The organism is Mucilaginibacter sp. P5_A4 (assembly GCF_056400605.1).
Map to the genome: position 1 here is coordinate 1 of NZ_JBFUKX010000012.1, position 57,671 is coordinate 57,671.

The window sequence follows — 57,671 nt, forward strand, 5'->3', positions numbered from 1 at the left end:
ATATTTACACGGTTTCTATAAATTATTTCATGAAATTAGGTAGATATTTTAACAATAACAAATCTTTAACAAAAAAAACATAATAAAAATCATAAAAATTATTGAAATCGTAATTTAAACTTAAAAACACAGTAAGTTTTATTGAATTTTAAATTTAAAAATGTCATAAATACATACAAAGCCAATTTAAAAATAGAAATTAAGCATTTTAAAGCACAAAATGGATTTTTTTTTCATTTTTGAGCAAAAAATGTGAAAAAATCAGCGCAAAAAGTAAATTTTACACATAATCAGCATTTAAAATTCACTTTCTATATTTAAACAAATTATTGAACCGGCTGGCCTTTATCACTTCCTTCTATATATTTCATTAAATTTTGATGCATATTTAAAGGATAGTTCTATTTTTGGTTTTGCCTTTATATTAAACCGCATATAATTATGTCCAACATTCGATTTCAAGCACTGCAGGATGTTCTGAACAGAACCATCCCTGAAGTTAAACCACCTGCTGCAAAAATCTCCGATTATTTTGGCGCCAATGTTTTCGATAAAAAGAAAATGAAAGAATACCTTTCAACAGAGGCATACCAGGGTATAGTAAACTCTATTGAAAAAGGTGAACCCATCCCCCGCGACCTGGCAGAACAGATAGCATCGGCCATGAAATCATGGGCATTAGGGAAAGGGGCAACACATTATACCCACTGGTTTCAACCCCTTACCGGAACAACCGCCGAAAAACACGACGCTTTTTTTGAGCCCACCGCTGATGGAGGCGCAATTGAACGCTTTAGCGGCGATGCTTTATCTCAACAGGAGCCGGATGCATCCAGCTTCCCGAGCGGCGGTATCCGCAATACTTTTGAGGCCCGTGGTTATACAGCCTGGGACCCTTCGTCGCCCGCGTTTTTAATGGCGCGTACCTTATGTATCCCAACTGTATTTGTATCATACACCGGCGAGGCTCTTGATTACAAAGTGCCCTTATTAAAGGCACTAAGCGTGCTGGATAAAGCGGCTGTTGATGTGTGCCATTACTTTGATAAAGGAATTGAAAAGGTAAACGCCTCATTGGGCCTGGAGCAGGAATATTTTTTGGTTGATATTGCCTTGTTTAACGCACGCCCCGATATGTATTTAACCGGCCGTACGCTTTTTGGTCATATATCTGCCAAAAACCAGCAACTGGAAGATCATTATTTTGGTTCGATACCTGAGCGGGTATACGCCTACATGCAGGATATGGAGGCCGAAGCTTTATTATTAGGTATCCCGTTAAAAACACGGCATAACGAGGTTGCGCCATCGCAATTTGAGTGCGCACCTATTTATGAGGAAATAAACCTGGCCATTGATCACAATCAGCTCCTGATGGATTTGATGGACCGTGTAGCCAGGCGGCATAATTTTAAGGTATTGCTGCATGAAAAACCGTATGCAGGTATTAATGGGTCAGGGAAACACAACAACTGGTCGTTAATAACCAATACGGGGAAAAACTTGTTATCGCCGGGCAAAACACCTAAGAACAACCTGATGTTCCTTACCTTTTTTGTGAACACCATAAAAGCGGTTTATGAGCATGCCGACCTGTTAAGGGCTTCTATAGCATCGGTTAATAACGACCACCGTTTGGGAGCCAACGAGGCGCCCCCCGCCATTATATCCATTTTCCTGGGCAGCCAGTTAAACGATGTTTTGGATGAGATAGAAACCTCCAGGATCAGCAAAAAAATAAAAGAGGACAACTTATTATGGCAGGGCATCCCCAAGATTCCGCAGATATTGCCCGATAATACCGACCGTAACCGCACTTCGCCTTTTGCATTTACAGGCAATAAGTTTGAGCTGAGGGCAGTTGGCTCATCGGCCAATTCGGCCAGCCCAATGACCATATTAAACCTTATTGTTGCAGATCAGCTTAAAAAATTCAAGTACGATGTTGATAAGCTGATAAAAAAAGGTGAAAAGAAAGACCTTGCCCTTTTGATCGTAATTAAAAAATACATCAAAGAATCAAAAAACATACGTTTTGAAGGCAACGGCTATAGCGACGAATGGGAAAAAGAAGCGGCAGCACGCGGCTTAGCCAATATAAAAACAACCCCTAAAGCGCTTGATGCACTCCTGTCAGAAAAATCGGAGATCCTGTTTGCCGAAACAGGCGTGTTTACGCCCCGCGAGGCCCATGCACGTCATGAGATCTTACTAGATAGCTTTTACAAAAAACTACAGATAGAGGCGCGCGTAATTGGCGAGCTGGTTTTAAACGTTATTATACCGGCAGCTGTTGGCTATCAAACCAAACTTATTGAGAATGTAAAGGGATTAAAAGATCTTGGCCTTGCTGCATCAACCTACGAAGCTCAGCTTGATATTATCAACAAAATAGCCGAACATGTAAACTTTATTAAAACCAATGTAGAACAAATGGTTGATGAGCGTAAAAAAGCCAATGCTATTGAAGATATCCGTCAGCGCGCCATTGAATATGATGAAAAAGTAAAATCATTCTTTGCGCCTATCCGTTACCGTGTAGATAAATTGGAGCAACTTGTTGACGATAGATTGTGGCCGTTACCAAAATTCAGGGAGTTGTTGTTTATTAAATAGGCACGAATTTCACGAATAAAGGCGAATTTTCACCAATGAGTTAAAATATAAAAATGCCGCTAATTTTATGAGTTAGCGGCATTTTTTGTTTTGATAAACCATTTTTAATAATTATCCATAAAGCACTCCCGCTTACTCCACAATCAGGTCTTTTGACCGGGATACAAGTTTAGTATTTGGATGTTCCAAAAACAATTGCAGATAATCGACCCCATCAACATAGTAGCCCGGCGCATGCCCTTTATTATGTATTATCAGTAACCGCGCATTTGGCATATAACGTTTAATCAGCCTGTTATAAAATGGCCGGCACCAAGGGTCAATATCCCCGGCCGATATAAGCGCCGGGATGGCAGAATATACCTGCGCTTTAACTATTCTGGGTTCGGGCTTTACCTTCCAGCAATCGCATATGGCATGGGTTACGTCATTAAAAGGGTAACCGGCCAGCCAGGGCAATATATCGTGCTGCTGTTTTTCTAAAGCCGGATCTGAATACATGATCTGCTCGGTACAATACACTGAATAGCGCATGCCTAATGATACCGACTGATCACCGCCAAACGCGCCATCCACTTGCTCGCGAATATAGGCCTGGTGTTTGCCGCTAATGATATCATTAATAACAGCCGGTACGGATTTCACCTGGCCGCTGTTTAAGCGATTGACCACGGCATCCAGCAGGTCATTTTTATTATAGCTGATTTTTAAACTATCGTGCCCACCTTTCTCCAGGTAATTAAGCGTGAACTTTTTTCCGCTAACCGTGGTAAAATACTGGTGAAAGCGCGCCTTTAGGTTTGCATAAGCAGGCTTTGCTGCCGAATCAGCTTCGCAGTTGGCAAATACCTGCTCCAATGCTTCATTGATATTTAGTAAGCCATCTTCTTCATAACGCGCAAACCCTGGTAACGGCGAGTTAAGTATTAAGGCGCGCACACCTTCGGGATGTTTGCGCGCCGCGTTTAGCATCAATCCTCCGCTGTAGGATATCCCTATCAAATTAAGCGAATCCAGGTGCAGGGCCAGGCGCAAGTCGTTAATATCTTCTGCGCTTTCTTCGGTATTATAGGCAGAAAGATCAATGCCCTTAGCGGCAAACCTGTCATGGCAGTGCTTTATTGCTGCAAGCACCAGGCTGTCTTTATTTAACCCCTCTCTGTAGCTTGTTTTAACAGCTTCATTAACATCCATGCAATCCAGGCAAGGCTGCGCCAGTTTAGTTCCCCGCTGGTCGAAAAAAATAAACCCACCAAACTTTAAAAACCCGGAGTTATAACCAATACTATCGCGGCCGGTAATAGTGCTATAACCAGGGCCGCCGGTTGCATAAAGGGAAATGTTTCGTTTAGCGTCCTGATCGGGTTTGCGGATAAACAAAAAAGGTATCTTTATTTTGCGCCCCTGTGGTCTTTGCCGGTTTTCGGGTACAACCAGGTAGCCATATTTAGCAATTAAACGCGTATCATATTTTATGGCAGAAACGGCTTGCTCTATAACAGGCTGGTAGGTTTGACCGTTTGCACCCCGAACAAAAACGAGGAATAGCAGAAAAGTAATTGCAAGTGATTTCATTGATAATAACAATTTACACAAAGAAATACATTACAACTACCTAAAGAAAGTAAAAAACGGACAATTTACAGTTGGTTGTCTGTTAATTTTTGCCCGGTGAATTTTACCACGTCCTTATAAAAATGGCTCATATCATAATAACCATAATCAAAAGGGACAAAGCCGTTTTTGGCTTTTATAAATTGGGTTAAAGCTGCCCGCGCCCTCAATATCGAAAAATAATTTTTCGGAGAAATACCCACGGTTCGATGAAAATACCGGTTGATAGTTTTAGAACTGATAAATAGCCGTCCGGCTACGGCCGATGTATTTAATTGCATGCCCGTAGCCTGGTACTCGCCTATTGCATCGCTCACCATCCCCAGGTAATGATCTTTATGGCTGTTTTTCCTGCAGGCATTTAAAAGATATTGCTGCATCAGGTTTATCCGTTCTTCAAAAACAATAGGCTGCCTTAATTGGGCTAATAAACTGCCGGGTAAAATCTGCGCTAAATTAATAAGCTTATCTGCCAGGGTAATTTGGTTTAAACCTAAAATCGCCTCTAAACCACCCGGATAAAATTTAACGGTAAAAATATTATCTGCAGGCTGATTGTGACGTTCAACCGTATTGTTTCTTAGTATCAGAATATCCTCACATGCCTTCACCAGGTAACGTGAATGTGCCAAATCAATATAGTAAGGTGCACCAAGATTGATATAAAAAGTAGGTGTCCAGCTGGCAAACATTTTAACAGAGAAATGTTCGTTTTGGAAATATTGCCGGGTTTTAGCTAAAGATGACTCAGAGAAAAACTCAATGTAATTGGCCAATTCTTCACAAGGCGCTACAAAATCATATATTTTACGAATATTCTGAAATATCTCGACCATAGCTTAAGTCCCCACTTTGTAAGCAAAGTAAATATAAGTAATCATTCGCTAAGCCGCTAAGCAACAATTTGTTTCTTAAAAACTGTCGAATATTCCGAATCTATTTAAATCAGGAGATGCCGCTGATCTCATCGAATCGTAAGAACCGGCTGAATTATTGTCATCCGTTTTAATCCGCGAAATTAGTGTGTAATCAAATCCGTATTTATGCTTACGCAAACAGGTCACTCGCTTTATGTTGTTCAATAATTACCTGGCGATACTTATTCAGCAGCGTCGATTTAGATATAAAACCTATAAACAGGCCATCCTTTATTACAGGCAGCTGCCATACATCAATAGCATCGAAAGTTTCCATTACGGTACTGGCTGGTTGATCATAATCAATTACGGTTGGCGCGGCAGTCATAATATCGGCAATAGTATCATCGGCAATCTCCTGGTTAAACAGGCGCCGGCGAATATCATCTATCAGCACCACTCCTTCCAGGCGCCCATCCTCCTTTAATACCGGGAATATGTTGGCATCAGTTTTAGCCAGGATCTTATAAAAATCATTAACCGTTGTTTGCTTATCAATCGCGGTGTATTTTTTGTTGATGATGCTGTCCAGAGCTATAGCATTTAACATGCTGTAATCCTGGCCCGGATGGATATCTTTTTCGTGAATAAGGTGCTGCCAGTAAATATTATGGGGCGATGAAAGACGCGATATGATGTATGATATGGATGATACAATCATGAGCGGGATAAATAACACGTAGCCGCCCGTAATTTCGGCTATCAAAAATATGGCGGTAAGCGGGGCATGCATTACGCCGCTTAAAGCACCGGCCATACCAACTGCTATAAAATTACTTGTATTTAAATGTACCAACCCGGTAAGGTTTACCCCATAGGCCACTGCTAAACCTAAAAATGCACCGGTAAACATGGTAGGCGCAAACGAGCCGCCGTTACCACCAGAACCAAGCGTAATACCGCTGGCTATAATTTTCATAAAAACCAGCGCTACAATAAATACCAGCATTAACCACTGGTTGGATAGCCAGCCGGAAAATAACGATTCATCCTTTAGCGCATCAATGTTGCCATTTAAAATGGCCCGTAGGTATTGGTAACCTTCGCCAAATAACTGCGGAAATACCATAATAATAAGCCCAAGAAACAAGCCGCCTAAAAGTGCCCGCACATAACGGTTTTGCTTTTTCAGGATACCGCCCTCCAGTTTACCCCCTACTTTATTAATGTATATAGCCATCCAGCCACTAAGCAGGCCCAGCAAAATGTAAAAAGGAATTGCAGGCACCACCCAGCCTTCGGTAACCAAATGAAACAATTGCCCCGAGTATAATAATTTGGATACTACCACGCCGGTTGCCGATGCTATTAATAAAGGAATAAACGTGGGGATGGTGATTTCGCCTATTAATATCTCTAACGAAAACAGCACCCCGGCAATAGGGCTGTTAAATACCGCGGCTATCCCTGCCGATGCTCCTGCAGCCAGCAATACCGTTTTTTCATAAGGCGTAAGCTTAAAAAACCTGCCAATGTTTGAGCCTATAGCAGCACCGGTAGCTACAATAGGCGCCTCTAAACCGGCCGAGCCGCCAAAGCCTACCGTTAATGAGCTTGTTACTATATGCGAATAAATATTATTTACCCTGATGTTCGATCTGTTCTTTTTGATATTGGCCAGGATACTGCCTATCCCCTTTTGTATTTTATCGCGGTTAACAAGATGCTGCCAGGTTACAGCCAGGAAGATACCCAGTGCAGGCAAAAAAACGTAAGCTATATGGTAATACAAGTGCGATGAAATGCGGTGGCTCACATCCTCCATAAAATGCACTAAAAACTTTAGCGCAATGGCTGCCAGGCCACCAAAAAAACCAACAAAAACACTGCAGTAAATTAAAAAGTTCCGTTGACTGTTACGTTTCAGGCGCCAGCGGTTTATTTTATCGGAGAGGGATTTAAGCATAGACACGAATTTCAATACACACGAATTTCACGAATGGAAACGAATTAGCACCAATTCCATTCAAGTATTGGCAAGTTATACAATTTGATAATCATTCGCTACAATCCCCCTTTGCGATCTTCAATTTCAATAATTCGTGATAATTCGTTTCCATTCGTGAAATTCGCGCTTATTTGAGATTCGTGTTTGATTAATTTATATTTGCCCATGATTTCTTCGCAAAGATATGATCAAAGAGGTGTATCTGCCTCCAAAGATGATGTACATAATGCTATTAAAAACATTGACAAGGGCATTTTCCCTAAAGCCTTTTGTAAAATAGTACCCGATATATTGACCAACGACGCTGAGTACTGCAATATTATGCATGCCGATGGCGCGGGCACAAAATCATCACTGGCTTATACTTACTGGAAAGAAACCGGCGATATCTCGGTATGGCGCGGTATTGCCCAGGATGCCATCATCATGAACCTCGACGATTTGCTTTGTGTAGGCGCTACTGATAATATCCTGCTATCATCAACCATTGGCCGTAATAAAAATCTGATACCGGGCGAAGTTATTGCCGCCATTATTAACGGCACCGAAGAAATTTTAAGCGAACTGCGCGGTGCCGGTATTGGCATTTACTCAACCGGCGGGGAGACTGCCGATGTTGGCGACCTTGTACGCACCATTATAGTCGACTCTACGGTAACTTGCCGCATGAAGCGTGAAGATGTGATATCCAACCACCGCATTCAGCCTGGCGACGTTATTGTGGGTTTGGCGAGCTACGGGCAGGCAACCTACGAAAAGGAATATAACGGTGGTATGGGCTCAAACGGCCTTACATCTGCACGCCATGATGTGTTCAATAAAACCATTGCCGATAAATATCCCGAAAGTTATGATGCGGCCATCCCTTATGATCTCATCTTCAGCGGCAGTAAAAACCTTACCGACCTGGTTGACATCGGCAACGGGAAAAGCGTAACAGCAGGCAAACTGGTATTAAGTGCCACACGCACTTATGCCCCAATTATTAAGGCTATATTAGATAAATACCGCAGCAAAATAAACGGCATGGTGCATTGCAGCGGCGGCGCGCAAACCAAAGTACTGCATTTTATTGATGAGCTGCATATGATAAAAGATAACCTTTTCCCTGTGCCTCCCCTGTTTAAACTTATTCAGCAGGAATCAAAAACCAGCTGGCAGGAAATGTATAAGGTATTTAACATGGGCCACCGTATGGAACTGTATGTACCGGCAGAAATTGCTGAAGACCTGATCAACATTTCTAAAAGTTTTGGTGTTGATGCGCAGATCATTGGCCGGGTTGAAAAGGCCGATACTAAAAAAGTAACCGTAACATCGGAGTTTGGGGTGTTTGAGTACGAATAATATTGAGTAGATTTATTTTTATAAATCTACAATTCATATGCTCAGGTTCCTTTCGGCACAGCCACCATTTAATTTATGGGTTATATTTTTGGCCGAAAACCTACTGGTTACCGCAATGGCCCTGGCCTTTGGTTACCTTGTACTCAAACTTAACCGAAAACCGGTAAAAGCAACCTCGCGCAATGAGGTATTAACTTGCCTGCTCACCAATGCCATCAACACAGCTATAACCTATGCCGGTTTCCGGCTTTGGCAGCACGGGTATATCGTGATGAGCTTTGAAGTTAATTGGTTTATCCTGTTTGATTTTATGGTTTTATTTATGCTGATGGATTTGGCCATGTTTATTTTTCATTACTTCATCCACCATTCTGCTATTTATAAAGCTATCCATCGTTTCCACCATCATTACGCCGATCCTATCCCAATTGATCTTTTTGTGTTGCATCCTATAGAAACCATTGGCTTTGGTTCACTATGGCTTATTATCATCGCCCTGCTCAGCTTTAATTTTTATGCGGTTTTGATTTACCTTACCGCAAATGTTTTTTTTGGCATTATGGGCCATTTAGGAATCGAGCCCATTCCGGCCGCTATCAGGAAAGCTATTCCTTTCAGATACCTGGGTACATCGTCATTTCATCATAATCATCACTTAAACATCCATTATAATTATGGGTTTTACACTACCATATGGGATAGGTTGTTTAAAACTTATAAAGGGTAAAATTTATTTCACAAAAAAACCCCGGTCAATTGATTAACCGGGGTTGTGTTATATGATAAAACGTTATTAATTAAATATGTAACGTACACCAATCTGAGCCTGGAAACGAGAAAACTGGCTGATATCAGTTTTGTATGACGATGTAACCGGAATGGCGTTATTTGCATCAAGATAAGGGAATGAATAAGTTGCCTTACCAGTAGTTGCATCTTTACCCATGTACCTTAACACAGTTGTTGCACCGTTGTTAAACCCGCTATATGAAACTTGTTGTAAACCCCAGTTTCTGTTTAACAGGTTGGTAAAGTTGATTACATCAAAAGTAACTTCTAACGTATTCTTTACTTTACCTGTTTTGATAAAGAAGTCCTGGGCAAAATGCAGGTCAAGTCTTTTATAGGTAGGCAATATTGCACCATTCCTTTGAGCAAACTGACCTCTGTGCTGGCTAAGATAATTGTCCTGGTTAATAAAGTTATTTAACTGTGTCCATATCTGACCCGGTGTACGTGTATCTACGGTTCCGTTAGCAGCTGTAGGCGCCTGGGTTAGTATAATGTCTCCCTGGTTTTTAGGAATAAACATCAAATCATTGGTAGCACCATCACCGTTAGGGTCATTAGCTGTAATATAAGATATTGCTCCGTTATTAGAAGCTTCGAATATTAGACCTACAGTAGTTGCCAGGTTTTGCGCATATTGCTTACGGTAAGATACTGTAGCAATAATACGGTTTGGCTGAACATATGAGCTGTTTGACAAGTTATCGGTGTTAGGATTACCTGCAACATATCTTGTGCTCCAGATAGTACCTGCGGTTGAACCACCGTCATTTACGTCTTTAGATTTGGTGTAGGTATAAGCTACGCTTGCACCAAAACCATTTGTAAAGTTTTTTTGCAATTGACCGGTCACAAAATATGAAAATCCTTTACTGGTATTTCTCATGTAATAAAGACCTGTGATTGATGGGTTGGCAGCGGTAGCCGCAGCTGCAGCAGGCGTTGTATTTTTAGCATCGTAACGTATCTGACCTTCCGGACCAGCGAATGTGCTGAAGCCATCAGAAAGCACTAAGTTTTGGTGATATATAGCGCGGATATCTTTAGTATAAGCACCTTCGATAGTTCCAATGATACCACCAGGCAATTTTTGATCAACGGCAAGATTTGTTCTCCAGATTTTTGGATATTTCAAATTTGGATCGGCAACATCAAGCTCATATGATGTATTGGCAGTTGCATTTGCCGGACGGTTTGCATTAACATCCGGGTTGAATTTTAATTGCTGATTGGTAGGGTCGTTTGCTTTTGTAATTGTACGTGAACCAAATAACAAGCCATTGTTTGAAGCCTGGTTAGATATCCACACAAATGGTACAGGGCCGGTAAATAAGCCCGAACCACCACGTACCTGGGTAGAACCATCTCCATTAACATCCCAGTTAAAGCCTAAACGAGGTGAAAGCTGCACCCTGTTTTTTGGTAATTTAGAAACATCAACATGAGTACCGCCCTGGAAAGTTAAGGCTGCTGCATTACTGTTTGCCGCCAAAGTGGTAGGGAATACGTCATAATCAGCTCTTAAACCATAAGTCAACCTGAAATTATCAGTAACATGGAATTTATCCTGGATGTAAACGCTGTAAATAGAAGCTTTGATTTTTGCTAATGGTAGTGAACTACCCGAAGCAGGGTACCGCAAAGTATAAGCCTGTGCAGGTAAACCGTTAATGAAATCAGAAGCAGAGTTATAAGTATATAAACCATTATAATCCGGAGCAAAACCATTGGTATAGCTTTGGATTTGATTGCTGGTACCTATTGTAAACTCGTGTTTACCGGAGTATATGGTAAAGTCATCAGCAAACTGCCAGATATTGGTAGATAGCAAGTTACCTGCAGTATATAATTCAGAACCAAAGCTGGTAGCTGTTGCTGTTGCAGCGGTTACCACATTGCCACTTGCATCTGATGTACCGTTACCAATATCAACCATAGGTAATAAACCAGTACCTAAAAACGCGCGGTAATCTCTTAATGCCGAATAACCTACTGTAAGCTTATTTGACATTGAATTGCTAACGCGGGTATTCAACTCAATAATACCGATGTTAAAGTTGTTATTGATTGTATAACCAGAGCCCTTAAAAGGTAAGGTATTAGGACCCGGAGCACGGGTGGTACCATAACCTACTGCGGTTTTACCATCACTATTGCTGATGCCTGAGTTACTGGCCGGTTGATCTTTAAACGATTTTAGGTAAAAATACTTAGCGCTCAAAGTATTGTTTTTGTCAATGTTCCAGTCTAATTTAGCTGTTAACTTATCGCTTGAAGTTCTGTAAACATAATCTTGATAAGGACCAGGATTATAGCCAAACTCACCAAGCTTTGTTTTAATAGCCTCAAGTGTGCCTGCCTGAACTGAGGATACGTTAGAACCGCTTAATCCCGCACCGCCTGCTACATACGTAGTTGCAGGTGGCTGGCTAACTCTTTCCTGTTCGCCTGATACAAATAAGAACAATTTGTTTTTGATGATTGGTCCGCCAACGGCAGCACCAACTGTATGGTAATCAAATGGAGTAATAGGCACATTGGTATTACCTGCGTGGTAACCTGTTAACCTAACACCACGACCATAATAATAAACAGTACCTTTTACTTCGTTGGTACCTGATTTTACCACAGTATTAACACCAGCACCTGTAAAGTTACCCTGGCGAACGTCATAAGGTGCGATATCTACCTGGATCTGGTCGATCGCATCCAATGAAATAGGCTGAGAACTGGCCTGGCCACCCAAAGTACCTGATAAACCAAATGAGTTATTAAATAAAGCTCCATCAACAGTAATGTTGTTAAAGTTACTACTGCGGCCGCCAAATGCCAATCCGTTGGCAGATGGGGTTAATTTTGTAAAGTCACTTAACGAGCGGTTTACAGTTGGCAAATTTTCAATCTGTGAACGGCTGATAGTTTCGCGGGCGCCGGTACGTGAAGAGTTGATTACTTTACCTGCAGAAGCTGTAACTTTTACTTCGCCCAGGTTGGTAGTATTATCTTCAAGTTTAGCAGCGATCCTTTGATCCTGGCCGATAGATAATGTAATATTGTCCTGAACAAACTGCTTATAACCCACAAAGGTTACTTTAAAGGTGTAAGGACCACCTACCCTTAAGTTGGGGATATTGAATCGACCGTCGGAACGGCTAACGGTTGGGTATACAGTACCGGTAGGTACATGAGTGATGGTTACAGTTGCACCTGGTATAGCACCTTTAGCATCGGTAACGATCCCGTTAACGCTGGCGGTGGTAACACCCTGGGCAGCTGCATTCCTGTTAATAAGGAATGTTAAACCCGTTAATAATAATAAAAGAAGTAGAGGCTTCCTCATAAATTGCTTTTTTTTAATTATACTTTTAGTTAATTAGCCGCAAAGATAAGTAATACACTGATTGTCAATGTTAAATTTATGTTAACAATTGTTGCATATTTTTCAACATATTGTCATTATTTCACAAATAAATACAAGTAAATAGGTAGATATTATGTGATATTCGTAATTTATCTGTTATTTTATTGAGTTAGAAACATGGTGCGGTAAAAATAATATTTTATGGCCCCTGCCAATTTGTTCTGTTTTCTCATTTCGCCTGTTTTTACTTAGCTTTGGGCCTTTAAAAATTATAGCGCCTGCGGTAAATAATACATCCCGCTATAATCTGTGCAAAACAAAATTTAGTTATCAAAGTATATCATTAAAAATATGGACTACGATTTAATTGTTATAGGGTCAGGCCCGGGTGGTTATGTAGCAGCTATCCGCGCTTCACAACTCGGTTTAAAAACTGCCATCATTGAAAAAGAATCATTAGGTGGTATTTGTCTTAACTGGGGTTGTATCCCAACCAAAGCTTTATTAAAAAGCGCCCAGGTATTTGAATACCTTAATCACTCGCAGGATTATGGTATTAAAATTAACGGTACAGGCGAAGTTGACTTTGCTGCAGTTGTTAAACGCAGCCGCGGCGTAGCCGATGGCATGAGCAAAGGCGTGCAGTTTTTAATGAAGAAAAACAAGATCGATGTAGTTAACGGTTTTGGAAAATTAAAATCGAAAGGTGTTGTTGAAGTAAAGCTGAATGACGGCTCAACCAAACAGATCACCGCTAAACATATCATAATTGCAACAGGCGGCCGCTCGCGCGAGTTACCAAACCTTAAACAGGATGGTGTTAAAGTAGTTGGTTACCGCCAGGCCATGGTATTGCCCAAACAGCCAAAATCAATGGTAGTAGTTGGTTCGGGCGCAATAGGCATTGAGTTTGCTTATTTTTATAACTCAATTGGCACCAAGGTAACTGTAGTTGAGTTTTTAGATAACATCGTTCCGCTGGAGGATGAAGAAGTTTCAAAAGGCTTGTTCCGCATCCTTAAAAAACAGGGCATCAACATCATGACCAGTTCAAATGTTGAATCTGTAGACACCAGCGGCGAGCTTTGCAAAGTAAACATTAAAACTGCTGCAGGCACGGAGGTTATTGAAGCCGAGGTTGTTTTATCAGCAGTAGGGATTTCTACCAACATTGAAGGCATCGGGCTGGAAGAGTTAGGTGTAAAAACCGAAAGAGGCAAAGTACTGGTTGATGACTACTACAAAACCAACGTTGAAGGCGTTTATGCTATAGGCGACATTGTAAAAGGCCAGGCCCTTGCGCACGTAGCATCTGCCGAAGGTATTATCTGCGTTGAAAAAATTGCAGGTCAAAATCCGCATCCCTTAGATTATAACAACATTCCGGGCTGTACTTATTGCTCGCCCGAAGTTGCATCAGTAGGTTATACCGAAAAAGCGGCTAAAGAAGCCGGATACGAGATAAAAGTTGGTAAATTCCCATTCTCGGCATCGGGCAAGGCAAGTGCTGCCGGCGCCAAAGATGGTTTTGTAAAACTGATCTTCGATGCCAAATACGGCGAATTCCTTGGCGCGCACATGCTGGGTTTAAACGTTACCGAAATGATTGCCGAAGTTGTTACCGCCCGCAAGCTGGAAGCTACCGGTCACGAGATCATCAAATCGGTTCACCCGCACCCAACCATGAGCGAAGCTGTTATGGAAGCTGCAGCAGCAGCTTATGACGAAGTAATACACTTATAAGTCAAAAATAAAAATTCAAAAGTCAAAAGCCGGTCGTTTAGTTGCAGCCGGCTTTTCTTTTGAAGTTACCTTTTAAATTAAAATAGTTTCTATTATTACCTTTAATAAACTTGCTCATCCATTTTTGAATTTTGACTTTTGAATTTGACTTAAAATATGAAGCTCCACACAATAGATACCGGTTTTTTCAAATTAGATGGCGGCGCTATGTTTGGGGTGGTGCCAAAAACCATCTGGAACAAAACCAACCCGGCCGATAGCAACAACCTTTGTACCTGGGCAATGCGCTGCTTGCTGGTGGAAGATGGAAAAAGACTGATATTAATTGATACAGGCATTGGTAACAAACAAAGTGAAAAGTTTTTTAGTCATTATTACCTGCATGGTGATGCTACCTTAGATAGCTCATTAGCCGCCCTTGGCTTTCACCGGGATGACATTACTGATGTGTTTTTAACTCACCTGCACTTTGATCATGTTGGCGGTGCCGTAGCTAGGGTTGAAGAAAACCTTTTGCCCGCTTTTAAAAATGCCGTTTACTGGAGCAACCCTAAACACTGGGACTGGGCGGTGAATCCAAACGACCGTGAAAGGGCTTCCTTTTTAAAGGAGAACATATTACCGATACAGGAAAGCGGTCGGCTGCAATTTATCGCTACCCAAGACGGCATAGCTTTTACCGAAGATTTCAAGATCCGTTTTGTATCCGGCCATACCGAAGCCATGATGCTGCCGCTGATTAACTATAAAGGCAAAAAGATCCTTTACATGGCCGATCTGCTTCCCTCCGTAGGTCATTTGCCGCTTCCTTATGTAATGGCTTATGACATGTTTCCGCTTACAACTCTTAAAGAGAAAAAGGTGTTCCTGACCGAAGCATCGGAGAACGATTACATCCTGTTTTTTGAACACGATCCCCTGAACGAATGCTGCACCCTGCAACAAACCGACAAGGGCATCAGGGTAAAGGACACGTTTAAACTGAATGAGCTGTAAGCTTACCATACAAACGCGTCGTTAACGGTAAGATAAGCATTTTTCCTTATACTTGATACATGATACTAACTACTTGATACTAAGTACCTAAATATCTATATTCCAAAATATCTCCCGGCTGGCAGTCAAGTGCTTTACATATAGCCTCAAGGGTTTCCAAACGGATAGCCTTTGCCTTACCTGTTTTAAGGATAGATAGGTTTGATATGGTAATGCCCACCTTATCGCTTAGTTGGTTTAATGACATTTTGCGTTTTGCCATCATTACATCCAGGTTAATGATTATCGGCATGATTAAATAGTCAGGGATCGTTCATCATTCAACTTTGCTCTCGGGGAAAAAGCGCTGTCATTCTGGTTAAATTCATCACTATAACACTGTTTAAAACACCCCCGTGTACCGGCAGCAACATTCTCCGGAACAAACAAGCCAAATACTATATAAACCGCCACCAGTAAACTACGTATTTTTTTCATTACCATATCGTTAAATTATATCCAAAGAAAATTATAATTCATTGCAACTCAAAATTTATTTATTGAAAAACAACAAATATTAGTCGGATATCATTTTAAGAAATTTATTTTTTTATTTAGATCACTCACTTGCCATTGTCAAATTATATGTTTTATTTTAGAACAAATTTTTAACTTTATACGTTCTATTCAGAATACAACGGATAGAAAGGTTTATTAAATAGATGAGACAACTCAAAATAACGCAATCCATTACCAATCGCGAGTCACAATCGCTGGATAAATATCTTCACGAAATTGGTAAAGTTGATTTGATAACTGCCGAAGAAGAAGTAATATTAGCCCAAAAAATACGTGAGGGCGATCAGGCCGCATTAGAGCGTTTAACCAAGACCAATTTACGCTTCGTTGTATCTGTTGCTAAACAATATCAAAACCAGGGTTTAACACTTGGCGACTTAATTAACGAGGGTAACCTGGGTTTAATTAAAGCGGCCAAACGTTTTGATGAGACCAAAGGTTTTAAATTTATATCCTACGCCGTTTGGTGGATCCGTCAGTCGATATTGCAGGCTATTGCCGAGCAATCGCGTATTGTACGATTACCGCTAAACCAGGTAGGCTCATTAAGTAAAATAAGTAAAGCGTTTTCAAAACTGGAGCAGGAATATGAGCGTGAGCCATCGCCGGAAGAGCTTGCCGATATCCTGGAAACCACCGTTGATAAGATCTCTGATACCTTAAGCAACTCAGGCCGCCATGTATCTATGGATGCCCCGTTTGTACAGGGCGAAGAAAACACTTTGCTGGATGTATTGGAAAATCATGAGCCGGATACCGATTCGATATTAATTAACGAATCATTATCCGAAGAGATCAAACGGTCGCTATCAACCTTAACCGAGCGCGAGCGCGAGATCATTATATTATTCTTTGGCTTAGGCACCAATCACCCCTTGTCTTTAGAAGAAATTGGCGAGAAATTTAACCTCACCCGTGAGCGTGTACGCCAGATAAAGGATAAAGCCCTGCAGCGTTTACGCCATACTTCGCGCAGCAAAATTTTAAAATCGTACTTAGGTTAATCAACCTTAACAAATATTAAGAAAGCCATTGGTAAATAGCCGGTGGCTTTTTTGCATTTATGATAATTTGTCCTTTCGGGAGGCACAAATATGTAGCCCCGCAAAAAAGCAAACCTAGAAGCTGTTTAAAAATGGATCGTCATTGACAGTGGGATATAACAAATCCAACCTCATAAAATTTAAATCATCAATTCCCGTTATTTAGCTAACCTGTCATAATTAGTTAAATGACCAACTCCTTAAAAATCACCTGGTATTTTTATAAACCGATACTTGTTTGGTGTTTATTGGCCACATTCGCCTGTATTTACTACGTATTTTCCGGCCAGTTAAACATTCCTTTTGCTTACCTGTGCAAACTGTGCAGCTATGCTTCTATCCTGGGTATCCAATATCTAAACTTTAATTCAACAAAAACCTACTTCTATTTCCGCAATGCGGGTTATGGCATCGGTCGCCTGTACGCTTATGTGTTTAGTATCGACCTTATTGCTTTCTTTATTCTTTTATCACTATCAACAATCCGCTAAAATTTGGAACCTCTTATACTAAAAACCAACAGCGTATTACTGGAGTTCGACGGCAGAAAGATCCTGCAGGACGTTTACCTGGAATGCAAACAGGGCGAAGTATTGGGCATCCTCGGCCGTAACGGCTGCGGTAAATCATCTTTATTGCGCATCATGTTCGGTACGCTTACTCCCGCCTATAAGCATATAAGTATCAATGGCGAATACATCAAAAAAGGGTACCACAATATGCGCATAGCCTACCTGCCCCAGCATAACTATCTGCCCAATGGCATCAAAATTAGAAACCTGGCAAAAACCATTATCGACGACCGGTTTTGGGATGATTTTTCGGCACATCCGGTTTACAACAATCATTGTGAAAAAAAAGCAGGTGAGCTATCAGGCGGCGAACTGAGGCAGCTGGAAACCCTGATGGTTATTTACAGCAAGGCCGATTTTATTTTGCTGGATGAACCTTTTACCCATATTTCGCCCCTGCAATCAGAAATGTTTAAAGCCATAATTAAAAAATGCGCTAAAGTGAAGGGCATCATTTTAACAGACCACCAGTATTACAACATTTTGGATGTAAGCGACAGGATCATACTAATAACCAACGGATATACAAAGCCCATTAAACACCGTGATGAGCTGGTTGCTTACGGTTATTTAAGCCACATCAATTAAATATAGCCGGCTGTAACATATAACCGTTTCGCATTGTCTACTTATACAAACAGACCCTGTGATGCTCCGGCCGTATTTATATTTGATGATATTGTTATTTGTTGCCGGCTGGCAAAAAGGCCGGTGCAGCGATAAAATATCTATAGGCGGCATCACTTTCAAAAACGCCATCCGCGACCCGGACCCTGATCCGTCTGGTAATTTCAATACACTGGTAATCCCCATAAAAAGGGCGGGCAACCTCATCATTGTGGAAGCACAGATAGATTCTTTAGCAGGCAATTTTGTGCTGGATACCGGCGCACCCTATCTTATTTTAAACTCCACCTACTTTAGGTATCTGCCTCACGTAACAGAGCAGGAATCGGCAGGCTTAAATGGTGCGGCATCCGTCTCATTTACAACTTATGTATTTAATTTCAGTATCCTTGACCTGCATTACCCCAGGCTTACTGCCGATGTTACCGATCTGTCGTCTATTGAAAACAGCCGCAATATTAAAATATTGGGGCTACTTGGCACAAGATTATTTAACAAGTTTACCATTACTGTAGATCTGTTCAGAAACGTGATGTATATCCATAAACTTAACGAAGACGGCGATATCCCCCAGGGCGAAAAGATTTTTCATGAACCCTGGATGGTTACCCCTTTCAAATATTATAATGATGTGATATTTATTAAAGGCATAGCCAATAACAATCCATTATGGTTTGCCTTTGATACCGGCGCCGAAACCAACCTGATGGACTATGACAGGGTACGAAAACTGCTACCCGGCATGCAGGTGCTTAACCGTACTAAAACCACCGGGATTGGCGGGTCATCTTTCGAGGTGATATACGCCCGTTTTGATACCCTTAAAATTGGCGACCGGCGATTTATCAAAAACCGGGTATTGCTAACCAGCCTGGATAAAATGGGCAAGGCTTACGGGCATACTGTTGATGGAATTTTAGGATATGATTTTTTTATCCGGGGAGTATTCAGCATCAACTTTGTGAAAAAAGAATTTGAAATGTACATTTACACTAACCAGTAGTATGAAAAAGTGCAGATCGGTCGCTATTATATTTTTGTTGCTCAGTTGCTTCATTTTTGATGCAAAGGCGCAAAAACGCAGTTCGCTTATTTTAGGTAAAGATCATTTAATGTTGTTGATCGACCTACGCTCATCAAAACAGGAGTTAGATAGCCTGTTCAAAGCGGCAGGCATAAAAGGTGCAAATCCAGCCGCTATTTTAAAAGGCGATTACTCGGCCTTAACAAAAGATGGCTGGAATATCAGCAAACGCTCCATAAACTCAATTCAGTTTAACAGGTCGCTGTCCGATCTGAATGTTAACGCACAAAATAAACCATTCCTGATAACCACCAATCTTTCAAATAATGACGATAGCCGGCCCGGCTACCCTGCCGATGAGACATTTGGCATTAATAAATTCTCGCGGGTTAATGTTTATGAGCTGCCATCCGGCCTAACGCGTTTTTATTTACCAGGATTTTTGAAGGCAAAACGTGTTTTACTATCGGGCAATTTCAATAACTGGAGCACCTTAAAGGGCATAATGATCAAAACGGACAGCGGCTGGGTAGCCGATGTAAAGCTTGCCCCCGGTGTATACGAATACAAATATATTATTGACGGCCGCTGGCAGCGCGACAAGAGCAATCTGCAGCAACACCCCGATGGCTTTAACGATGTAAATTCGGTTTATTACCGGTATAATCACACCTTCAGGCTTCACGGGTTTGCCGGGGCGCATAAGATCACACTCGCGGGCAGTTTTAATAACTGGGACGCCAACGCTATCATCCTCCAAAAAAAGGGTACCAGCTGGGAAACTAAACTTTACCTGCACGATGGGATGCACACCTACCGGTACCTGGTGGATGGCCAATGGTTTACAGATCCTGCCAACCCGGTAACGTTAAAGGATATTGATGGCCATACCAATTCGGTAATAAACCTGGGTGAAACCATTAATTTTAAGCTTAACGGATACGCAAAGGCCCAAAAGGTATATGTGGCAGGCAGTTTTAATAACTGGAAACCCAACGAGATAGCCCTTAAAAAAACAGCAACGGGATGGGTATTACCGTTAATAATACCTGCAGGCAATTATGGCTACAAATTTATTGTTGATGGCAGCTGGATAACCGATCCGCTGAATAAGCGAACTGTTGTGGAAGGAGGAGTAACCAATTCTTTTATAACAGTTAAGCCTAACTATACTTTTAAGCTAAAGGGTTATGGTAATGCCAAAAGTGTGCATATTGCCGGTAACTTTAATGACTGGGATCCCGAAGGGCTGTTACTTGATCATAACGGCGATGAATGGGCCATCAGCCTCAACCTTAAACCTGGCAAATACCGCTATAAGTTTTTGGTTGACGGTAACTGGATCCTGGATCCCGGAAATAAATTATATGAACAAAATGAACATAATACCGGAAATTCCGTTTTATGGATTGAGTAAGAAAGAGGTCGCCAGGAAATTGTTAAAAACATGAGATTGACTTTCTCCCAGCCGTCATTGCGAGTGATAAAATTTCGCGAAACGCTGAAGGGAAAATGGCGTTTTAAAAGGTTTGTCATCCTGAACGGAGTGAAGGATCTATTCGCAGGCTGTACAGGGCGAAGAAGCATGGCGAATAATAGATGCTTCACTACGTTCAGCATGACAAATGGCTTTTTTTTCAAACACCTCATAGGTAGGCTCTCGCAATAACGTGTATAAAAATGTCGAATTTGATTCCAATTAAAAATCTTGATTCCTGGCTCTTAATTCTTAACACTACTTAGTATATTAGCTAACATATAGAATATACCCAATACAATGACTATCCCCATATACCAGGCCGATGCCTTTACTGAAACCCTGTTTGGCGGCAACCCGGCGGCCATTTGCCCGCTTACAGATTGGCTGCCCGATGACACCATGCAAAAAATAGCCATTGAGAACAACCTGGCCGAAACTGCTTTTTTTGTAAAAACAGATACCGGCTACAAACTGCGCTGGTTTACTCCGGAATACGAAATCGATCTTTGCGGCCATGCCACGCTGGCATCGGCACATATATTATTTACCGAGTTGGGTTTCGATGGCGATGCCATCCAGTTTGAAACCGTAAAAGCCGGCACCCTGATTGTAAAACGCGACGGTGATAAATACACCATGGATTTTCCATCCAGGCCGCCAATACCAATTGAACCACCAAACGGACTGGCCGAATCGCTTGGCGAAAAGGAGCCGCTGGCCTTTTTAAGATCGAGGGATTACTTCATAGTTTACGAAACCGAGCAGGACATCAGGGACCTTACTCCCGATTTTTTTGCCTTATCAAAAATGGATACCGTAGGCGTAATAGCAACCGCCCCCGGTGATAATTCCGATTTTGTTTCCCGTTTCTTTGCTCCCGGCGCCGGCATCCCCGAAGACCCGGTTACCGGATCGGCACATTGCAACCTGATACCCTACTGGGCAAAAAGATTGGGCAAAAACAAGCTCCATGCCTACCAGATCTCCGCCCGCCGCGGCGAACTATGGTGCGAACTAAAAGGCGACCGCGTGCTGATGAGCGGCAAAGCGGTTACGTATTTAAAAGGCGAAATTTCTTTGGATCATTAGTTGAACCTTGGCTAAACTTACGAAGTTAAAAACTCGTAAGTCTTTCTTAAATAATCATCCTCAGCTACAAAAACCTTTCGCCTTTATCCTTTCACCTTTAACCTCCTTCTTACTCCCCCTAAAAAAAGTTTAATAAATCATTTTTTTATGATTACTTTGAAGGTTAAATTTTTGTAAGGGATACAACAAAATAAATGCAGCTTACCCGCTTAGAAATCAAGGGCTTTAAGAGTTTTGGAGATAAGATCACCATTAATTTTAATGAGGGTGTAACTGCAATTGTAGGACCCAACGGCTGCGGAAAATCAAACGTAGTTGATGCCATCCGCTGGGTACTGGGCGAGCAAAGCACCCGCATGCTGCGATCAGAGAAGATGGATAACGTGATCTTCAATGGTACCAAAAGCCGTAAATCGGCCAACCTTGCCGAAGTTTCCCTTACTTTTGATAATACCAAAAACGTACTGCCTACCGATTATTCGCAGGTTACCCTTACCCGAAAACTTTACCGCACCGGCGAAAGTGAATACCGCCTGAACGATGTACAGTGCCGCCTGAAAGATATTACCGACCTGTTCCTGGATACCGGTATCGGCTCCGACTCCTACTCTATCATCGAGTTGCGGATGATAGACGAAATCATCACCAACAAGGAAGGTTCGCGCCGGAATTTGTTTGAGGAAGCATCGGGCATCTCTAAATACAAGCTCCGCAAAAAACAAACTTTCAGCAAATTGAAAGATACCGAGGCCGACCTGGAACGCGTGGAAGACCTGCTTTTCGAAATTGAGAAAAACCTTAAGTCGCTGGAGAACCAGGCTAAAAAAACCGAGCGTTATTACCGCATCAAAGAGCAATACAAATCGCTCAGCATTATGCTGGCATCGTTCAGGATTGTATCTTTCAGCGAATCGTTAAAGAAAATTGAGGACCAGGAGCAGCAGCAAAAAGCCGAAAAAGGAGGTATTGTTGCCCAGATAGATACTTTGGAGGCTGCACTGCAACAACAAAAGCTGGATAGCATCACCAAAGAAAAAAACCTATCTGTACAGCAAAAAACCACCAACGAGTTTGTAGCTAAGATCCGTGCTTACGAGAGTGAGAAAAAGATCAAGAACGAGCAGCTCAAATTTCAGCAGGATAAAGAATCAAGGTTAACCGAGGAACTGGATAGGGATAAAAACCAGCTAAACCACGTACTGTATAACATTAAGCGCTTATCCGAAGAAAAAGCATTGGAGGATGAGAGCCTGCAAACCATCCAAAGCCGCTTAGCCGACCTGAAGGAGGCCGTTGATGAGCTACGTGCACAACAAGCCGAAGCCCGCAACGAACTAACGGAGATTACCGGCATCAATACCCGCCTGCAAAACCAGGCCTACAAAGCCGAGAAGGATATTGATATCCTGCAAATTCAGCAACAGGCTTTAGAGCAGGAAAGCCAGCGCAATATGGAAGATACCACCAATAAAGAGGTAGAACTTTCGCATTTTAACCAGGTGGTTGCCGAACTGCAGAACCGCAAGGAAACGCTGGATTATGATTACCAGTCGGCTTTGGATTTTGAGAATAAATTAAAAGAACAGATAGCCGAAACTGATTCGGAACTTAGTTTGGTAAAAGATACCATCATTAAAGAAAGTCGAAAGCTGGATGCCAAACAAAACGAGTACAATCTTACCAAAAGCATGGTGGATAACCTGGAAGGCTTTCCGGAGTCTATCCGCTTTTTAAAGAAAAATGCCGACTGGGCCAAAAATGCCCCCCTGTTTAGCGATGTACTGTTTTGTAAGGAAGAGTACCGGGTAGCCATTGAAAACTACCTGGAACCACTGATGAACTATTATGTGGTTGATAACTATGATGAAGCTATAAAGGCCATACAGCTATTGAGTAATGCCGCCCGGGGCCGCGCACACTTCTTTATACTGGAAAACTATGAGGAAGTAATACCAGCTAACCCGGCTTTTGAAAATGCAGGCGCTGTTTCGGCCCTGAAAGTAATAGAGGTTGATAAAAGATACGCCCAGCTATGTAATCATCTGCTTAAAGATGTTTACCTGGTTGATGATGATAAGGACCAGCAGATTAACAATGCCGCCCTGCCCGATGGTGTGGTGTTGATTGGCAAAAGCGGCAAGTTCAATAAATCAAAGCATACCATGGCCGGTGGTTCGGTGGGTTTGTTTGAGGGAAAGAGAATTGGCCGGGCCAAGAATTTGGAGAACCTGGCAAAGGAGATTAAGGGTATCGAAAACCTGGTTAATGCGCAAAAAAGCAAATCGGATGAGTTGCAAAGCAAGCTTTCGGCCCTGCGTTCATCAACCAAAAGCAACGAGATTAATGAACAGCAGATGATCATTAACCGGTTGAATACCGAGCTGATAACCGTAAAGACCCGGCAGGAACAATACCAAACGTTTATTGAAAACAGCCTTAACCGTAAGGATGATATTGCCCGGAAGATTGCCGGCATCAAGGATGAAATGACTGCCCTGCACCCCCAGCTTGCCGAGTTAAAAATGCAGAAGCAGATCCAGAGCGATCTACTGGTTGATAAACAGGTTGCTTTTAACGAGTTGAATGAATACGTATCGGTACAATCAAACGCCTTTAACCAGGAGAATATCCGTTTTCACCAACAGCAAAACAAGGTATCAAGCCTAATAAAAGACCTGGAATACCGCGATACACAACAGGAAAGCCTGGAAACCCGCATCAAACAAAACAGCACCGAGCTGGAGAAAGTAAAAATTGCTATACAGGAAAACCTGAAGCAGGCCGATAACTCCGACGATGACCTGCTGGAGATGTACGAACAAAAGGAAAACCTGGAAAAAGCCACCCAGCAAGCCGAGCAGGAATATTACCAATGGCGTGGCATCATCACCGAAAACGAAAATGAAATTACCGCGTTAAGACGCAAAAAAGACAACCATGAGGTTATAGAAAACGAGTTGCGCGATGAGCGTAACAACCTTAAACTGGAACTGAACGCCCTGAAAGAGCGTTTATCTGTAGAGTTTAATATCGACATTGAAGATTTGCCCGAGACAGAAACACCTGTTGAAAGTGAGCATGACCTGCGCGAAAAAGCAGATAAGCTAAAAAAACAGCTGGACGATTTTGGCGCAATTAACCCGATGGCGGTTGAGGCCTATAACGAAATGAACGAGCGTTATACCTTTATCCAGGCGCAAAAGAAAGATCTGAGCGAGGCGAAAGCATCCTTATTAGCCACCATACAGGAGATTGATGATACCGCTAAAGAAAAGTTCATGCATGCCTTTATCATGGTGCGCGAGAATTTTATCAAGGTATTCCGATCGCTGTTTAATGAGGAAGATTCCTGCGACCTGATCCTGACCGATCCCAACCATCCGCTGGAATCGGATATTGATATCATCGCCAAGCCAAAAGGCAAACGCCCCCTATCCATCAACCAGCTATCGGGGGGCGAAAAAACGCTTACAGCCACCGCTATCCTCTTTTCGCTTTACCTGCTTAAACCAGCGCCATTCTGTATTTTTGATGAGGTAGACGCCCCGCTTGATGATACCAATATTGATAAGTTCAATAACATTATCCGCACTTTCTCTAAGGATTCGCAATTCATCATCGTATCGCACAACAAGCGCACCATTGCCAGTACCGATGTAATTTATGGTGTAACCATGGTTGAGCAGGGCATTTCTCGTGTGGTACCCGTTGATCTGCGCGAACTTGCAGATTAATTCCCCTGCTCTTTCCGGAACGAATGTGTTGCAGATAAAGCATGATTATGCTTTGTGCGTGCCGCGGTAGGCTACATATACGAAAGAAAACGGGGCAAAAGACGATTATCTTTTGCCCCGTTTTCACAAAAGGCTTTCGGCTTTTCGCCTTATGCTTTCAGCTTATATCTATTTATGGCGGAACTCTTTTTTACCCACCATTCCTTTAAATTTACGCTCATCCAACTTAAGCGTCATATCTGAAACTTGCTGTGCCGACATGGTTTTAGTTTTTGCCAAACTTTGAACCTTCGGACCAGACACATCATAAACACCTGTGCTAATATAATTTAAAGCGTGTTGCAGTAACACCTCTGTACTATCGCCAAAATCCTTTGTTACATCGTCATAATCAAGTTTACCCGGATAATCTGTTGAGCCGGGTGTCATCCCCGAATAATAACCACCCTGGTTGGCCGAGTTTTTGGTTTCAAACTGCGGCACATATAATTGATATTTATTAATATCAATAGCAAAAAAGCCTACCGGCTTGCCATAACTGGTACGCCCTATAAGGTTAACCTCCATTTCGGGGCGCAGGTTATTAATAGTTAGCTCACTTGCTGATGCGGTTGAACCGGTTACTATAAAAAACACCTTACTTATATTTAACGAACCATTTTTGGCAAAGTTAACCCGGTTATTAGCAGGTAAAAAATCCCCTTTATTAATATCATATATGACGCTTAGCAGCGGGTGGTTATCAGCCTGCAGCTTATCATTATAATAATAGGTAAACATCTGGCTGCCACTTTTTGCAGCAGGTACAATCAGGTTATCCAGGTATTCGGCTGTTTCAACACTTCCGCCGCCATTATAGCGCAGGTCGACAACCAGGTCTGTAATGCCTGCAGTGCTAAAGGCATTAAAAGCTTTTAATAACTGAGGGCGGGCGTTTGCTATTACGGTAAAAGTATTAAAAACAATATACCCTATTTTTTTATCACCCATAGTAAAAACCTTGTATTTTAAAACCGGGTTAATGGTATATTCGGCTACAGTTAACGACACATCGACGTTAGTATTATCCGCCTTCTTAAGCGTCATTGTGATTGGGTCGGTGCCAAAAACCGCATTTACCACAAAGTTTACATTGGTGCCATTATCGTAATCCAAACTGGTACGGTTATTAAGTTTTACTATTTGGTCTCCCCTTTTAATACCTGCGTTATCAGCAGGCGAACCCGGATATACATATTTTACGCGCAGGTCGTTGGCTTCCTGGTACAAAACCGAAAATCCAAAATCGCCACTTACGCCGCCCAACTCTGCAGAAACAGACCCATCATCAATAAAGGAATACTTAGCCGAACCCGGATCGTTCGCAACATACTCATAGGGCTTACCCGTTGCAGGATTAATTTTATATTGAGATAGTTTATCTACCTCGCTGGTGAGTGCTGCCAATTCGTTAGCTCCTGTGAATGAGCGGGGAGCAAAGGTTTTATAATCGGGCAGGGCATCATACCATAAATAAGTTTCTTTGGTATACAGGTAAACCGAATCTTTGATCAGGTTAGCTATTTCCAACTTGATTGCTGTAGAATCAGTAGTGTTAACGATTATTTTTTTATCCTTGTGGCATGCTGATAACAAACCGGCAGTAAGGATGATCACTGAGTAAAATATTTTTCTCATGTATAATTTAACTATAATATAAATGTGTTAACGCTATAAAAATAAGTATGTTACAACAGGCGCTATAAAAATTTAACGGCGCTTATATAATCTATCCCCACAGTCTCGGCGCATAAACTGTCGGTTTCCGAATTTCCTATCATCAAAATATCCCTGCGCTGTAAGTTATGTTCCTGCATCAATAAATGTACCACATCGGGTTCTGGCTTGGGCATTGTTTCTTCGGCAAAATAGCAAATAAGGTAGGGTTCCAGTTTATGCCATTCAACCTGCTTTATTTTATTTACCTGCTCCGATACATTTCCGTTTGTAACAATGAACAGTTTTTTACGATCAACCACAATTTCCTGTAGCAAAGTAAGCATATTTTGATATAAAAGCAATTTCAAAGGAAGCTTGGCAGTCAGCATAAGGTTGTCAAACTTATCCCTGTATTGTTCGGCTACCGGAAACGCTTTGGCAACTTTATCAAAAACGGCATCTGCTCCTTCCTTTAAATACGTAGCGGTCATCAAATTGGTTGTCTCTTTAGCATCAACCAATTCAACATATTCCAGCATGTTGGCAAAAAGGTAATAAACCTGGTATGTATAATCCTTAGCTGGATATAAAACATCGTCGAGTTCCAAAATGAACGCAGTTTTGCGCTTATCAATATCTTTATACTTCATTGTCCCCGGCAAGGATTGTTATATTATACTCATTAAATAATACTCTGGCTTGTTGCAGCAAGGCTATTTCCGGTGCACGGAAAAGGTAAACAACCTCAACACCCAGATCGAGGCATAAAGTTAACATTTCGTGTGTATAACTGGAAGATTGTGGATCGGGAAGGCGAATAAGCTGCCCTGGTTTCAGCATAAAAGCGGGCAACTCAAGGTGATCGCCCATGATAATGTCGTCGCCGTTCAGTTTGTTTTTTAGCTTATAGGCCGGCGCGGAATTAGCTGCGGTTATTAATATCTTCAACTTATTGTACAATTAAACCATCCTTCATCATCACCGTCCGATCTGACAGGTTGGCAAGATCTTCATTATGAGTAACAATTACAAAGGTTTGGTTAAATTCCTTGCGCAACTTAATGAAAAGTTCATGCAGTTCAAGCGCATTTACCGAATCGAGGTTCCCCGAGGGCTCATCGGCAAAAATAAGCGCCGGGTTATTAATAAGCGCGCGTGCCACGGCTACCCTTTGCTGTTCGCCGCCCGATAATTCATCTGGCTTATGGCTCATCCGTTCACCTAAACCCAGCAATACAAGCAGTTCTTTGGCTTTCTTTTCAGCTTCAGATTTAGATACACCTGCAATAAAAGCCGGAATACATACATTTTCAATAGCGGTAAACTCGGCCAATAAATGGTGAAACTGGAAAATAAAGCCAATTTTACGGTTCCTGAAATCGCTGAGGTTCTTGTTATTGAGCTTACTTAGTTCAATATCATTAATATACAGCTCACCAGAATCGGGCCTGTCCAGCGTACCCAAAATATTAAGCAGGGAGCTTTTGCCTGCGCCCGATGCACCAACAATGGTAACGATTTCGCCACGCTGAACATCCAGATCAACACCTTTTAATATTTGTAGCTGCCCGTACGATTTAAAGATAGATTTGGCTTTAAGCATAGCGCAAAGTTAGTGTTTTGGTTGATTTTATTGGAAGACCCCAAATGGATTAAAACGCTGAGAAAAATTTAAAGGCCGGAAGTTAAAAAAGAAAACAAAACGTTGCCTGACTCGTATACAAATAAGTAAATTTAAACTCAAAAGAAATAAGCCTTATTACAACCATCCTGATTTTTATATGATTAAACACCTTCAATTAATTTGTTGCATACTTCTTTTCGACCTATCGTTTATAAGCGCGCAACAGCTATTTGTTGAAAAATATCCGGTGAATGTTTACGGCGGCGCTATACAAAGCTGGACCATGGCGCAAGACAAGGACGGGGTATTGTATATTGCCAATAATGATGGTGTGCTTAGGTACGATGGCCTAAAGTGGGACCTGACAACTATTACCGACCAGAATTATGTTTTTTCGCTGGGGCTTAATTCAAAAAACGATATTTTTATAGGCTCTTATAATGAATTAGGATACCTCCGTAAAGATAGCGCCGCTAATTATAAATATCACTCCTTATTACCCCTTATCCCCAAACAATACAAAAGCTTAAATGATGTAGTACAAACCATCGTTTTTAACGATGAGGTAATTTTCAACAACAAGAAAAATATTTTCCTGTATAAAAACGGGAGGGTTAAAGTGCTTGCCATTAAAAACGCATGGTTATTTAAATTAAAAAAACAATTGTTTTCTACAAACAGCGAGGGTTTATGGATTTATAAAAACGGTGAATTTGAGGATGCAGGATTTGGTAAAGAACTGGAACTGGCCGGCATCCATTTAAAACGCATTGCAGATTATGAAACCGGTCAATACCTTTTGCTTGATGACAATAACCGGGTATGGGTATTAAATCCCCTCGAAACAAATAGCGGTAAAAGGTTGCGCCTAATTACCCAAAATCCCGTCACCCATTCAAAAACTGCCGAAATAAGAGGCATCCTCTACCTTGATAATGGCAAAATATGCGTGTTTACAGCAGAAGGGATTGTTTTTTTAAATAAAGAAGGTAAAACGGTAAACTTTATTTCAAAAGATGTGCTGGGGCTAAATCTCAATTCAGGATTTATCTTCCAGGATATGAATCATAATACCTGGCTGGGTACAGATTCATTTATTTCGCAACTCATTACAAGCTCGCCCTTATCTATATACAATAAACAAAATGGCCTTGAAGGAAATCTATTATGCTTCGGAAAAAAAGGTCAATATTTATATGTTGGTACAGACAAAGGACTTTTTTACAAAGATGAAAATGCAACCTTTTCCCTTGTACCGGGAACTGCCGGAGAGAACTGGAATATGTTCAATTTTAATCAGAAATTGTATTTAGCGCACCGCGACGGCGTTTTTGAAATTGAGGGAAAGAAAGCTACACGGCTGGTGGATCACTTGTTTATACAAACGCTTGGCGAGGTACGCAACAAGCCCGATTGCATGATCATGGGCACCTACAATACAGGCATCTGGCTGCTGGAAAAACGAGGCAATGCCTGGCATCAAAAAAAAATAAAAGGCTTTGAAGAGGAAACCAGGTTTATACAGCAGGATGATGAGGGCGATTTATGGATAAGTCATTACAACAAGGGGATCTTTAAACTGCGGTTAAATGCGCAAATGGATTCGGTAACGGGTACCACTTTTTATAATACGGCAAACGGCTTGCCCTCAAACCTAAATAACCGTATCTACCGGTTAAAAAACGGTAAAATAATTGTAACCACTACCGATGGTATTTATAATTATAACAAAATTAAAAACAGGTTTGAGCCCGATGCCATATTCCGAAAAGCAACCGGCAAAGGCTTTTGCATTTATACCCTTACCGAAAACGCCAATGGCGATATTTACTTTTGGGGTGCTCCATCAAAAAACACACAAACCGCAGGCGCCCTTATTAAGCAGCCCGGCGGCTCATTTAAGTTATTATTAACCCCGTTCAGCAAAATATCAACAAACACGCACGGTTTGCTGCGTATTGATGTAGATGCACCATTACTTATTGCCGGCCCTAATGAAGTATGGATTGGTAATGTAGATAGAATTATCAGTTACAATAGTGCGCAAAAAACTTATTACAACAAACCCTTTAAATTATCCATTAAAGCTGTATTGGCGGCCGATTCAACCATCTTTATAAGCGGCGGCAAACTACCTCAAAACGAGCTTGCATTTAGTCAGAATAAACTAAAATTCATTTTTGCAAGCTCATTTTATGAGGATGCCGATAAAAATGAATACCAGTATAAGTTAAAAGGTTTTGAAAACAAATGGTCCACCTGGAACAAGGAAAAAGAAGCTTTGTTCACCAACCTGTCCAACGGCAATTATACCTTTTTTGTACGGGCCAAAAACATTTACGGGCAAATAACCGAGCCTGTTTCTTATTCCTTTCATATCAATGCCCCATGGTATAAAACCTGGTGGGCTTACTTACTTTACCTGCTGTTGGCTTTGCTGGCCTTTTACCTGGTTAATATATTTAATACCAGCCGTATAAGAAGACAAAAACTGGTACTGGAACGTAAAGTAAATGAAAAAACCATCGAGCTAAGCGGCAAAAACGATGAAATTTTAGCACAAAGTAAGGCGTTGCAAGAGCTGAATTTAACCAAAGACAAACTCTTTTCTATTATCTCGCACGATTTAAGGGGACCTATAGGCCAATTAAAGCAAACCCTTGATCTGGTAAAATCAGGAGACTTAAGCCTGGAAGAACTTGAAACACTGATACCCGAGCTTGATGACAATATAGGCTCAACATTTAGTCTAACAGATAATTTACTTTATTGGGCACAAAGCCAGATGGAGGGGATCCAGGTAAAGCCTGCCTGGTTTAATGCGGTGGAAATTGCCGAAGAAAACTATAACTTATTTAAACTTAACGCCGATGCTAAAAACATCCGCATTATAAATAACATCAACAAACACATTTCCATTTACGGCGATATGGATATGATAAGGCTGGTATTGCGCAACCTTATCAACAATGCTATTAAATTTACCCCTTACAATGGCACAATAGTTTTAGGCTACAGCGCCCAACCGGGATTTGTTGAAGTTTATGTACAGGATACCGGCAACGGAATGTCTGAAACGGAAATTGACGCCATACTAAAAAAGGAAAACTTTCATAAAGACGGCACCTCCGGCGAAAAAGGATCGGGGCTTGGCCTTATGCTTTGCCAGGATTTTATTGCAAAAAATAACGGAAAACTAACCATAGAAAGCAAATTGGGAATAGGCAGTAAAATTTCCTTTTGGTTAAAAGGCGAGAATTAATAACCTTGTTTAAATAAACTCCACAAACCTCCCCTACCTTTAAAACAAAATTGTAGATTTACCGCAAATTCTTCAAAAAACATGAATATTCACGAATATCAGGGCAAAGCCATATTAAAGAGCTTTGGCGTTAGAGTTCAGGAAGGCATTGTTGCCGATACTGTTGAGCAGGCTGCAGAGGCTGCCCAAAAATTGAAAGAAGACCTGGGATCAAGCTGGGTAGTGATAAAAGCACAGATCCATGCCGGTGGCCGTGGTAAAGGCGGCGGTGTAAAGCTGGCTAAAAACCTTGACCAGGTTAAAGAAATTGCAGGCAATATTATTGGCATGCAATTAGTTACCCCGCAAACCGGACCCGAAGGTAAAAAAGTAAAAAAGGTTTTAGTAGCACAGGATGTTTACTACCCAGGCGAAAGCGAAACCAAAGAGTTTTATATGAGCGTATTGCTCGATCGTGCTAAGGGCCGTAACATTATCATGTACAGCACCGAAGGCGGTATGGATATTGAGGAAGTTGCACACTCAACTCCCGAATTAATATTTAAAGAAGAAATTGATCCTAAAGTTGGTCTGCAAGGTTTCCAAACCCGCAAAATAGCTTTCAACTTAGGTTTATCGGGCGAGGCTTTTAAAGATATGACCAAATTCATAGCTGCTTTATACAAAGCCTACGAAGCTACCGACTCATCACAATTCGAGATCAACCCGGTATTAAAAACATCTGATAACAAAATTTTAGCCGTTGATGCCAAGGTTAATATTGATGATAACGCATTATACCGTCACCCGGATTATGCCGCTATGCGCGATACCGACGAGGAAGACCCTACCGAAGTTGAAGCAAGTAAATCAAACCTTAACTATGTAAAGCTTGATGGTAATGTAGGCTGTATGGTTAACGGCGCCGGTTTAGCTATGGCAACTATGGATATCATTAAAATTGCCGGTGGCGAGCCTGCCAACTTCCTTGATGTTGGTGGTACTGCCAATGCCGAAACCGTTAAAGCAGGTTTTAACATCATCCTTTCCGACCCTAACGTTAAGGCAATCCTCATCAACATCTTTGGTGGTATTGTTCGTTGCGACCGTGTTGCCCAGGGTGTTATTGATGCCTACAAAGAAATTGGTAACATCCCTGTACCAATCATCGTTCGCTTGCAAGGCACCAACGCTACCGAAGCGAAAGAACTGATAGATAACTCAGGTTTAAAAGTATACTCGGCCATTTTGCTTAAAGAAGCAGCCGAAAGAGTAAAAGAAGTATTGGCTTTGTAATTGCCAGTCACACTATATTGAAAGGGGCCTTGTGCCCCTTTTTTGGTTTTAAAATCATCTGCAATAAAAAATGTCATTGCGATCCGTCAGCCGACGGAGGCAACCGCGAACTGTACAGAGCAGCCTAAATAACCCGTCATTGCGAGGTACGAAGCAATCCCAAACTGTACAGAGCAGCCTAAATAGCCCGTCATTGCGAGGTACGAAGCAATCCCAAACTGTACAGAGCCGCTATTTGGGTACTAACTTTACTTTGTGGTAATGGAATAACATCGTCCCGCTCATGGCCGCGGGAGGGCCTAGTCCTTTTTGTCTTGAAACAAAAAGGACCAAAAGACCGAGCATAGCGAGATAATGAGCACCAATAAAAAACAAACAACAGCGAATAATTCAAGTCAGCAGAAATGCTTCTTTGCGCTCTGGGCCTTTACCCTGCAAAACCGCCAAAACCTGGGCTGGAATTATTTTGCCCTTGCCCGCATATCCCCGCACATGCAAAAACTTCCTATGCCCTGCCACCGCACAGCCCCGCATTGTTTTGCCCGTTTTCGCCCGAAGCTGTTCTGCTGACACTTTTGGGAAAACGAAAGCTTTTGATTTCTAATCATTGCGAGTGGTAAAATTCCGCGAAACGCTGACCGGAAAATTGACGTTTTAAAAGGTTTGTCATCCTGAACGTAGTGAAGGATCTATTCGCAGGCTGTACAGGGCGAAGAAGCATGGCGAATAATAGATGCTTCACTACGTTCAGCATGACAAAAGGCTTTTGATAAAATCCGGTCAAAAACCCTGGCTAATGGTGTGCAGGTAATCCTCCCTATTCGATTTTTTAAAAACAATATCCCGGCATTTGTTGAATTGAACAAAGGCTTTCAGCGCAGCTATTATCTTGCCAATCATGGCCTCATTAAGCTCCACCGCTTCAAAGTGCAGATTATGTACAATCAGTACCTTTTGTTTCCTGTCGGCCTTGGCATCCATGCGGGCTACAAAGGTATCGCCCACCAATACCGGCAAACAAAAATAACCGTACTTCCGTTTGGGCGCGGGTACAAAACATTCAACCTGGTAATCAAAATCGAAAAAATCCCTTAACCGGTGCCTGAATACGTTCAGGATATCGAACGGCGAAAGGATAAAAGCCTCACCCGTCAATTCAATTTCCTTTTTTTGATCACGCAGCATATAAAGCGGCGCGCTTTTCAGCCCTTCAATCAGCACCATCCGCACTTCTCCGTCAGCTACCATTTTCTCCAGCTCCTTTTTTACTAAATTATCCTTTACGCGGCGGGCGCGCCAGGCCATTTCTTTAACATAGGCAATACCCAGTGCCCCCAGGGTGCGCCTGATCACGTACCGGGCAAATTCTTCGGCTGCCGGCACCGTAACATCCGTATCCGCCGGAATTAAATTCATCGGCAAATCATATACTTTATGAAAACCTTTGCTGCGGGTAATCATCAGTTTGCCGTCAAGGTACAACCGTTCAAGCGCCACTTTGGCGGGCCGCCAGTCCCACCAGCCCGAACTGGCCTCCAGCCGGTCGTTTTCGAAATCCCCCACCATCAGCGGACCTTCACGTTCCACCCGGTCCAGCACCTGTTTCATGAGCCGGGTCTCGGCCGGCGCTACAGGCTTCCTGTTTACCGCAAAACCTTCCTTTACAGGCAGCGAAAAGCGAAAATCCCCCATCGGGATGTAACCCGCGTCGGAAGTAAAATATTCAAAGATCCGGCCGTCTGCAGTTAGCTCCCCCAGCCAGTCCGGCTCATAATCCGGCACGCGCGCGGCCATCACGTGGTGATGCGCCCGCTCCACTACGTAATTGGTATCCAGTTGCACAAAACCGAGGTGATCAATCAGCCGGTAAACCGCTTCTATGCCCGTTCCAAACTGCGCATGCCTGGCCAATCCTGCGGCATGGAGGATGATTTTGCGGGCTTGGGGTTTTGTGAGGGTTAGTGGTTCCATAGGAACAAAATAGTAAAATGTTTTGGTGTAGGTGGATTGATTACAGCCTGCACGCTATAATTACTCCTTTTTTGTCGGATCAAATCCGTACATCCAGTTATTCAGTTCGCCGTTGGAGCTTTGCAGGCCAACACAATCCATTAACTCTTCAAAATAGGTACAGATCCTTTCCCTGTCCTCCGTATCCAGACTACCGTCAAATTTGTTGAACCTTGTTAAACCAGTTTTTATGTTATCCTGGAATTTCTTTTCGGTTGGCTGATGGTTGGCAGTAGATAAAAAATCTTTTGCAGCCTGGTTCATGAGATCATTCAACTGCGGTTTTATTTTGGGATTACTTAGTCCGTTAAACAGCGTGTTAGGCACGCCATCAAATTTCGCTTTCTGAATAAAATAGTTCAGCTTTTTATTGGCATCAGGGCGTACTTTCATAGGTGATTGCGATTGACCACAAGCTGTTGTTATCGCAGCTATAAACATTAAGGTGAAGAGTGATTTCATATGGTGATCGAATATATAAAACTTTCAGCTTCATAATTAGATCATATATTCTTTTAAATGAGATTCTCTAACTGCAATATGATAACCGTAACCCCTCGATATATAATTAACGACAGTAATGATATCCATATATGATTTAGAATCAATGCGATAACCTAATATTATTTCCTTGACTTTAAAAATTGGCAAAAGGCTATTCAAAGCATCTAAACGCCCTAAATCTTTTATTCTATTATATTCTTTTCCCCCAGTCAAGGGTAGCTCAACATATGAATATTGCTTATTTTTATTTGATATGGAATGCTTTAACTGGCAAATGTGTTCAGACACATTTTCTAAAGAATATTCATTATAATCGTACTGAGTTAAGAGTCTGATCTCATTTTCATACTTCCAGATATGGTTTTTGTGAAGTGCTAAAAAAGCGGTGAATGTTTTCGGTATATTTTGAATTGGGAAATTATTTAATTCCTGGAATCCATTGTGAAAATTTACAAAATCTATAAACCTTTTAACCGATTCACAATCGCCATATTGCACTTGTGCTAAAACAAAATTTAGCCAATCTTGGTCATAATTCTCAATCTCGAAAATTATGGCAGCTCCATAACCATCTGTTCCATAGAGTCTCCACATTGGAAAATCATCAGGCTTTTTTTCATCAATAACTTTACAGAAGGAGGCACTAAAAAAGGTAGATCTTAGACTGATAACATCCGGGCTAAAATTTGGAATATTTAAGTTATTAGCTATAAAGCTAATCTCTTGTGGGTCATTTACTGATACCAAATTACCAAGTCTTAAAGAGCCAGAATTTAGAATTTCGATTACACTTTGAACGCTTGAGGTATAATGAATTAAGTTACTTTTTTCACTTAGTTCATATTCCGTACCGCGTATACATTTAGCATCAAACCCTAATTCTAATTCACAAGTCGTTGGCTCTGAAACATCGTACACTGAAAAACGACTACTAAATGAAAAATTCGGATAATGTTTTTTTGCTTCAATAAAATAACTCTTTAACAAAACACTCAAGTAAGATTCTTTTTCGTCTTTCATTCCGCTATTTATGTGATATATAATCAAAAATGTTCATTTTCCGAACCCACAGGGCCTCTCATTGATTTAAGTCCAAATTCCGCATAGTCAACAGCAAGATCAAAGTTGGGACTTTTAAGCCCTTCTTGATAATTACAACTACTGTCTTTATTATGGGAATTTCTTTAATTACTTCGTTATCTAAAAACCTGTCGAAAGCTAATTCGGCATGATCGGTTTGTTAAATCGATAATTGGGCCAATCAGTCCTTTGGTAACCAAATTTTCAATAGATGAAGCCATCTGCTGTTGTTTATAATGCAATATAAGTATTGTTGTGAAAGTTCTGATGTTAGCGATGGTTAGAAAAATCTGTTACTATCTTTAACTCATTTTAACAACGCCAAGGAATGCTTTTAATAAAGATTGATTTGAAACACTATTTAATAAATCAACCTCATTATTGCTCTTTTCGTAAACTATATTTTGTGATTGTTCGATTCTCTTCAACATAGGAACAACACTGTCCAAATAGCGCTTAAAAAAAACATCAAAATCATTAATGGTATTTGGCAATTTATATCCTGGTCGCCCCTTTGAACTGGTTATTAACACTCCCATCGCTCTTAATTCTGAAATCATTATCCGTGTCCTATCGTCGTTTATACCTGGAAAATAATATTCCAAATGTTCAGTAAGCTCTGGTAATGATAAGAGTCGATTAGGGTCTAACTTATAATTAATCATAAGAAATTCTAAAAGCGACTGATGAGCAAATTTTTCATCTTTATTATAAAACTCCTCAATTGTTTTAGTCGCAATTTCCAATGAAATTTTAGCAATTATGCCGTCTGAATCATTTTTTGCTTTGACTGTTTTATTATCGTATATCTCTTTATAAGGAAAATGCGTGACTTGAACCCTGTTAATGATTTTATCTAAAAACACTGGACTTTGATCTTTAAAATGACTTTTACAAAAAAACTGCCCCAAAGAATTAGCGAAAAAATCAGCGAAACACAACATTACATTTTTATCCCTTTTTTCATCGAACATCTCATATGACCGTGTTTGATTAAAAAGGTCCCTTTTTATAACATGTTTGTCCATGTAGGATTGAAGGGAGTTTTGAAATTCAACTGATCCAAGTTTGTCAAATACAATATGAAAGTCATTAACATTTTGAGTAATGCCCTTCAAAAAAATTCTCTGGAAATACTTAAGAAAACTCCGCTCAAATTCAATTAGTGGCCCATCAAGCTTTTTTTGATCAACAACGAACAGCGATAGCCGCCACTTTAAATTTAATAACTTTTCTAACACTCGTAATCTATTCCGATGCTGTAAGTTTTTTGACTTAAAAAAATTTCCATTGAAATCCTTAGCTATAATTTCTTTGGCCTTAATCTCAAATAGCAATTGATCCTCAACAGTATTAAATATTAGTGCAGAGTAAACAAAGTGCGAAAACGCTCCTTCTTTTGTTCTATTAGGACTAAAATGTCCAAATTCATCGAAATAAATATGTAAATGCTCCATTGATATAATAAGACTTAGGAAATAGAAATCTAAATGTAACTTATTAAAATTGTAAAGACTGTTTAAGCACAAATTATCGACTGCCCTTTAGATTAGGTCAGGAAATCGAATGCTACCAACTGATAAGAGTCAGTTGCTATGGCTTACAATAATTTACTTCCCCAACACCCTCACCATGACGATCACGGGGTCGGCTTTTTTATTTCAGTCGCTGATTTTTTATGCCGGAAAATTTCTTGCTTAATCCTAAAGAAGGCGTAAATCAACAGGGTTAAACCCAGGATCCAAAACAGGGCATAAAAATTTCTTAGCTTCTCCATTTAAAACAAATATCGGCTAATAATTATAATAGTTGAATTTAGGTTATTGTCTGAACCTGAATTTTTCACATGTAGGTTGTTTTTTAAAGGTGTTCAAGAGGGCTGCGCCGTTTTCCGAATTAGAGAATTGACAGAATTTTAGCTGCGGGCTGTTTGATAAGAAAAAGCTATCGTTTTCCCCAAAGTGTCAGCAGAACAGCTTCGGGTGAAAACGGCCAAAACAATGGTGGGCTGTGCGGTGGCAGGGCATAGGAAGTTTTTGCACGTGCGTAGGGCTGAGTGCGCCGGGGCAAAATAATTCCAGCCCAGGTTTTGGCCGTTTTGCAGGGCAAAGGCCCCGAGCGCAAAGAAGCATTTCTGCTGACTTGAATTTTGGTTCTTTGTTTCAAGACAAAGAACTAGGCCCTCCCGCGGCCATGAGCGGGACGATGTTATTGGTTACCACAAAGCATGTTAGCAATACTAGCGCCCGCGCAACATAACAATAAACCCGCCTGCATATTTTTCAATACAGGGGGGCTTATCAAAATTATAGGTTTAGTTAATAGAGAAAGTACCATTACCGCCGCAATTTAGCAGTACACCGTTAAATGTTACCGATGTACCCGAACCATTGTAGGACATTGTACATGACGATCCTGAATACGAATGACTATTAGTTGAGCCTCCTATCGGGAATATCCCAACCTGGTATATACCTGCTGCTAAATTAATGGTGCTATTATTAAAAGGGAACTGGAATGTTCCTGCGGCACCACTAAATTGAATACTGTAATTACCAGTGATAGAACCACTTTTTGAAAGTGTTACCTGTATAGTGGTAGGCGTACAGGTACCATGCGAGTTAGCGTAAGTTTGTCCGTTGGTGTTAACGTCATTTACCGCCAGCGCATCGGCAGCAGCAGCCGACACCGCCGATGAATATTGACTTGCAGGTACGGTATAAGTTACCATTCCGGTACCCACCCCGGCATTGCAAGACGGCCTAAAGCTTCCCGATTTTGCTGTATTATAATACAAATGTACCGCTGTGGTGCTTACCGGTTGTAAAACGTAAGCTTCGCCTCCGCCGCTGGGTCTACCCTGTGCCAACAAGTTTAAAACAACGCTGTAACTTACCCAAACACAGCCGGGATAAGCAGCATCGCCACCAAATGTACCCCATGAGTTTTGTGCTAAAAAGGCAGCTTTCGCATCATCATAACCAATAAGGCATATTGCATGTCCCAGACTGGAAGCAGGCGAATTTAACGTACTCCACATTGTTCCATTATCAAAAGCAGTTTCAAAATCATTGTAGAAACCGAAAGCGAAATACACGGGCAAACCTGCAGCCAGCAATTGTTTTGCAGTGTAATAGCTGGTTACAGCAGCATAACTGGCTGGTTTATCTGTAGCAGCCGAATTTATTGCGGCCGAACTTGGTGCAGGACTACACGCCGCAAACGAAGGCTGGGCCGTTGCCGAGGCTATGCCATATTGCTTTGCATAATTTAGGCCATCTGTTGAAGTTAATCCATTGCCGCCATACGCCACAGGAAGATCACCAGCGGCACAACCTCCCTGGGAAGCGTAAATTTTGTTATACAGGAACCAGCCGCTGCGCGCGCCGGCATCGGCTGTGGCGTTTTGCCATGTTAAATCCAATACTTGTTTGGCGGCATAACCGATAGACCACGAAACGCAGGTGTTGGTTTGTCCCTGATTGCCGGGGGTAGGGTGCAATAGTACTACCGAGCTTGGCGGACTTAAATCAGGATTAATGGTATTAACCTGCTGTTTGTTGGCAACAAAGGTTTCGAACTTAGGCTTAACACCACTTATTTTTAAAGCAGCCCTTATGGCCTCAATATCCGCTTTAGGGGCATCTAAAAAAGCCTTTCTGTCTAAAATTGCGCCTGTGCCATGAAGCTCGGTAGTTGGATTTTTAGTGTCTTTTTTTGGTGGTGTACTTTGGTTCTTTTTGCAGGCTCCGGCAAATAAAAGCAACGCCACAACGGCGTAGGTACTGATTCTTTTGATCATTTTTTTTAAGTTTTAGGTTTATTTATTAAGAAATTTTAAAAAATGGTTATCGGGGTATAATATAACTAAAAAATAATATTTTTAGTTATACTCAATATTATTTCAAAAAATATTAACAGGTGACACATTCCAATAAAAAAAATCCCCCTTTGGCGCAAGTCTTGTGTGGCTGCCGCCGGGTTGATGACTTGTGACTTATTTTAACAAGAAAATATGCAGCAACTTGTATGTTGTACAGGATCTCTCTTTCGCGCTTTCGCACATTCCCTCCCCGGCTCTATCGAGATGACAATTGGTAAAAAACAGGATTATGGAAAATCAAGTGCTCTTGTTTTCCCCAAAGTGTCAGCAGAGCAGCTTCGGGCGAAAACGGCCAAAACGATGGTGGGCTATGCGGTGGCAGGGCATAGGAAGTTTTTGCACGTGCGTGGGGCTGAGTGCGCCGGGGCAAAATAATTCCAGCCCAGGTTTTGGCTGTTTTGCAGGGCAAAGGCCCCGTGCGCAAAGAAGCATTTCTGGTGACAGCCTTTTTGGTTACTTTTGTGGCGACAAAAGTAACTAGGCCCTCCCGCGGCCATGAGCGGGACGATGTTGTCGGTTACTACATAATATTGTTAGCTACGAGATTGCCGGGTCGTTCTTACACTAATTGAGTGGCACGAAGCAATGCCAAACTTTACAAAGCGGCTCTGCTAATCGGGGATTGCTTCGTGCCTTATAATGACGGGTGTAGAGGGTGACGGGTGTAGAATTAAAACCCAAACACTCGTTATGCATAGTTCGCGGTTGCCACGCTGCGCTCGCAATGACATGGGTTAGTTAGCTTCCCCAAATTATCATATTACTGAATTTTTCTCGATTTTTCTCGATTTTTATCGTACTTTTTTCCATTAACTTGTTTCGCACCTATACGCCGGGTTGTAGAATCCTAAACATTTGTCAGCACAGCAATAACGCACGCAGAGAATCCTGATACCTGATACTAACTACTTGCTGCTATAAAAAAACTTTTTGTGTTAAGTTTCTATGAAATTAAATTACCAGGTAAACATTTAGCCAGGTATGTAGTTAAACTGTAACTCAATGTCTGTAAATTGTAAATAAAGTTAAATAGATGTTTAAACATCTATTTTTGTATTATCTTTGTATCAACAAAAAAACAAATATCATGTCAACACAAACAGCAACAAAATGGGTTATCGACCCAATGCATTCAGAAGTACAATTTAAAGTAAAACATTTGGTTATATCTACCGTGAGCGGCTTTTTCAAAAGCTTTGCCGGTGAGTTAGTTACCGATGGTGATGATTTTGAAAATGCGGAGATTGACTTCACATTGGATATCAACAGCATCGACACCAACCAAAGTCAACGCGATGAGCACTTAAAATCAGCAGAGTTTTTTGACGCTGAAAAATATCCACAGATTAGTTTTAAATCAACATCATTTACTAAAACAGATGATGATGAATATGCTTTAAAAGGCGATTTAACGATAAAAGACGTAACCAAACCAGTAAAACTTGATGTTGAGTTTGGTGGTTCGGCAGCCGACTTTTATGGCAACACCAAAGCTGGTTTCGAGATCAGCGGTAAAATTAACCGTAAAGATTTTGGCCTTACCTGGGACGGCGTTACCGAAGCCGGCTCTATAGTTGTAGGCGAAGATATAAAACTGTTAATCAACGTTCAGTTTGCTAAACAAGCTTAATTGTTTCAATGCTGTTGCTGTATTTTAATAATTAAAATGCCGCTGTTGTTAAGTATACGTAACAACACGGCATTATTGAAAGCGGCAAAGGCAGTACAAACTTTAAATAAAAAGTCATCCCGAAAAAGGATGACTTTTTTGTGTTTAAGCGGAATATTTAAATTCCCCTCCCGAGAGCTACTGTGTGTACACACAAGTAATATGCTCCGTTAGGAGCAACCTGTTTGTAGAAATCTTGAACAAAAGACAGGCTTGCTCCATAGGTGCAACCCCCAATTAACAAGTAAATAACATTGCTGTTGGGGGGTAGCCTCTACGAGGCAAAGGTTAATGGTAATGTCTTTTCTACAAACAGGTAGCACCTAATGGTGCAGGCTGCTCCTTTTTTACTTGTGTACACACAGTAGCCCGCCAGGAGGGAATCGCAGGGGGCCCGCCTTTTTTAATCTTCCGAACATCTAAAGTTTTAATCCCTTAAACACACCATTTATTCAGCATAACTGTTGCTTTTTATAAAACGTTAACTTACTGGTTATCAACGTAAATAGTGTTCCATGCCTTGTTTTGCCAAAACATAAAACACTGATAATCAACACCAAGGCGTTCCAGACCGTTCGGGGCGTACCAGGCGTTCCGATGGAACGCTTTACGGTATTATTTATCTGCCGTGGTATCGCGTTCTACCAGGTCCATACCGCATTTTGAGCAGGTGCCCGGTTTGTCAAAACTTAGGTCGGGATGCATGGTGCAGGTGTATTTACTTTTCTTTTTAACATCAACCGCTTTAGTAGCCGTACTGTTGCACGAAACAATGCTGCCCAACGTAAATGCAGCCAAAGCGAATATAATAAGGGATTTTTTCATGGTTATTTGTTTTTAATAAAGGATGCCAAACCGAACAAAGATACAACCAGCACTCCCAAAGCGGCCAGCATACTTACAATGTCGCGCATGTTTTTACCGGCCCAGGTCATGCCGAAGTATTTGTGCAGGAAGATGAACGAAAGCCCTTCGGCCCTGTCGATCCCCGTTACTTTGGTTGCCAGTTTGGATGTGGCGGTTTCGACATACCAGTTATCGCTGTTAGGGTACCCAACCCGCTCCACAGGCAGGCGCTTGTTGATAAACCCATATTCGTTATCAAACTGCCTGATCTGATCTACCTTAACCCTGCCGCTAAAGGTTTTGGGGCTGCCTGTATGGTAATAAGTACTCAGGAAGCGGGCGTAGTCCTCATCGGCATTGGTTTGCTCCTTCCCGGTGATGGTATTGAAATACGATACCTGCTTTTGGCTATCCGTAACCTGGTAATAAGTATTGCCATTAAAGCTCACCAAAGCCATCCGCTTAACCAGGCTGTCTGCAATTGGCAAGGTTAAGTTTGAAACACCCAGTTGAGCGCGTTGAATTATCTGCCCGTAATCGGCCTTTGCAGGCCCGTTATTATGCAGCTTCACCGCCAGGTGGAATGCCCCGCTGATTACAAACGTGAACATCACAAAAGATACGATGAGCCCTATCTGCCGGTGAAAACGGTGAACGAAACGTTTATCCCCTGTGCCGTTCACGATGCGGTTTTGTTTGATGGCTTTAAACTTCTTCCACATCAACCCATAAACGGTTAAGCCGCTGATGAGGGCTAACAGCATGATACCCATAATGATAAGCAACACCACATTTCGAAAGGTATCGCCACCCATATCTGCCAGGAACTGCCAGGTATGAAACTCTTCGAACAATGACAAAAATGCCTTCCGGGTATTGTTGTTGAAGGTACCCATGCGGCTTTGCCCCGTTTCGATATAAACATCCATGCCATCTGCCCTGTCGAACGACACCTTCCAAACCGGGAGCAGGTGGTTGATAGGCTGATACAATCCGTCGAAATTCTTTTGAGCGCTGATCTGTACGGCCGATGTACTATCCTGCGTAAAATAGCGGGCCAAATATTCGGCATAGGCGGTATCGCCATGAGGTAACAGCACCCCATCCGTTGCCGAATAGTAATTGTAAACGCTATCCACCCCAAGCACCTGGTAAAAGGTGCCCTTGTTAAAATTAACCAGGCTAAAATTCCGAAGAGCCGCGAGATGGTTGCGGTCCATCACCTGCTGTATGCTCAGCACCGGCTTCATTTCGCTTTGCGCCAGCGGCTTAAATACCTCCTGCGCAATAGACGGCCTGAACCAGTTGGACATAAACGGGTGCGATAGCCCGCTCAGCGTCCAGAAGATCACCGGGATGAGGGCTGTTAAACCCAGCACCCGGTGCCATTTATAGAAATTACCTTTTACTGCTGCTGATGCCATTGATCAATATTTTGAAAATGAATAACTGATGCCCAAAGTGTAGATGCGCGGCGCGGCAGCATTGTAGGTATCGCCATACTGGTTGCTGGTTACCGTGGTGGCATACAGTTTATTGGTTAAATTTAGTACATTAAACCAGATGCCCGCCCCCTTAAGCAAACTGCTTTTAACATCGTAACCCAAACGCAGGTTGTAAATATTATAGCCGCTGTAGGTTTTGGTATTAGCCGGGTTGGTATAATATAGGTTAATGTGCTGCCACTCCCCTGCTATCCTGAAACCCGGCAGGCACAACGGCTTGTAGGTAAGTTCTGAGTTAGCTATCCAGGCCGGGGCATTACTCATACGGTTACCATCGTATTTGATAACCGTGCTGGTGCCTGTACTGTAGTTGGTACTCACTTCGCTGTAATTTACATAGGTGTGCCTGGCATTGGTACCGCTAAACCTTAAAGTAAGCTCCTTAACCGGCGCCAATGTTAACGAATACTCAATACCCCGGTGACGGGTTGCACCCGCGTTTTGGTTTTGGGTGGTATTATCGGGCAGCAACTGGCTAATGATCTCGTTACGCCCCTCCAGGTCGAACAGGCTTGCCTCAAAATATAGCTTCTTATCAAATGCCGAGAACCATCCGCCCACCTCATAATTGTTAAACGTGGCTTGTTTTAAGGGAGTTAGTTGCCTTGAGCTATACAGGTCGCCGGTTTCTGGCGGCTGGAAACCTACACTGTAATTGGCATAGAACCCCTTGTTGCTTCCCAGGTCATACGTTAAACCCAGCTTTGGCGCAACGATATTAAAATTATTGGTTTCCTGTTGCTTATACTTGGTGCTTCCGGCAGGCAGGCCATTGCTAAAATCATAATGCACTCTGTCGTACCGCAAGCCGGCCACTATATGCAGGGCTTCAGCAGGCTTCATTTCATATTGGAGATAGGCTGCTGTATTGAATAATTTGATTCGGTAATCATCAATATACTTACCGGTATTGGCAAAGCCGGTGTAGTAGTTATTTTGTACATCTTTATCAATATCCAGGTATTGGGCATAGTATGAACTCGGGCTATCATCTACATAAACCCCACCTATTAAACGGGAGTGCAGAAAATCAAAATTAACCCGGTGCTGGGCCAGCAAGCCATAGCTCCGAAAACGCTGATCGTTCACCTGCCCGTTACTGCTCAGGTAGTTGCCCGCATTGTCCCTAACATCCGATATGAAATAGCTTGGCAACTGTGCTGTTGAATTATGCCGAAAGAACAGTGTTACAAAAGTACTGTTCCTGTCATCCCAATGATGATCTAACCGGCTACTGGCCCTGAATGACTCTACCTTACGATAGGTAAACCGCTGATTGGCGCCATAGCTGCGGTTATAAAAATGGGCGCTATCCAAACTGCCCGGCGTTTGGGTGTTGAGGTAGTTATACGCCGCTGAGGTAGTTAAGCGGGTATTGGCATCAAAATCATAAGTAGTTTTAAGGTTAGCCGAATATTTATCAAAGTCGGAATAATCTTGCCAGCTGTCTTTCTGATGGGCGATGTAGCCGCCAACATACATCCCGAATTTGCCCTGGCTAAAACCGCCATCTGCATCAATCCGGCGGTAATTGTAGTTGTTTCCCTGTATAGAAACGTTACCTGCATAGCCAGATGGCGGTCCCTGGGTAATAAAGTTAACCGCGCCGCCAATGGAGTTACTGCCGTAAAGTGATGATGCAGGCCCCTTGATCACCTCGATATCCTTAACGCCCGACATATTGACCTCATACAGCGAGTTATGATTAAAGATCCCCGTAGGACGGATCGGCAAACCATCCTCCATATACAAATAAAGCGCATTGTAAGTGATAGGCTGACGGATGGCCATAGTATGCTGCTCGTTCCCCAGGTCAACCATGTAAACGCCTGCTACTTTGTTTAAAAGCTGGTACAGCGCTGTGGCTTTGGTATCCTTTATCTGGATAGCGTTTATTTTGCTTATGGCAATAGGCGCATCCTGACGAGCCTGCCCCTCCCTGCTGGCGGTTACTACCACCGGTTGCAAGTCGAGCGTTGAGGGTACCAAGGCTACAGCAACCTTATCGCCTGTGACGCTAACTACCTGTGTACTGTAACCAACCATGGTCACTTTTATTTGAGTAATGCCCTGGGTGGTAATTGTATACTGGCCTTTAGCGTTTGTTGTGCCTAATTTTTCGCCATTTGCTTTGGCTATACAGGCGCCCGGCAGGGCCTCGTGGGTAATGGCATCGGTTACCATAACCTGGATGCTGGTTTGGCTATAAGCCAGGGTAAATAGGAATATAAATAGTATAGATAGAACGAAATATTTCTTCATGAAAAACTTGTGTGGAGCTGCCCCCAGTGGATAAATAGGAATATTGTACCGGATGATTGGCGTGAGGATTTCTACACCATACCATTGCGAACGAGGCAACTGCAAGCATGCAAAGCGACAATGCACAATTCAATACATCAATCAAAAAGATCCGGGAAATAAAATGGAATTATCCTAACTGTGGAGGCTGGAAGATGACCATAGCCGGGCTTGGTGGCAGGCTGCCATCATAAAGAGTTTCAATTACTTGCAACAGGCTGCAGTGAAATTTAATATCAGTTGAGCTGATAATATAAACCTCCTGAAACAGGCTCTTTTGCGATTGCCTTTCATCGCTGGCCTGCTTATCCTCAGCCTGTTTTATCTTTTTCATGAAGTAGCATTTGCCATCGCAATGCATCCAGGGCCTGGCCCTGTTTTCGCAAAGTTTGGTGGCAATGTAGTTCCTGTTCAGCTCAAAACCCGCGTAGACAAAAAAACGCGAGAAGTTGACCGCTACCAGCGAAAAGATCAATAAATAGGCTGTTACACGTTGCAGCATAATGGCGCAAAGGTAAACCGTATGCAATTAAGAAACAACCAGGGGGGCGTTTTTTTGTGGGGACCTCCCCAAAGAGGTAAACACCGGTATTTGTCCTGGTTGGTCCGGACATCCAAAAAGTAAAACTAATGGGGCGGGCGGGTGTATGTTTTATTGCTATCTACAGTAACAATATCAGGTGTAGAATAATCAGGATTTATCTACAAATTATCATTAATTTATGATCCATTTTTAAGAAAAAAATACAATTTATTTATAAAAATGCACAATACAAGCTAAAGGCTTTCTGGCGGGCCAATGTAAGTGCAACACAACGGCTGTTTGCCGCTTGCTGGTCAAAAGCTGTCAAATGTGAAAACCAAGTTCGAGCCTTGCATGTGGGATGCGAAACAAGCATGACCCGCCGGTTTGGAATTTTCCGAAACCTATGTCGATAACGCTGATCAAAGGTTGAACAAGGTAGCTGCTCGATCAGCCGCTGACTATACACGTCCCGACGATCTTTTTGAAGTTCCTGAAATCTGCCTACTCCACCTTAAGGCTTTTAATAGGGTTAACCATTGCTGCCCGGATGGCCTGCGAACTCACTGTAAGTAAGGCAAGCGTTAACGAAAGCACACCCGATATAGCAAAAATCCACCAGCTGATCTCCGTACGGTATGCAAACTCCCGGATCCATTGATGGGTAAGATACCAGGCTACCGGCCAGGCTATTACATTGGCTGTTATAACCAGCCAGGCAAATTCACGGGAGATCAATAAAGAAATATGCTGAACACTTGCGCCTAATACTTTACGGATGCCTATCTCTTTGGTGCGCCGTTCGGCGGTAAACACCGCCAAACCAAACAATCCCAGGCAACTCAATAAAACAGCAACCCCGGCAAATGCTTTGAACAGTTCACCGGTTTGGATTTCCTTGCGGTACATGGCATCAAAATTATCATCCATAAACTGATAGTCAAACGGACGGACTGCGTTATAGCTTTTATAAATTTTTTCGGTTTGTTTGACGGCATCCCCGATAAACTCCGATTGTGCCTTTACATATAAAACTCCGCCATATTCGGCTGATTTGGCGGCGCTGAAAATAGTTGGCGCAATACCGGTTTTAAGTGAATTGTTGTTGAAATCTTTTAACACACCTTTAATTTGCCCCGACTTACCCCACAACGAGATCATTGTGCCCACAGGATGCTTAAGCCCCATCATTTTCACTGCCGACTCGTTTACCAGGTAATAAGTGCTATCAACAGGCGTTCCGGTAAATCCTTCGCCCTGGGCAAACTTCATTTGCATAACCCCGGTAAAATCTGCTGCTATCTGCATCGGGCTGATATGCGCCTCGGTGTTGGTGCTTACTTTACCTGGCCAGCTGATATTATCGGTTGATGACCCCATCTGCATCACATCATCGGTGGCAAAGGTTACCTCGGCAACATGCTTGTTGCTCTTCAGGTCGTTTACGATAGTTTGCAGGTGTTGTCCCATTTTGTCGTTCATCTGCACTAAAAAAACATTGTCGCGGTTGTAACCCAGGTTTTTGGTTTGAATAAAATGGAGCTGTTTAGATACTACCGCCGTGCAGATGATGAGCATAATTGAAAAGGTGAACTGCAACACTACAAGGCCCTTGCGCAGCCAGCCACCTTTGGCTGATTGGTTGAGGGCAGATTTTAATACATCGGTAGGGTTAAATGAAGATAATACCCAGGCCGGATAAATGCTGGCCATAACGATTGTTCCTAACCCAACCCAGCCGATAATTTGCAAGGTAGAGGAATTCCAGTAATCAATGGGATAGTCTTTTCCGCTGATGCTTTGGTAAACGGGCACAAGCAAAGGGATAATCAGGAATGAAAGGGCAAGAGCCGCTAAAAAGATCAGCACAAACTCAATTACAAACTGAATGATCAATTGGGCACGGCCGGCGCCCACAACACGCCTTAAGCCAACTTCTTTGGCGCGTTTGGTAGCACGCGCGGTAGATAGGTTGATATAATTAATAACGGCAATAAGCAAGATGAGTACCCCAATAAGCGTAAAGATTTTAACTACCCTGAAGCCCGAGGGTGTAAGGTCGGGGTTGTACAAACGCAGCTTATTCAGGGGCTGAAACAGGTAGGTGACATCCCCTTTTTTTACAAAGCCATTGTTCTTTAAGTGTATCTCAGAAAGTTGCTTTGCCAACAAGGGGACATTGGTACCGGGTTTCATCTTAAAAAAAGTGCTGAAACCAAAGTTGCCCCAATCCTCATCAATGGTTTTCCACTTGCCGTTACCGCCAAAGTTTTTACGTACTACATTCAGCGAAAGCAGGACGTCTTTACGCACACTGCTGCGTTCAGGCATATCCTGAATAACCGCCGATACCATGTATGGTTCCTGTTTTTCCCCGATTAATAAGGTTTTACCAAAAGCCTTTTCTGCCGAACCGTAATATTTCACAGCGGCGGCATTGCTCAATACGATGTTATTAAGTTGGATAAGCGCCGTAGCCGCGTTTCCTTTAAGGAAACGGATATGGAAAATATCAAAGAAAGAAGGCTCGGTATAGGCCACATTTTTTTCCATGATATGCTCCCCGCCGGCTGTAACCAGCAATTTACGGCCGCTAAAACGAACCGCTTTATCTACACCCGGAAAATTGGTTAAAGCAAGGGCAGCAACAGGCGCGGGGGAACTTGTCCAGGTATCGTAGTTATTTTCACCCATTTTAATTTTAGCGTTCAGCCTGTAAATATCCGGCGCATCGGCAAACTGGGTATCATAAATCAACTCATCATTTACACCCCAAAAAAGGAGGATGCTAACCGAAAGCCCGATGGCGAGGCCAATTACGGCGATTAACGAATAAACTTTACTGCGGAGTAAATTTCTCCAGGCTGTTTTAACGTAGTTTTTAATCATGGTTTGTTCAGTTAATAGTTGATACCCAGGTATTTTAATAGCATTATGGGTTTAAACCTGTAATAATTATGCCATATTTTTAAATATTTGAATATAAGCCAATTACGATAAATTATCGAAAAGATGAGTGTTCGTTTTCGTCACAACAGGCGTACGGTTTTAAAATACAATCAACGTCGCAAAAGTTAACAGGAATCGCTTTTAAAATTAAAACAAGCAGGAGGCACCTACGAAACCCGGCTTTGAAGTTCTCGCCCCCCGATTACTTCATCACCGACAGTACCTGCGAAACCGGCAAATAGGGTGCAATTAGTTTCTTCATCAGGTTGCTAAAGAAAATCATCGTTCTTTTTTAAAGCGTTAAGCACCTCATCGGTATTTAAAACGGTAGCAAACTCGTTGTTTATTTGTGCCAGGGCGGTTAAATGGATGGTTTCGGCATCATAATGCTCGCCTTTTATTCCTGTTTTTGAAAAGGCAGCAGTGGCATCGGCCACCACAAAGGTATTGTAGCCAAAATTACCGGCCATCCGTGCAGTGGTAGATACGCAATGTTCGGTGGTAAGGCCTGCTATAACTACGGTATCAATACCTGCAGCATCCAGCTGTTGTTGCAAATTGGTGCCAATAAACGAGCTGTTTACGGATTTTTTGATCACCGTCTCGCCCGGTAAAGGTTTCACAATCTTTTTGTGTGCGTTGCCAGGGTTGCCCTCGGCCAACAGGGAGTCTGGGTTAACCGAGCAATGCTGGATATGAAACAACGGCAGCTTATTTGCCCGCCAGTAATCAAGCAGTTTCCGGGCATTAACTTCGGCATCGGGATTATTGCGTTGGCCGCCCCAGTAAGCGATGTTATCAAAACCCTGCTGTATATCAATCAATATCAAAGCCGGGTTGGTGTTTTGTAATGTTTCCATACCCCAAAATTGCAGCTTTGCAAGGGCCGGAATTTTGCTGTGAGGCTTTATTTGTTTGTTTTTATAACACCAGTGTTAAGTCAACAGTAGTAAGTCGTAAGTCTAAAGTAAAATTTTTTCTTTTTTGACTTTGGGCTAAAGACTTTGAGCTAAAAACTATCCGTCAAATTTATGGATGACACGACACCAGTTCGTTCCGCGTACTTTTAGGCGAAGCGCCAAATTTTTGCTTGTAAACTTTTGAAAAATGCGAAATGTTTTCGAACCCGCTGCTATAAGCTACCAGCGATACCGGGTCATTCGAGTGCTTTAACTGGTACTCGGCATACTCCAGCCTGCGGTTGAATTGCCATTTTACGGGCGTGGTATTAAAACGATCGGTAAACTCTTTTTTAAATGCACTTACACTTCTGCCGGTGAGTTTGGCCATATCGGCTATGGAGAGTTGCCTGTTAAAGTTAGTTTCCATAAAATAAGCAAGGTCTACCTTTTTATGGCTAACCAGGTCTTTCAAAAACGAAGCAAAGGTTTTAGACTGATCGCCCGACAAGATTTGCAACAGCACTTGGTGGGCCGCAAACTTAACAATGCACCTGGAGTAATTTTGCGGCTGTAAAATATGCTGCATAACCTGGGCTACGTTGGCTTTTATAAATTCGGATGTTTTAAAGGTGAAAGGCGGCAAATCGGCACTCAACTTTTCCTGCCTAAACTCCGGCACGTGGCTTTCTAAAAAGTAATCAACAAACTCATTTTCCATAAAAATAAGCAGGCTGGTATAATCATCAGATGGAAACAACTGGTAATTACCCCGTCGCCTAAACTGGATATCACCTGCCGCCAGGTGTTGCACATAGCTGCCATACCTAACATCAATGGTGCCTGTTAAAATTACTTCCAGGCAATGCGCGGTTTGCAGGGTGTCGTCGCACCTGAAAGGCCGCTTTTTATCAATGATGATTCCATACATATCAGACAATCGTAACCTGATATGCGAATGATGATCAAGCAGGTCTTTAGGGATTTGTATCATCGTTACACATTAATTTCTACTAAGCTACATTTTGGAAGCTATCTTTTTTACTTTTTGATTAATTGTAACAAATGAATGATAAAAACCAACAGGCACCGGCTGGTTCACGCCTCCCAATGTCATTAAGTTAAGGAAATATAAAAATTCAATTTGGCGCGAAGATGCCAAGACGCTAAAAAAAATAAGCAAATCAATTTACGCCTCGGCAACTTTGCGCGAAAAATCGCGATATGCCCTGATAACATCCCATAGCGGTGAATACCCGAACCCTTTATACTATCTTTAGGCGACCTAAAACACAACACCACAGAACAAAGAAATAACCTGGTGTTGCATATACTTAACGGATTTAATGTATTTTGGTACCATCAAACACCCTGTTAATAAACCACAATACTTTATCTGCTATGAAAACAACACGCTCCTTTTTAATATTTTCCTGCTTCCTTGTACTTGGCTGTACCGGGCAAAAAAAACTGGCCGACGCCGGTAACGACGACAAAGGCTGGAAGAAGCTATTTAACGGGACCGACATAAAGGATTGGTTTGTGAAGATCAATCATCACCTGGTTGGCGAAAACTATGGAAATACGTTTAGGGTAGAAGACGGCATAATCAAGATCAGATATGACCAGTACGGCGATTTCGACAATCAGTTTGGCCACCTGTATTACAAAACGCCGTTTTCTCACTATCGCCTGCGGTTTGAATACCGTTTTGTTGGTAAGCAGCAAAAAGGCGCGCCCGACTATACCCTGCTTAACAGTGGCGTGATGTTTCATTCACAGGACCCCAGAACAATGCTGAAAGACCAGGATTGGCCAATATCGATAGAAATGCAGTTATTAGGCGGTTTGGGGGACGGAAAATCAAGACCAACAGGCAATATGTGCTCACCAGGCACCGATGTTGTTTATAAAGGAAGGGTTTCGCCCGACCATTGCATCAATTCTACTTCAAAAACCTACGACGGTGACCAGTGGGTAAAGGGTGAGCTAATAGTTGAGGGCAACAAATTAATTACGCATATCATCAACGGCGATACCGTGCTGCAATATTCCAGGCCCACCATTGGCGGCGGCGTGGCAAATGGCTACGACCCAAAGTACAAACAGGACGGAAAATTATTAAGCAGCGGCTTTATTGCCTTGCAAAGTGAGGGGCAGCCTGTTGATTTCAGGAATATAGAGATTAAACAGTCGCCAGGTTCAGATCGTTAAAAAGACCGCTTCTATCAGCGGGAAAGAGGGCTAAAAGCAGAAGGCAGAAAGCTTAAAGCTAATATTGATTTCAGCATTCATCGCACCGTCCTGTCAATAAACTTGTTTTCTGGAAAAACCTCACTGAAGCTATTAGCCGCCGCTGCATCACACAAGCATAGGCTGGCGCGGTGATGACTCTATCGGTGTTCGGAAGGTTATAAAAAGGCCAGGCCCGTGCGATTCATTCCCCTGGGAGCTACTGTGTGTGCACATCTTTTTAATAAAAGAAAATGTCATTTCCTTTGGTCTATAAATAGCAATTAATACCAGTTATTGTTGGAAAACGGGGAGGCTTTTATGCTTGATTAGCAGTGTTGCCATCGTTCGTGAAACCCTGTCTGCTGCTTCCCCTTGGGGCTACGGTGTGTACACAAGTAAGTATGCTCCGTTAGGAGCAACCTGTTTGTAGTAATTTTGAACAAAAGACAAGATTGCTCCTTAGGTGCAACCCCAAATTAACAAGGCAAATAACATTGATATTGGAGAATAGCCTCTACGAGGCAAAGGTTAATGGCCATGTCTTTTCTACAAATAGGTAGCACCTAACGGTGCAGGCTGTTCTTTTTCACTTGCGTACACACAGTAGCCCCCAGGTAAAGGAATCGCACCGCCTTCTCCTTTATTGATTCATCAGGACACCCCACAATGATTACACCCAACCGGGGCCGAAAAAATAAATTTTCGGCAATTTTAAATCTTTTAAAATCAGTTTGTTATGCATAACTTTATATACACTTTTCAACCAATTATTTTAACTCGCTAAAGCTGAAGAGTTTTTTTTATCAGGATTAAGCCTAAAGTAAATTTTTGATTAAGAAAGGGGTTTAAACCCGGATATATTATCACATTAAATTTTTACGGTCATGAAAAAAAACAATCAATCACAGTTAAGTGAACGCCGCACTTTTTTAAAACAATTTGCAACCGGCGCCGCAGTGTTAGGAGCAGGTATGCTCGCTTCACCCTTGCAATTATCGGCCACAGATATTTCTTCACCGGATGTTTCGGATGCCGATGCATGGTTTAACAAGATAAAAGGGAAACATAGAATCGCATTTGATGTAACTCAACCACATGAAATGTTTCCTTTTGCATGGCCAAAGGTGTTCCTGCTTACAAACGGGGCAACGGGTACACCCGAACAGGATTGCAGTGTAGTAGTCATCTTACGTCACAATGCAATCCCCTACGCCCTGGGGAACGAGCTTTGGGAAAAATATAAATTTGGCGAGATGTTTAAGATTAATGACGAGGCAACCAAGGCCGCCGCTACTCAAAACCCATTCTGGCAACCAAAACCCGGAACCTTTAAAGCACCAGGATTTGGCGAAATAAAAATTGGGATAAACGAATTGCAGGCCAGCGGCGTAATGTTTTGTGCCTGTGATGCGGCCCTGACGGTATTTAGCGCCGTTGCTGCAGATAATACCAAGCAGGACGCCGCCGCTGTTAAGAAGGAATGGCTGGCAGGTTTATTACCAGGGATACAACCGGTACCATCAGGCGTTTGGGCGGTGGGCCGTGCCCAGGAACACGGGTGTTCTTATTGCTTCGCCAGTTAAGCTGTCGCCGAAAAATTAATAAAGCCGGAAGCTGCAAAGAAAATAATAGCTTATACTCTTTCAACCTCCGGCTTGCCGAGCCTTCCTGTAGTTTTAAATGAGATGCACCATGCCTCGTAATTTGAATATCGTAACCGGTGCAATTGCCGTAACGGTAGTAATAATGTTCATTGCTACATGTACATCAAACCCAAAAAATGATGTGGTAAAAAATGATACATCTTCTGTGCTTACTGCCGTACCGGCCAACCCGGAATGGATTATCCCTGATACCAGCGAACTAACAAACACCCCGGAAGCCCAGCTGATAAAATATGGCCGTTCGCTTATTGTTAACACAGCTTATTATTTTGGTCCGAAAGGTGTAATTGCCTATAAAAGTAATGGATTGAATTGCCAAAACTGCCATCTTAATGCAGGGACAAAGCTTTTTGGGTATAATTTTTCGGTAGTATCAACCAGCTATCCAAGATTTAAAGCCCGAAGTGGCACCGTTGAAACGATTGTAAAAAAAGTAGAGGATTGTTTTGAACGGAGCTTAAACGGTAAAAAAATAGATAGTAATGGCAGGGAGATGAAGGCATTTATAGCCTATTTTGAATGGATTGGCAAAAATGTAAAAAAAGGCACAAAACCCCTGGGATGGGGAGTTGAAGAGCTGCCTTTTTTAAACAGGGCGGCGGATACTGTAAGGGGAAGGATGGTGTATGCATCTAAATGTGAAACCTGCCATGGCAAAAATGGAATGGGGGTTTTAAATGCGGCGGGCACAGCATATACTTATCCACCGCTTTGGGGCAGGCATAGCTATAATATAGGAGCCAGTATTTATAGCATTTCGAAATTTGCGGGTTATGTAAAAAACAATATGCCTTTTGGGGCCAGTTATAAAAACAAACAACTTACCAACCAGGAAGCCTGGGATGTAGCAGCTTTTGTTAATACGCAATACCACCCTTTTAAAAATATCAGCGCAGACTGGCCAAATTTGTCTGCCAAACCTTATGACTATCCATTTGGCCCATATGCCGATCATTTGTTTACAAAAGAACAACGCAAATATGGTCCGTTTGCACCGATAGAAAAACATTATAAGTCGCTAATCAACAGGAAATAAAGCCGGACAGAGGATAATGTTTGGTGGTAAATTTAAGCAGGTGGGTTAAGCGATATCAATACTGTAAACCGGCGGTTTGGCGGTATCCCGTTTAATTATTTTACGGGCTTCAAGGTCTAACTTTACGGTTTCGCCGTACCAATGCGCATTGCCCGAAAACGAGGGGTGAACTTTATCGTGAAGCGCCTGCATTAGCTGGGTATGGGTAAGGCTTTGGGTTTGCAAAATTTGCAATATAGCCGCCTTTATTATTTCATACTTTTCGGCCGAAATAATTTTATTCTTTTTATTGCTATCAGGATGCAATGTTTGGATTGTGGTTTCTTTCATTTTAATCCGGTTCTAAGAGTAGCCAACCTGGTTTCCAGTAAAACCTTAATTGCTCCTTTTAAGCGTTGCTGCCAAATGCTTGCCCTGGTAAACAAGGTGCATTTTTATTGAATCGCCATACAGCTTGCCGGTATGGGGGGCATTGCCATTGGGCACGGGTACATTAAAAGAGAAGTCGTCGCCATTGATCATGCCATCGGTAATGGTTACCTCGCCTGCCGGTGTTAACGCTGTGCCTGTAAGCTTGCCGCTATCTACCTTAAAGTTATAAACCAATTGAAAAATGCTATCATCGGGCAATTTTACCGCACCACTCCATTTGCCGTTCAGATTGCTCACCGCGGCCAGGCAAACCGTAAATAACAGTATAAATATAGCGGTGGTAGTTATCGTTTTTCTCATCCTGAGCAAATGTGTTAACTGAATACAATTTCGACAGGATAAAGTTTTAATTATTCGCAACCAGGCTACAAAAACTCACCCCCGCGCTTTCTTTTTAAACATCATAACATACCTGATTACCAGCCTCATAATAAAGTAAAATAACAGATAATCAACATATTTTTAAAACCAATTGCCGTTTTAACAGTTAAACTATCTATGAAAAAGATAATTTTAAGTTGGGGTCTCATCCTGTTTGCGACTTTAGGTTTTAGCCAGGTACTTAAACCTGTAAAGATAGATAGCCTTGTTACTATTTCTTTACCTGCAAACTTTACAAAAAAAGATACATTAGGGCAGCAGATTTACCAGGGTACAGCCTCTTTGGGATATATAGTTGTTATACGTGCCGAAAATGCGGCAAACAACAAACCCTTAAATAAAGAGAAAGACCTGAAAAAGGTATTTGAAACTTTTGCCGATGGCATCCGGCAGCAATCACGCAATGGCAGCATCATGAACCCGCGCGATACTACCAT

At 42.1% G+C, this 57,671-nt stretch carries 44 protein-coding genes and 1 pseudogene (1 of these 45 running past the window's edge); 21 read left to right on the plus strand and 24 right to left on the minus strand.

The window, feature by feature from the left end; translation table 11 throughout:
* Window positions 1-441 precede the first annotated feature (441 nt).
* Window positions 442-2,616: a glutamine synthetase III family protein gene (locus AC1DQW_RS09585; RefSeq protein ID WP_477453872.1), complete on the plus strand. Its 2,175-nt coding sequence runs from the start codon at window positions 442-444 to the stop codon at window positions 2,614-2,616.
* A gap of 132 nt (window positions 2,617-2,748) precedes the next feature.
* Here the strand turns inward: AC1DQW_RS09585 and AC1DQW_RS09590 are convergent, their stop codons facing one another.
* The 3 genes from AC1DQW_RS09590 to AC1DQW_RS09600 all read right to left on the minus strand — a co-directional run bounded on the left by AC1DQW_RS09590 (window position 2,749) and on the right by AC1DQW_RS09600 (window position 7,053).
* The gene (locus AC1DQW_RS09590) at window positions 2,749-4,191 is read right to left on the minus strand and encodes an alpha/beta fold hydrolase (protein ID WP_477453873.1); all 1,443 of its coding nucleotides are present in this window, start codon (window positions 4,189-4,191) and stop codon (window positions 2,749-2,751) included.
* 65 nt (window positions 4,192-4,256) lie between these two features.
* Window positions 4,257-5,066, minus strand: a complete 810-nt coding sequence (locus tag AC1DQW_RS09595) for an AraC family transcriptional regulator (RefSeq protein ID WP_477453874.1) — start codon at window positions 5,064-5,066, stop codon at window positions 4,257-4,259.
* Between the two features lie 211 nt (window positions 5,067-5,277).
* A complete protein-coding gene (locus AC1DQW_RS09600; RefSeq protein ID WP_477453875.1) occupies window positions 5,278-7,053 on the minus strand; it encodes a chloride channel protein in 1,776 nt (591 codons plus the stop codon).
* A 207-nt stretch (window positions 7,054-7,260) separates the two neighbouring features.
* Here AC1DQW_RS09600 and AC1DQW_RS09605 point away from each other — a divergent pair, with 207 nt between their 5' ends.
* Entirely contained in the window at window positions 7,261-8,442 is a 1,182-nt protein-coding gene (locus tag AC1DQW_RS09605; protein ID WP_477453876.1) for an AIR synthase related protein, read from the plus strand.
* A gap of 37 nt (window positions 8,443-8,479) precedes the next feature.
* Window positions 8,480-9,169, plus strand: a complete 690-nt coding sequence (locus AC1DQW_RS09610) for a sterol desaturase family protein (RefSeq protein WP_477453877.1) — start codon at window positions 8,480-8,482, stop codon at window positions 9,167-9,169.
* A 66-nt stretch (window positions 9,170-9,235) separates the two neighbouring features.
* Here the strand turns inward: AC1DQW_RS09610 and AC1DQW_RS09615 are convergent, their stop codons facing one another.
* Window positions 9,236-12,571: a TonB-dependent receptor gene (locus AC1DQW_RS09615; RefSeq protein ID WP_477453878.1), complete on the minus strand. Its 3,336-nt coding sequence runs from the start codon at window positions 12,569-12,571 to the stop codon at window positions 9,236-9,238.
* A gap of 372 nt (window positions 12,572-12,943) precedes the next feature.
* Here AC1DQW_RS09615 and lpdA point away from each other — a divergent pair, with 372 nt between their 5' ends.
* Both lpdA and AC1DQW_RS09625 read left to right on the plus strand, forming a co-directional pair.
* Window positions 12,944-14,335: a dihydrolipoyl dehydrogenase gene (gene lpdA / locus AC1DQW_RS09620; RefSeq protein ID WP_477453879.1), complete on the plus strand. Its 1,392-nt coding sequence runs from the start codon at window positions 12,944-12,946 to the stop codon at window positions 14,333-14,335.
* A 156-nt stretch (window positions 14,336-14,491) separates the two neighbouring features.
* A complete protein-coding gene (locus tag AC1DQW_RS09625) occupies window positions 14,492-15,331 on the plus strand; it encodes an MBL fold metallo-hydrolase (RefSeq protein WP_477453880.1) in 840 nt (279 codons plus the stop codon).
* Between the two features lie 79 nt (window positions 15,332-15,410).
* Here AC1DQW_RS09625 and AC1DQW_RS09630 read toward each other — a convergent pair whose 3' ends face one another.
* Window positions 15,411-15,623 (minus strand): helix-turn-helix domain-containing protein, encoded by a 213-nt coding sequence (locus tag AC1DQW_RS09630; protein ID WP_477453881.1) that lies wholly within the window; start codon window positions 15,621-15,623, stop codon window positions 15,411-15,413.
* A gap of 2 nt (window positions 15,624-15,625) precedes the next feature.
* Window positions 15,626-15,808 carry a hypothetical protein gene (locus AC1DQW_RS09635; RefSeq protein WP_477453882.1) on the minus strand — a complete coding sequence of 61 codons (183 nt, stop codon included), beginning with the start codon at window positions 15,806-15,808 and terminating at the stop codon, window positions 15,626-15,628.
* Between the two features lie 224 nt (window positions 15,809-16,032).
* Between AC1DQW_RS09635 and AC1DQW_RS09640 the strand changes: the two genes are divergently transcribed.
* From AC1DQW_RS09640 to smc, 7 genes are all read left to right on the plus strand, one after another.
* Window positions 16,033-16,893 (plus strand): sigma-70 family RNA polymerase sigma factor, encoded by an 861-nt coding sequence (locus AC1DQW_RS09640; RefSeq protein ID WP_295719838.1) that lies wholly within the window; start codon window positions 16,033-16,035, stop codon window positions 16,891-16,893.
* 227 nt (window positions 16,894-17,120) lie between these two features.
* On the plus strand, window positions 17,121-17,423 hold the full coding sequence (locus tag AC1DQW_RS09645; RefSeq protein ID WP_477453883.1) for a hypothetical protein: 303 nt from the start codon (window positions 17,121-17,123) through the stop codon (window positions 17,421-17,423).
* Window positions 17,424-17,426: 3 nt separating this feature from the next.
* Window positions 17,427-18,092, plus strand: coding sequence for an ATP-binding cassette domain-containing protein (locus AC1DQW_RS09650; protein ID WP_477453884.1), 666 nt, complete (start codon window positions 17,427-17,429; stop codon window positions 18,090-18,092).
* Between the two features lie 85 nt (window positions 18,093-18,177).
* Entirely contained in the window at window positions 18,178-19,134 is a 957-nt protein-coding gene (locus AC1DQW_RS09655) for a pepsin/retropepsin-like aspartic protease family protein (RefSeq protein ID WP_477453885.1), read from the plus strand.
* 1 nt (window position 19,135) lies between these two features.
* Window positions 19,136-20,572, plus strand: coding sequence for a hypothetical protein (locus AC1DQW_RS09660; RefSeq protein ID WP_477453886.1), 1,437 nt, complete (start codon window positions 19,136-19,138; stop codon window positions 20,570-20,572).
* Window positions 20,573-20,932: 360 nt separating this feature from the next.
* Window positions 20,933-21,724, plus strand: a complete 792-nt coding sequence (locus AC1DQW_RS09665; RefSeq protein WP_477453887.1) for a PhzF family phenazine biosynthesis protein — start codon at window positions 20,933-20,935, stop codon at window positions 21,722-21,724.
* Between the two features lie 194 nt (window positions 21,725-21,918).
* Window positions 21,919-25,458, plus strand: a complete 3,540-nt coding sequence (gene smc, locus AC1DQW_RS09670) for a chromosome segregation protein SMC (RefSeq protein ID WP_477453888.1) — start codon at window positions 21,919-21,921, stop codon at window positions 25,456-25,458.
* A gap of 168 nt (window positions 25,459-25,626) precedes the next feature.
* Here the strand turns inward: smc and AC1DQW_RS09675 are convergent, their stop codons facing one another.
* From AC1DQW_RS09675 to AC1DQW_RS09690, 4 genes are all read right to left on the minus strand, one after another.
* Window positions 25,627-27,135, minus strand: a complete 1,509-nt coding sequence (locus tag AC1DQW_RS09675; RefSeq protein ID WP_477453889.1) for a S41 family peptidase — start codon at window positions 27,133-27,135, stop codon at window positions 25,627-25,629.
* 62 nt (window positions 27,136-27,197) lie between these two features.
* The gene (locus tag AC1DQW_RS09680) at window positions 27,198-27,806 is read right to left on the minus strand and encodes an HAD family hydrolase (protein WP_477453890.1); all 609 of its coding nucleotides are present in this window, start codon (window positions 27,804-27,806) and stop codon (window positions 27,198-27,200) included.
* Window positions 27,796-28,104 (minus strand): hypothetical protein, encoded by a 309-nt coding sequence (locus AC1DQW_RS09685; protein ID WP_477453891.1) that lies wholly within the window; start codon window positions 28,102-28,104, stop codon window positions 27,796-27,798. The genes AC1DQW_RS09680 and AC1DQW_RS09685 overlap by 11 nt, the downstream gene beginning before the upstream one ends.
* A gap of 1 nt (window position 28,105) precedes the next feature.
* Window positions 28,106-28,759: an ABC transporter ATP-binding protein gene (locus AC1DQW_RS09690; RefSeq protein ID WP_477453892.1), complete on the minus strand. Its 654-nt coding sequence runs from the start codon at window positions 28,757-28,759 to the stop codon at window positions 28,106-28,108.
* 178 nt (window positions 28,760-28,937) lie between these two features.
* Here AC1DQW_RS09690 and AC1DQW_RS09695 point away from each other — a divergent pair, with 178 nt between their 5' ends.
* The 3 genes and pseudogenes from AC1DQW_RS09695 (at window position 28,938) to AC1DQW_RS09705 (ending at window position 33,887) form a co-directional block, all read left to right on the plus strand.
* Window positions 28,938-32,042, plus strand: coding sequence for a sensor histidine kinase (locus tag AC1DQW_RS09695; protein ID WP_477453893.1), 3,105 nt, complete (start codon window positions 28,938-28,940; stop codon window positions 32,040-32,042).
* Between the two features lie 78 nt (window positions 32,043-32,120).
* Window positions 32,121-33,317 (plus strand): annotated as a pseudogene (gene sucC / locus AC1DQW_RS09700) (ADP-forming succinate--CoA ligase subunit beta); the annotation flags it as partial.
* 354 nt (window positions 33,318-33,671) lie between these two features.
* On the plus strand, window positions 33,672-33,887 hold the full coding sequence (locus tag AC1DQW_RS09705) for a hypothetical protein (protein ID WP_477453894.1): 216 nt from the start codon (window positions 33,672-33,674) through the stop codon (window positions 33,885-33,887).
* A gap of 210 nt (window positions 33,888-34,097) precedes the next feature.
* Here the strand turns inward: AC1DQW_RS09705 and AC1DQW_RS09710 are convergent, their stop codons facing one another.
* The 5 genes from AC1DQW_RS09710 to AC1DQW_RS09730 form a co-directional block, all read right to left on the minus strand.
* A complete protein-coding gene (locus AC1DQW_RS09710) occupies window positions 34,098-35,288 on the minus strand; it encodes a winged helix-turn-helix domain-containing protein (protein WP_477453895.1) in 1,191 nt (396 codons plus the stop codon).
* A gap of 60 nt (window positions 35,289-35,348) precedes the next feature.
* A complete protein-coding gene (locus AC1DQW_RS09715) occupies window positions 35,349-35,789 on the minus strand; it encodes a DUF4844 domain-containing protein (RefSeq protein WP_477453896.1) in 441 nt (146 codons plus the stop codon).
* A 36-nt stretch (window positions 35,790-35,825) separates the two neighbouring features.
* A complete protein-coding gene (locus tag AC1DQW_RS09720; protein WP_477453897.1) occupies window positions 35,826-36,851 on the minus strand; it encodes a DUF2971 domain-containing protein in 1,026 nt (341 codons plus the stop codon).
* Window positions 36,852-37,213: 362 nt separating this feature from the next.
* A complete protein-coding gene (locus AC1DQW_RS09725) occupies window positions 37,214-38,368 on the minus strand; it encodes a DUF3800 domain-containing protein (protein ID WP_477453898.1) in 1,155 nt (384 codons plus the stop codon).
* Between the two features lie 857 nt (window positions 38,369-39,225).
* Window positions 39,226-40,713, minus strand: a complete 1,488-nt coding sequence (locus AC1DQW_RS09730) for a C1 family peptidase (RefSeq protein WP_477453899.1) — start codon at window positions 40,711-40,713, stop codon at window positions 39,226-39,228.
* A 213-nt stretch (window positions 40,714-40,926) separates the two neighbouring features.
* Between AC1DQW_RS09730 and AC1DQW_RS09735 the strand changes: the two genes are divergently transcribed.
* Together AC1DQW_RS09735 and AC1DQW_RS09740 are read left to right on the plus strand one after the other, a co-directional pair.
* On the plus strand, window positions 40,927-41,169 hold the full coding sequence (locus tag AC1DQW_RS09735; RefSeq protein ID WP_477453900.1) for a hypothetical protein: 243 nt from the start codon (window positions 40,927-40,929) through the stop codon (window positions 41,167-41,169).
* 712 nt (window positions 41,170-41,881) lie between these two features.
* The gene (locus AC1DQW_RS09740; RefSeq protein ID WP_477417970.1) at window positions 41,882-42,424 is read left to right on the plus strand and encodes a YceI family protein; all 543 of its coding nucleotides are present in this window, start codon (window positions 41,882-41,884) and stop codon (window positions 42,422-42,424) included.
* Between the two features lie 654 nt (window positions 42,425-43,078).
* Here AC1DQW_RS09740 and AC1DQW_RS09745 read toward each other — a convergent pair.
* The 7 genes from AC1DQW_RS09745 to AC1DQW_RS09775 all read right to left on the minus strand — a co-directional run bounded on the left by AC1DQW_RS09745 (window position 43,079) and on the right by AC1DQW_RS09775 (window position 52,480).
* A complete protein-coding gene (locus AC1DQW_RS09745; protein ID WP_477453901.1) occupies window positions 43,079-43,288 on the minus strand; it encodes a heavy metal-binding domain-containing protein in 210 nt (69 codons plus the stop codon).
* A 2-nt stretch (window positions 43,289-43,290) separates the two neighbouring features.
* Entirely contained in the window at window positions 43,291-44,733 is a 1,443-nt protein-coding gene (locus AC1DQW_RS09750) for a PepSY domain-containing protein (RefSeq protein ID WP_477453902.1), read from the minus strand.
* A 3-nt stretch (window positions 44,734-44,736) separates the two neighbouring features.
* Window positions 44,737-47,076, minus strand: a complete 2,340-nt coding sequence (locus AC1DQW_RS09755; RefSeq protein ID WP_477453903.1) for a TonB-dependent receptor — start codon at window positions 47,074-47,076, stop codon at window positions 44,737-44,739.
* A gap of 169 nt (window positions 47,077-47,245) precedes the next feature.
* Window positions 47,246-47,617 (minus strand): hypothetical protein, encoded by a 372-nt coding sequence (locus AC1DQW_RS09760; protein WP_477453904.1) that lies wholly within the window; start codon window positions 47,615-47,617, stop codon window positions 47,246-47,248.
* A 525-nt stretch (window positions 47,618-48,142) separates the two neighbouring features.
* Entirely contained in the window at window positions 48,143-50,527 is a 2,385-nt protein-coding gene (locus AC1DQW_RS09765; protein WP_477453905.1) for an FtsX-like permease family protein, read from the minus strand.
* Window positions 50,528-50,856: 329 nt separating this feature from the next.
* Entirely contained in the window at window positions 50,857-51,447 is a 591-nt protein-coding gene (locus AC1DQW_RS09770; RefSeq protein ID WP_477453906.1) for a cysteine hydrolase family protein, read from the minus strand.
* A 169-nt stretch (window positions 51,448-51,616) separates the two neighbouring features.
* Window positions 51,617-52,480: a helix-turn-helix transcriptional regulator gene (locus AC1DQW_RS09775; protein ID WP_477453907.1), complete on the minus strand. Its 864-nt coding sequence runs from the start codon at window positions 52,478-52,480 to the stop codon at window positions 51,617-51,619.
* A 407-nt stretch (window positions 52,481-52,887) separates the two neighbouring features.
* On the opposite strand from AC1DQW_RS09775, the gene AC1DQW_RS09780 reads away from it, so the two are divergent.
* The 3 genes from AC1DQW_RS09780 to AC1DQW_RS09790 all read left to right on the plus strand — a co-directional run bounded on the left by AC1DQW_RS09780 (window position 52,888) and on the right by AC1DQW_RS09790 (window position 56,421).
* Window positions 52,888-53,700, plus strand: a complete 813-nt coding sequence (locus AC1DQW_RS09780; protein ID WP_477453908.1) for a 3-keto-disaccharide hydrolase — start codon at window positions 52,888-52,890, stop codon at window positions 53,698-53,700.
* Window positions 53,701-54,605: 905 nt separating this feature from the next.
* The gene (locus AC1DQW_RS09785; RefSeq protein WP_477417950.1) at window positions 54,606-55,304 is read left to right on the plus strand and encodes a hypothetical protein; all 699 of its coding nucleotides are present in this window, start codon (window positions 54,606-54,608) and stop codon (window positions 55,302-55,304) included.
* Window positions 55,305-55,413: 109 nt separating this feature from the next.
* The gene (locus tag AC1DQW_RS09790; RefSeq protein ID WP_477453909.1) at window positions 55,414-56,421 is read left to right on the plus strand and encodes a c-type cytochrome; all 1,008 of its coding nucleotides are present in this window, start codon (window positions 55,414-55,416) and stop codon (window positions 56,419-56,421) included.
* Window positions 56,422-56,466: 45 nt separating this feature from the next.
* On the opposite strand, the gene AC1DQW_RS09795 is transcribed toward AC1DQW_RS09790, so the two are convergent.
* Window positions 56,467-56,751, minus strand: coding sequence for a DUF6958 family protein (locus tag AC1DQW_RS09795; RefSeq protein ID WP_477453910.1), 285 nt, complete (start codon window positions 56,749-56,751; stop codon window positions 56,467-56,469).
* Between the two features lie 45 nt (window positions 56,752-56,796).
* Window positions 56,797-57,153, minus strand: coding sequence for a hypothetical protein (locus AC1DQW_RS09800; protein ID WP_477453911.1), 357 nt, complete (start codon window positions 57,151-57,153; stop codon window positions 56,797-56,799).
* A gap of 198 nt (window positions 57,154-57,351) precedes the next feature.
* Here AC1DQW_RS09800 and AC1DQW_RS09805 point away from each other — a divergent pair, with 198 nt between their 5' ends.
* Window positions 57,352-57,671: the beginning of a hypothetical protein gene (locus AC1DQW_RS09805; RefSeq protein ID WP_477453912.1), read on the plus strand. 346 nt of this gene lie beyond the right edge of the window; 320 of the gene's 666 nt are visible here — the first part of the coding sequence; it begins with the start codon at window positions 57,352-57,354; the stop codon falls past the right edge of the window.

Bases quoted from the DNA above. Each gene is read 5' to 3' on its own strand.
- AC1DQW_RS09690 (WP_477453892.1), bottom strand. From the start codon at position 28,759: ATGCTTAAAGCCAAATCTATCTTTAAATCGTACGGGCAGCTACAAATA.
- AC1DQW_RS09610 (WP_477453877.1), top strand. From the start codon at position 8,480: ATGCTCAGGTTCCTTTCGGCACAGCCACCATTTAATTTATGGGTTATA.
- AC1DQW_RS09745 (WP_477453901.1), bottom strand. From the start codon at position 43,288: ATGAAAAAATCCCTTATTATATTCGCTTTGGCTGCATTTACGTTGGGC.
- AC1DQW_RS09615 (WP_477453878.1), bottom strand. From the start codon at position 12,571: ATGAGGAAGCCTCTACTTCTTTTATTATTATTAACGGGTTTAACATTC.
- AC1DQW_RS09705 (WP_477453894.1), top strand. From the start codon at position 33,672: ATGAGCACCAATAAAAAACAAACAACAGCGAATAATTCAAGTCAGCAG.
- AC1DQW_RS09605 (WP_477453876.1), top strand. From the start codon at position 7,261: ATGATTTCTTCGCAAAGATATGATCAAAGAGGTGTATCTGCCTCCAAA.
- AC1DQW_RS09680 (WP_477453890.1), bottom strand. From the start codon at position 27,806: ATGAAGTATAAAGATATTGATAAGCGCAAAACTGCGTTCATTTTGGAA.
- AC1DQW_RS09765 (WP_477453905.1), bottom strand. From the start codon at position 50,527: ATGATTAAAAACTACGTTAAAACAGCCTGGAGAAATTTACTCCGCAGT.
- AC1DQW_RS09755 (WP_477453903.1), bottom strand. From the start codon at position 47,076: ATGAAGAAATATTTCGTTCTATCTATACTATTTATATTCCTATTTACC.
- AC1DQW_RS09720 (WP_477453897.1), bottom strand. From the start codon at position 36,851: ATGAAAGACGAAAAAGAATCTTACTTGAGTGTTTTGTTAAAGAGTTAT.
- AC1DQW_RS09780 (WP_477453908.1), top strand. From the start codon at position 52,888: ATGAAAACAACACGCTCCTTTTTAATATTTTCCTGCTTCCTTGTACTT.
- AC1DQW_RS09585 (WP_477453872.1), top strand. From the start codon at position 442: ATGTCCAACATTCGATTTCAAGCACTGCAGGATGTTCTGAACAGAACC.
- AC1DQW_RS09740 (WP_477417970.1), top strand. From the start codon at position 41,882: ATGTCAACACAAACAGCAACAAAATGGGTTATCGACCCAATGCATTCA.
- AC1DQW_RS09675 (WP_477453889.1), bottom strand. From the start codon at position 27,135: ATGAGAAAAATATTTTACTCAGTGATCATCCTTACTGCCGGTTTGTTA.
- AC1DQW_RS09590 (WP_477453873.1), bottom strand. From the start codon at position 4,191: ATGAAATCACTTGCAATTACTTTTCTGCTATTCCTCGTTTTTGTTCGG.
- AC1DQW_RS09800 (WP_477453911.1), bottom strand. From the start codon at position 57,153: ATGAGAAAAACGATAACTACCACCGCTATATTTATACTGTTATTTACG.
- AC1DQW_RS09630 (WP_477453881.1), bottom strand. From the start codon at position 15,623: ATGCCGATAATCATTAACCTGGATGTAATGATGGCAAAACGCAAAATG.
- AC1DQW_RS09785 (WP_477417950.1), top strand. From the start codon at position 54,606: ATGAAAAAAAACAATCAATCACAGTTAAGTGAACGCCGCACTTTTTTA.
- AC1DQW_RS09730 (WP_477453899.1), bottom strand. From the start codon at position 40,713: ATGATCAAAAGAATCAGTACCTACGCCGTTGTGGCGTTGCTTTTATTT.
- AC1DQW_RS09600 (WP_477453875.1), bottom strand. From the start codon at position 7,053: ATGCTTAAATCCCTCTCCGATAAAATAAACCGCTGGCGCCTGAAACGT.
- AC1DQW_RS09645 (WP_477453883.1), top strand. From the start codon at position 17,121: ATGACCAACTCCTTAAAAATCACCTGGTATTTTTATAAACCGATACTT.
- AC1DQW_RS09770 (WP_477453906.1), bottom strand. From the start codon at position 51,447: ATGGAAACATTACAAAACACCAACCCGGCTTTGATATTGATTGATATA.
- AC1DQW_RS09735 (WP_477453900.1), top strand. From the start codon at position 40,927: ATGCAGCAACTTGTATGTTGTACAGGATCTCTCTTTCGCGCTTTCGCA.
- smc (WP_477453888.1), top strand. From the start codon at position 21,919: ATGCAGCTTACCCGCTTAGAAATCAAGGGCTTTAAGAGTTTTGGAGAT.
- AC1DQW_RS09625 (WP_477453880.1), top strand. From the start codon at position 14,492: ATGAAGCTCCACACAATAGATACCGGTTTTTTCAAATTAGATGGCGGC.
- AC1DQW_RS09635 (WP_477453882.1), bottom strand. From the start codon at position 15,808: ATGAAAAAAATACGTAGTTTACTGGTGGCGGTTTATATAGTATTTGGC.
- AC1DQW_RS09775 (WP_477453907.1), bottom strand. From the start codon at position 52,480: ATGATACAAATCCCTAAAGACCTGCTTGATCATCATTCGCATATCAGG.
- AC1DQW_RS09595 (WP_477453874.1), bottom strand. From the start codon at position 5,066: ATGGTCGAGATATTTCAGAATATTCGTAAAATATATGATTTTGTAGCG.
- AC1DQW_RS09790 (WP_477453909.1), top strand. From the start codon at position 55,414: ATGCCTCGTAATTTGAATATCGTAACCGGTGCAATTGCCGTAACGGTA.
- AC1DQW_RS09715 (WP_477453896.1), bottom strand. From the start codon at position 35,789: ATGAAATCACTCTTCACCTTAATGTTTATAGCTGCGATAACAACAGCT.
- AC1DQW_RS09640 (WP_295719838.1), top strand. From the start codon at position 16,033: ATGAGACAACTCAAAATAACGCAATCCATTACCAATCGCGAGTCACAA.
- AC1DQW_RS09725 (WP_477453898.1), bottom strand. From the start codon at position 38,368: ATGGAGCATTTACATATTTATTTCGATGAATTTGGACATTTTAGTCCT.
- lpdA (WP_477453879.1), top strand. From the start codon at position 12,944: ATGGACTACGATTTAATTGTTATAGGGTCAGGCCCGGGTGGTTATGTA.
- AC1DQW_RS09795 (WP_477453910.1), bottom strand. From the start codon at position 56,751: ATGAAAGAAACCACAATCCAAACATTGCATCCTGATAGCAATAAAAAG.
- AC1DQW_RS09660 (WP_477453886.1), top strand. From the start codon at position 19,136: ATGAAAAAGTGCAGATCGGTCGCTATTATATTTTTGTTGCTCAGTTGC.
- AC1DQW_RS09710 (WP_477453895.1), bottom strand. From the start codon at position 35,288: ATGGAACCACTAACCCTCACAAAACCCCAAGCCCGCAAAATCATCCTC.
- AC1DQW_RS09750 (WP_477453902.1), bottom strand. From the start codon at position 44,733: ATGGCATCAGCAGCAGTAAAAGGTAATTTCTATAAATGGCACCGGGTG.
- AC1DQW_RS09655 (WP_477453885.1), top strand. From the start codon at position 18,178: ATGATATTGTTATTTGTTGCCGGCTGGCAAAAAGGCCGGTGCAGCGAT.
- AC1DQW_RS09760 (WP_477453904.1), bottom strand. From the start codon at position 47,617: ATGCTGCAACGTGTAACAGCCTATTTATTGATCTTTTCGCTGGTAGCG.
- AC1DQW_RS09695 (WP_477453893.1), top strand. From the start codon at position 28,938: ATGATTAAACACCTTCAATTAATTTGTTGCATACTTCTTTTCGACCTA.
- AC1DQW_RS09665 (WP_477453887.1), top strand. From the start codon at position 20,933: ATGACTATCCCCATATACCAGGCCGATGCCTTTACTGAAACCCTGTTT.